Here is a 57,671-nt window from a genome sequence, read left to right on the forward strand (position 1 = left end):
CGTGGACGAACAAACGTTCCTGCGTTACGTGAACCCGGTGCGCAACGGCCGCGCCGGCGCGGTGCCGGTCGAACTGGGCCTGGCCAACGAAGACGGCTACTCGCGCACGGGCGCTGTGCAATCGGTGGACAACCGCCTGGATGCCACCTCCGGCACCATTCGCGTGCGCGCCGAATTCGACAACGCCGACGGCACGCTGCTGCCGGGTCTGTACGCCCGCATCCGCCTGGGCGGCAGCGAGCCGCGCGCGGCCGTGCTGATCGACGAACGCGCCATCGGCACCGACCAGGACAAGCGCTTTGTGCTCGTGCTGGACGACAAGAACCACGCCGTGTACCGCCAGGTGAAGCTGGGCGCCAACCAGGAAGGCCTGCGCGTGGTGGATTCGGGCCTTGCCGCCGGCGAGCGCATCGTCGTCAACGGCCTGCAGCGCATCCGCCCCGGCGATGCCGTGACCCCCACTGTCGTCCCCATGGTTGCGGCCAAGCGTAGCCCCGGCAACCCGGTCAAGACCGCCTCGGCACAGAACTAAGCCGACGCGTCGAACGAGAACGTTTATGAATATCTCGAAATTCTTCATCGACCGGCCGATCTTCGCCGGCGTCCTATCTATCCTGGTGCTGCTGGCGGGCCTGTTGGCCATGTTCCAGCTGCCCATCTCCGAATACCCGGAAGTCGTGCCCCCGTCGGTGGTGGTGCGCGCGCAGTACCCGGGCGCCAACCCCAAGGTCATCGCCGAAACCGTCGCCTCGCCGCTGGAAGAATCCATCAACGGCGTGGAGAACATGCTGTACATGCAGTCGCAGGCCAACAGCGACGGCAACCTGACGCTGACGGTGAACTTCAAGCTGGGCGTGGACCCGGACAAGGCACAGCAGCTGGTGCAGAACCGCGTGTCGCAGGCGTTGCCACGCCTGCCGCCGGACGTGCAGCGCCTGGGCGTGACCACGGCCAAGAGCTCGCCCACGCTGACGCTGGTGGTCCACCTGATCTCGCCCAACGACCGCTACGACATCACGTACCTGCGCAACTACGCGATCCTGAACGTGAAGGACCGCCTGTCGCGAATCACGGGCGTGGGCGAAGTCACGGTGTGGGGCTCGGGCAACTACTCCATGCGCGTGTGGCTCGATCCGCAGAAGGTCGCCCAGCGCGGCATGACCGCGTCCGAAGTCGTCAACGCGATCCGCGAGCAGAACGTGCAGGTCGCGGCCGGCGTGATCGGCGCCTCGCCCACGCAGGGCGACGTGCCGCTGCAGCTGAACGTGAACGCGCGCGGCCGCCTGCAGACCGAAGAGGAATTCCGCGACATCATCCTGAAGACTTCGCCGGACGGCGCGGTCACGCACCTGTCCGACGTGGCGCGTGTTGAGCTGGACGCACAGGAATACGGCCTGCGTTCGCTCTTGAACAACAAGCAGGCGGTGGGCATGGGCATCATGCAGTCGCCGGGCGCCAACGCGCTGGACGTGTCCAGCCAGGTGCGCGCGGCGATGGCCGAGCTGGCCCAGGATTTCCCGCCGGGCGTGGAATACCGCATCGAATACGACCCCACGCAGTTCGTGCGTTCCAGTATCGAAGCCGTCGTGCACACGCTGCTCGAAGCCATCGCGCTGGTCGTGCTGGTGGTTATCCTGTTCCTGCAGACCTGGCGCGCGTCCATCATTCCGCTGCTGGCGGTGCCCGTGTCCATCGTCGGCACGTTCGCGCTCTTGCTGATGTTCGGCTACTCCATCAACGCGCTGTCGCTGTTCGGCATGGTGCTGGCCATCGGGATCGTGGTGGACGATGCCATCGTGGTGGTCGAAAACGTCGAGCGCAACATCGCGGCGGGCTTGAGTCCGCGCGATGCGACCTATCGCGCCATGCGCGAAGTCAGCGGTCCCATCATCGCCATCGCGCTGACGCTGTGCGCCGTGTTCGTGCCCCTGGCCTTCATGACGGGCCTGACCGGCCAGTTCTACAAGCAGTTCGCCATGACCATCGCCATCTCGACGGTGATCTCGGCCTTCAACTCGCTGACCCTGTCGCCCGCCCTGTCGGCCCTGCTGCTCAAGAGCCACCACGACAAGCCCGACTGGCTGACCCGCGGCATGAATCGCGTCTTCGGCCGCTTCTTCAACTGGTTCAACAACATGTTCGGCCGCGCGTCCGAGTCGTACGGCACGGGCGTGGCCAGCGTCATCCGCCGCAAGGCGGGCGCAATGGGCGTCTATGCCGTGCTGGTCGCCGCGACCCTCGGCGTGTCGTACCTGGTGCCCGGCGGCTTCGTGCCCGCGCAGGACAAGCAGTACCTGATCGGCTTCACGCAGTTGCCCAACGGCGCCTCGCTGGATCGCACCGAAGACGTGATCCGCCGCATGAGCGACATCGCCTTGAAGGAACCCGGCGTGCAGTCGGCCATTGCCTTCCCGGGCCTGTCGATCAACGGCTTCACCAACAGTTCCAGCGCGGGCATCGTGTTCGTGACGCTCAAGCCGTTCGGCGAACGCCGGGGCGCCGAACTGTCCGGCAACGCCATCGCGGCCTCGCTGAACCAGAAGTTCGCAGCCATCCAGGATTCATTCATCGCCGTGTTCCCGCCACCGCCCGTCATGGGCTTGGGCACGCTGGGCGGCTTCAAGCTCCAGCTGGAAGACCGCGCGGCGCTGGGCTACGCCGAACTGGACAAGGCCAAGCAGGCCTTCCTGGAAAAGGCGCGTCAGACGCCCGAACTGGGCCCCACGTTCTCCAGCTACGAGATCAACGTCCCGCAGCTTGACGTGGACCTGGACCGCGTCAAGGCCAAGCAGCTGGGCGTGCCGGTGACCGAAGTCTTCGACACCATGCAGATCTACCTGGGCTCCATGTACGTCAACGACTTCAACCGCTTTGGCCGCGTGTTCCAGGTGCGTGCGCAGGCCGACGCGCCGTTCCGCGCGCACGCCGACGACATCCTGCAACTGAAGACCCGCAACGCCGCCGGCGACATGGTGCCGCTGTCCTCGCTGGTCACGGTCAAGCAGACCTTCGGCCCGGAAATGGTCGTGCGCTACAACGGCTACACCGCCGCCGACATCAACGGCGGGCCGGCCCCCGGCTTCTCGTCCGACCAGGCGCAGGCCGCGGCCGAACGCGTCGCCGCCGAAACCCTGCCGCGTGGCGTCAAGTTCGAATGGACCGACCTCACGTACCAGCAGATCCTGGCGGGCAATGCCGGCCTCTGGGTGTTCCCGATCAGCGTGCTGCTCGTGTTCCTGGTGCTGGCCGCGCTGTATGAAAGCCTGACCCTGCCGCTGGCCGTGATCCTGATTGTGCCGATGAGCATCCTGGCGGCGCTGACCGGCGTCTACCTGACCGGCAACGACAACAACATCTTCACGCAGATCGGCCTGATGGTGCTGGTGGGGCTGTCGGCAAAGAACGCGATCCTGATCGTTGAGTTCGCCCGAGAGCTCGAGATGAACGGCCGCACGCCGCTCGAAGCCGCCATCGAGGCCAGCCGCCTGCGTCTTCGCCCCATCCTGATGACGTCCATCGCGTTCATCATGGGCGTGGTGCCGCTGGTGCTGTCGTCGGGCGCCGGCTCCGAAATGCGCCACGCCATGGGTGTCGCCGTGTTCTTCGGCATGCTGGGCGTGACCCTGTTCGGCCTGTTCCTCACGCCGGTGTTCTATGTCCTGCTGCGTTCGCTCGGCGGCAAGAAGCTGCACTCGGCCGCGCCGCACGAAGCGCCCGTCTGCGTGCCGCACATCGACCCGAACGCGCCGCCCGCCCCGCAACACCACGCGTAGGCCGGCAAACCAGAGTAGCCAGCGCGTCCTGTCCAGTGGGATGGGACGCGCGCCAAAGAGAAACGTCATGATGATGAAAAGACTGACCCGAGGATCCGCCCTGCTCGCCCTGCTGCTGGTGCTGGCCGGCTGCGCGGTGGGTCCCACCTACGAGCGGCCCTCGGCCGACACGCCGGCGGCCTTCAAGGAAGCCGCCCTGCCCGCGTCCGAAGCCGGCACGTGGAAGCCCGCCGAGCCGTCCGAAGACGCGCTGCGCGGCGCCTGGTGGAAAGTGTTCGGCGACGAAGGCCTGAACCAGCTCGAAGAGGAAGCCCAGCGCGCCAACCAGGACCTGCAGGCCGCCGCGGCGCGGCTGACGCAAGCGCGCGCCCTGCAGCGCGAAGCGCGTTCCGGCTTCTTCCCCAGCCTGGACGCCGGCTTCGGCCCCAACCGCCAACGTCCGTCGGCCGTGTCGCAGGGCCTGCCCGACGGCACGTCCACGTCGCCCGTCACCACGTGGCGCGCCCAAGGCACCGTGTCCTACGAGGCCGACCTCTTCGGCCGCGTCGCATCGACCGTGGACGCCGCCACCGCCGACGCGCAGCAAAGCGAAGCGCTGTACCGCTCGGTGCTGCTGGCCCTGCAGGCCGACGTCGCCACCACCTACTTCCTGGTGCGCGAACAGGACGCCGAATCGCGTCTTTACCACCAGACCGTCAAGCTGCGCACGGACACGCTGCAACTCATCCAGCGCCGGTATGACGCCGGCGACATCAGTGAACTGGACCTCGCGCGCGCTAAGGCTGAACTCGCGTCGGCGCAATCCGAGGCCCTGGGCATCGACCGCCGCCGCGCCACCGCCGAACACGCGCTGGCCGTGCTGCTGGGCCGCGCCCCGTCGGAATTCACGATGCCGCCGCAGCCCATCGAACAGATCGCGCTGACCATCCCCGCCGGCCTGCCGTCCACCCTGCTCGAACGCCGCCCCGACATCGCCGCCGCCGAACGCGCCATGGCCGCCGCCAACGCCCGCGTCGGCGCCGCCAAGTCCGCGTTCTTCCCGCGCCTGGACATCACCGGCGCCTTCGGCTACGAGTCCTCGGAACTGGGCAACCTCTTCCAATGGTCCAGCCGCACGTTCCTGCTGGGCCCCCTGGTCGGCGCCGCCCTGTCCATGCCCATCTTCGACGGCGGCCGCCGCCAGGCCGGCCTGGACCGCGCCCGCGCCGTCTACGAGGAAGACGTCGCCGTCTACCGCCAGACCGTCCTGAACGCGTTCCGCGAGGTCGAAGACAACCTGGCCAACCTGCGCATCCTCGCTGACCAGACCAAGGCCCAGAACGCAGCCGTCGAAGCCGCCGCCCGCGCCGCAAAGCTCTCGCATACGCAGTACCGCGAAGGTTCCATCAGCTACCTCGACGTGATCGAAGCCGACCGCAGCGTCCTCCTGCAACAGCGCGTCGCGGTCCAGTTGACCGGCGAACAGGCCCGCTCGACTGTGGGACTGATCCGCGCCATCGGCGGCGGCTGGGAGAATCCGGTGCCACCGGAGAAGGTGGCGGCGAAGTAAGCGTGGCGCGGCAGCAGCACGTGCTCGCGTCAGGTGTCCGGCGCCCGCATGGCAAACCCGTTAACTGCGACGGGGGCTCCTGCGGTGTCGGACACCTGACCGGCTACGTCGCGCCATGAGATGACCGAGCCAGATTTGGCCCGCCCAGGCCAAATCTGGCCTGAATTTCTTTTTTTGTTTTCAACGACTTAATAAAACCGAGCCACACATGGCTCGACATTGCGGGCGAGAAAAACACTTTCCGTTATTTTTGGCAATCCAAGACGAAGCGGCGACGCACGCAAATGCAGATAAGCAATTGAAAACAAAGCATAAACATGCGTGGAAGCCCAAACTGGCACGGACTTTGCATTGAAGGTTGAGCCATCGCCGATGGCACAAGGGCCGATCAGGCCCTTTCGCAACCTTTACAGGAATCCAGCAAATGCCGACTCCCGCCTATATCAGCATCCAGGGCAAGACGCAGGGCAACATCACCCAAGGCGCGTTCACTGCCGACTCCGTGGGCAACGTGTACCAGGAAGGTCATGAAGATCAGATCCTGGTTCAGGAAATCGAACACCTGATCGCCACGCCGACCGACCCGCAAAGCGGCCAGCCGTCGGGTCAGCGCGTCCACAAGCCCTTCGTGTTCACGGCGCCCCTGAACAAGGCCACCCCGTTGATGTATCAGGCCCTGGCCTCAGGCGAAATGCTGCCGGAAGTCGAGGTGAAGTGGTATCGCACCTCGACCGAAGGCAAGCAGGAGCACTTCTTCACCACCAAGCTCGAAGACGCCACCATCGTCAACATCAACACGGCGCTACCGCACGCGCAAGACCCGAGCAAGGCCGAGTACACCCAGCTGGTCAAGGTCGCCATGGCCTATCGCAAGATCACCTGGACCCACGCCATCGCCGGCACTGAGGCCTCGGACGACTGGCGCAAGCCGCAAGAAGCCTGATCCCGGGCTTCTGAGCATGGCCGGCGCATCGCGCGCCGGTCGTGCGGTAAGCCCCGGGATGCCGCGTCCCTCTCCCGCACCTCAAGCCATCTCATTTCAGGAATCCCAGCGTGAGACCCATTGTTCTTGTTGGACACCGGCACAGCTGCCCGCTCCATGGCAACGGCACGGTCGTCACCGGCGCAAGCGAAGCCATGGTCGATGGACGCGCCGTGGCGCGCATCGGCGACCGCATCAGTTGCGGCGCCATCATTCAAACGGGCTCGCCCGGCACGATCATCGAAGGACAACCAGCAGCACGCCAAGGCGACCGAACCAGCCATGGCGGCACACTCGTAGAGGGCGAAGCCGGCTGGCTGGTGGAGTAACCCACATCCTTTCGGATGGCAGGAGCGCTCTATCAGCGCCCTGCCTTTTCACCGCAGATTTCACCGTTGCGCGCTCCGCGCCAATGGCACCTGCCGCGCACGTTGCGCCGGCGTCGCCGCGCCCGAGGCGTGCCCCTGAACCCCATCCTCCAGAAGCGTCTGCGGCAAGGCAAAGCCCTTGAACAGCGGCTGGGTGAACGGATTATTGGCCTTCTCGGTACTGATGCGGTAACGCATGCCGCCGTCCGGGGCGGCGAAGCTGATGTCCACGCTAGTGCTGGTGGCGCCGTTGAGCCGAGCTTGGCTGAGCAGGCGGTAAAGCGACCATGGACCGCGATAACTCAGCGCGCTGCTGCTCCCCCCCGCGTGCACCAACGTCATGCGGCTTTCATTGCTGGACGCCAGTGTGTTCGGCCAGATCAGTGCCGTGCTGGTGGTAGGACCGTGGTTATAGCTGACCAACTGGCCTTCCACGCTCAGCGAGCTGCTGCGTTTGCTTGGCGCCATGCCCAGCGGCTCGACGTGGAACTGCACGCCCAACGACCCGCGGCTGTTGAAGAAGGCGTCTCGGATCCTTTCCGCGGCCTCAAGCTGAGTCAACACGTCCGCTCGCACCAGATAACCGCCCAGGCTCTCGGAATACAGCGCCTCCAGATTGTCCTCGATGAACAGGTTCAGATACTTTTCGCGGAACTGCTGCAGGCGCCCCTGCGGACCGAAAAACGCCGTAAAGTCGTCCAGCGCCACTTCCTCACGGCTGGTTGGATTGAACGGATAACGGTTCGCCAGACGCTCGCGGTAGAACCGATACACATCGATATCCCAGCGGCGCTCCAGTTCTCGCAAGGCTTCTACCAGAATGACCCGCGAGGACTCATTGGCCAGCTTGCCTACCTGGCGGTTCAAGGGCTCCGGCAGGCCGGCCGCAATTCGTTGCAGATTGCTGATGGGATCGGGCCCCTTCAGCCCGAAACGCTCCAGCACCACACCAAGCGCCGACTTGCCGCGATCGGGGCTGTCGTGCACCGTGCGCACCTTGTCCTGCACGCTTGAAATTGCCACCAAGGTCTCGTCCAGATAGGACGCCCGATCCGCCTTGGCCTGCAGCAGTTGGCTCATGGGTGCAAACGCGCGAGAGATGCCGAGAATCGGCCCGGCTTCCTGCGCATCCTTGTCGGCGGCCGCCCTGTCCGTCACGCCCGCAACTTGCGCAGGCGTGGCGCCCTTGCTTGCGAGCGCGGAAACGCCCGCTGCCGGTGTATCGCCAAACTCACTGTTGTCGCGCACCGTTTCCAACAGCCGGCGCAACGGCGCCGCAGGGCTGGTCACCGTGCCCAGGACATTGACCGCCTCGGCCAGGTCGTGAAAGTCGCGCACCTCAAGCTGATTCAAGTTGCGTTGCCACGTGTCGATGTAGTCGCGGCCATAGATGGCCTGGATTCGTTCGGCCAGCGCGCGCTTGTCGGCCTGCGAATAATCGATGTTGCGCCGCTCCCCCAACGCCCATTGATCGATCATCGCCAGCTCGGTCAGATCCTGGCTGTGCGGCGCAAAGTAGCCGTGGAATCCCTTGGCCGTCAACAGCGCGTCGATGCGGCCGTCGGACACATGCTCCAGCGCCCCTTCCTTGTCCAAGCCCGTGGGCTGATAGACGACGTCAAAGGCCGGTCCGATCTCGTTGCGCAGGTCGAGCGGCGACCTCAGGGTGTCACCCGCTTGACGGCGCATGGTCATGTAAACGCGCTGCGGCAGCGGGATCTGCCGCAGGTCGCGCTGCACGACCGACACGCGCTCATGAAACTGAGGCAACTCGGCATCGGCATACTTCATCGCGTAATCCAGGTGGCGCATCAACGCGCGCTGCACCTTGTCTTCGCCAGGAAAAGCCTGGGCCCATTGATGCCCCATCCAACGCTCCACGACCGGCGACCGGCGGTTGGGCCGGTCTTCGATCATGCGGTACACACGCAACGCTTCAAGCTGCGCATCGCTGTCCACCACCGCCCCGTCAAGATGCTCCATCACGCCATCGGCGAGCGCCGGCAGAAATCGTTGAGACAGCAGCGTGAGATAGGCCTGATCCACTTTGGGCCCAATCTTCCATCCCTGATAAAGGCCCATGTCTGCCACAAACGGCCACGCCTCGCGGTGATCGCCATACACCGCCACCGCGCTGCTAATCTGGTCCAGCGGTTGAAGCAGATTGCGGCCAGTCGTATCCAGCTTGCCGTCGATGGCGTGGGCGCTGAAGGCGCGGCTGCGCTCCAGCACGCTCATAGCCTTGTCCCGGTTCACGCCGTAGTAGTGATACCAGCCACCGATAAGGACTGCGCTTCCCAGCGACGCCGCACAGAAGCGCAATGCCAACGCCCGCCTTTTTTCCGCCCGCACGCGCGGGTTATCGCCGGCAAGACCGGCTTCGGGGTAGACGACACGCTGGAACAGTTGCTGGGCGAAGTACACCATGGCGCGGCCGCTGGGGTGCGCGGTCGGAACCGGCTCACGGATATCGTAGTTTTGCGACGAAGATGACAAAAAGGCGTTGGTCAGCACGCCTTGCTGGAAGACCGACGACAGAAACACGCCGCGCGGCAATGCCGGCGTGAGATATCGGTCGCTGCCCAACACATCGGTCAGAAACTCCATCAAGAGCGCCCGCATGCCGGTCAGCTGCCGGGCCAGCGAATAGAGGGCTTCGCGCTGGCTCAGTTCGCGCACATCCGCCAACGCATCGAAGACCTGCTCATTGAGGCGCTTGAGGAACTCATCGTATTGCGCGCCGAGTTCGTCGCGCCAGGCGTCGTAACGCTGAACAGCGTCGAGCGTAAACGTAAAGCCGAAGATGTCCTCGCGCACGGACTTGGTTAGCCGGGAAAACAGCGGTTCGAAGCCTTCGAGCAGGTCGAACTTGCTCAACACGACATACAAAGGAGGCCGGGTACCAAGTTGACGCGTGAGTTCGGCCAGCCGGGCCCGCAACAACGAAGCCAGCGCCTTGCGGTCGCTGGGCTGCTGATTGAGCAAGGTCACCAGGCTGACAATCAGCACGACGCCGTTGAGCGGCCGGCGGCTGCGACTTCGCCCCAACCAGCCTACGAAACTTTCCCACAGGCGGGGATGCAGGTCCTCGGGCAAGCGCGGGCGTTCGGCAACGGCTCCGGGTGGCGATTGTTCATTGTCCTCGGAAGCGGCAGCCTGTCGCAGGTGTCCCGGAATCTGAGGCTGGCTGATCAGTTCGCCAGGCGGATCGATCAGCACAGCATGATCGCCTATCCACCAATCGATCCGATAGATCCTGTCGGCGTCTGCCTCCAGCCGTTGGCTGCCCGCCTTGACCTCGCCGGTCAGCGAGAAAGTCTGGCTGGACCGGTTGATGAAACTGGTCTTTCCGGCGTTCTCCTGCCCCAGCACGAGATACCAGGGCAATTGATAGAGCGCGTTGCGGCCTTTCAGGTTGGCCTGGAGCAGGCCGAGACTCTTATCCAGATCGCGTTCCTGCGCTTGCACGTGCCGCAAGCAGGGATCGTCTTCTTGCTGCTGCGCTTGGGCCCGTTCTGCTTCCAACGCCACGTTCCGCCTGCGCAGCCCAATAGCCCACACCAGCAACGGCAGCACCAGCACCACGAGCGCCGCCATTACGCGGGCGGCGACACTGGCCAGAGGTTGGTATTCGTCCACCGTCCACAGGGGGCCCAGCCACCAAATAGCTGCCAGGGCAATCACCAGCATCATCAGCAACGCCAAGGGCAAACCCTGCTTTGTCCACCTCAGTATGGGCTGGCCATAACGTTTCACCTTCGACCAAATCTTAAACATGAGGTTGCTCCATTTTCTTGCATTCGATTTCGGTGTGCAGATGCCGCTCCAGCAGACCGAACAAACTCGGCTCCCACTGCGCTGCGGTCGCGCCTTGCATGATCTGATGTGCCCGCGCGTAAAGCCCATCTGCCAGCCACGCCAGACCGCGGGCGCCTAGCAATTCGGCGGCGATCGCGATGACATGGCAACCATGCCGCGGATCGGCGGATGCCTTCTGAAGAGTGTCCAGACGCCTGAGCATCGATTCCACACCCGTCGCTTCCAGCGCCTCGCGCAACTCGTCACGCAGCACGGGATACTCATGTCCGGCGCCTAGCCTGGTGCTAGCGTCATCCGCGCCGCTGATCCAGGCCTGCGTCTCGCCATCGACGAAAGCCCGGCCATCAGCGAACTGCAATTTCACAAGCGCTGGCAGTTTTGCGACAAAGCGCTCAGTGGCCTGCCGTATGGCTTCGGCGACGTTCTGCATTTCCAGTCGCCGTGCGATGCCGGCCGCCAGATAGCTGCCGCGCAGCCAATACGGTGACGAGGTGATGCTTTTCTCGACCCGTTGAAGCAGGGCCGGATCGACCGCATTGGCTCTCAGCGCATCCCAATAGGCCTCAGCGGTCTCGGCGGGAACGGCCATCAGCTCGGTCCGAAGCGTATCCTTGCGGGTCGACGGCGCAATGCTCAGGTGCGCCCAAAGGGCAAAGCGGCGCAGCAGATAACCCGTGGGGTCATAGGCATCCTGGTGGTTGATGAGGTCGGCGATGGCCAGCAGCGAGCGCCGCGTTTCGCGCTCGTTGCCCGATCCCACCGCGACAGGCGTGAAGAACGCCTCGGTGATTCCAGACGTCTGCAACGAAAGTTCGTGGTGCGCCTCGGCGAGTTCGGGCGCGCGAGTCGCTTCGGACTTCAACCTTAGCTGCGATTCCAGTCGCGTTAGCGCCGGCATGTCCAGCTTCGTTTCGCTCGCGCAGCCTTGCAGCTTGTCCAACGCCTGCTGAGCGGCTTTGTAGTATTCGTCAGCGTATCCGGCGCCGTCCAACCTGGTCAGCGCCTCGGCCAAACGCTCAAGCTGCTGGGACATCAGGCGTCGCTTGGCCAGCAAGCCAGCAGCGCCAGGTTTTGGATGGCTTTCGGTCCAGTACTGACAGATCATGCCGGCCAATACGCCGGCCGCCTCGGCCCAGCCGCGCCAACCGCCTGCGCGCATGCGGGCGGTTGACAACTGCGCGGCAACGCGCAAATGCTTGCACTGCGATTGCAGGTACTGACGCGAAGCGCAATCCACATAGCCCCAATCGATGGTCGCCTCTTGCAATCCACCGAGCTTCATCATTTCGGTTTCGATGCCCTGGTAGGCGTTGTCTTCCTCGTCGAAATCTCCGGCCGGCCGATCGGGCGATATGGGCGAAAGAATGCTGTCGAGATCCAGCGGGGGAAATGTGCTCACCAATGACAAGCCTCGCGTTGTTGCGCCATCAATTCATGCAGCGCTGCCGCATCGAACGTGAGCCCGTCAAACATGGCGTGGTCGCTCTCTAATTGCACCAGCTGAGCCGGCCGCGTCAGATGACGAAGCTGCTCTATGGCGACCAGCCCGCGGCCGGCGTCCGTCACCGTGCCATCGTCCACGACCAGCCAGGGCCGGCTCGCTGTTATCTGCCTGCCATCAAGCAGCAGGCGGATGTGCACGCGGCTTACCTCGAGGGGTTGCGCCGTGATGAGTTGCAGGCGCGAGATGTTTTGCAGGCAACTTATCGCCAGCAGTGGCGGCGGCGCGCTTGCCTCCCGGGCAGGCGCGGAGATCACGACCTTGTGCTGGCCGGGTATCGCATCGTCCAAGCGCAACAGCAACATGCCGAACTGATCTACCTTGCGGCGTGACTCGTTGCGCTGCACCAGCGCCACGATGTCCGGCATGCGTACCAACTCGGGCAGCGCGATCACGGGTGCTTCGGTGCGCGCAGCGGCCGCAGGGGGGGTACCCGCTTGCGCGTCGAAACAGGCAAGCCGCTCGATCGCCGACACGATGGTCTTGCAGTCACGGCCCGACGCCATCGCGCCCGATGCCGCAGCGCAGCCCGCCAGCACCGTGGCAGCAAGCAGCAACGCCCGAAATCGCTTCATATTGCTTCCTCTCCAGTCAGATTCAGATCCAGGCATTTGCGCGCCAAGGTGCGTTTGGGAATGCCCAAACTCTGCGCGGCCACACGGCGCGACCCCGCGGCCTGCCGTAGACGGTCTTCCAATAACAAGCGCTCGAACGCGGCAAGCGCTTCGGGAAGGTTGTTGGTGTGCCATAAACGCTGCAGGATGGCGTCTCCCGTCTCATCGTTCTCCGGCGCGTGCTCGCCGCGCGTCAGCTCAACCAGCCGGTTGGTCTGGATACGCTTGCCCGCAGGTGTGCGCTCTGCCGCTGCCAGCACCAAACTGCGCAGCTCCCTGACGTTGCCCGGGAAACGATGGCGCTGGAGCTGCGCCATCGCGTTGTCGGAAATTCCGGCAACCCGCCCGGGAAAGGACCGGTTGTGCTCAAGCAGAATGTTGGCCACCAGCGCCGGGATGTCTTCGAGGCGGTCGCGTAAGGGGGGAATGTGCAGCGTCAGCTGGCGAATGCGGAAGTACAGGTCTTCGCGGAACTGGCCATCCCGCACCAGATCCGCCAAGGCGCGATGGGTTGCGCAGACCAGCCGAAAGTCGGAAGGAAGCTCTCGTGTCGCGCCCACTGGCCGGTATTTTTTTTCATTGAGCAGGCGCAGCAGAGTCCCCTGCAGACTCAAGGGCATATCGCCGATCTCGTCCAGAAACAGCGTGCCTCCATCGGCTTCGGCGACCAGGCCTGTCCGAGCCTGAGTCGCGCCGGTGTAGGCGCCGCGGACAGCGCCAAATAGTTCGGCCTCGATGAGATCCTTGGGAATGGCCGCGCAATTGACCGGCACAAATTTGCCCTTGCGCGCGGAGGCTTGATGTATCAGCCATGCAGCGTGGTCCTTGCCGGCGCCCGTCTCGCCTGTGACAAGCAGCGACAAGGAAGAGTCGGCGAAACGCAGCATGTCTTCGCGCAGTCGCCGTGCGGCGGGCCCGACGCCGATGAAGCCGGCAGACAGTAGGCGGCGGCGTCCTCGTGTCTCTGACTGCTGCGCCAGCATGCCCTGACGGGTCTGCACCCGCTCGTCCGAGCCCAAGCGATCGCGCAGGCCAGTCAGCACCGCGTCAAACAACCTGCACAACTCTTGCCATGTCGGGTCTGCCATCCATGCGTGCAGTGCGGGCGCCGCGCCGGCCAGAAGCAGCACGGCATCGGCCTTGCGGCGCGCGTCCAGAAGCGGCACGACCAGCCACGTATCAGCGGCCGCCAGCTTTTCGCGAAGCTCCTCGTACCCGCCTTCGACGCCACACAAGCTATCAACGCGCGCGACATGACGCGTCTGACCGGTCGTCAGACAGTAAACGATGGGATTGTCCAGGTCCTGCAAGGGATAGGCCGGCAGCATATCGAGCGCCACGCCATGGCTGGCAATTGGCCGGATACTGTCTCCCGCCGTCTCCGGCCAATAGCAAACCCCGTAACGTATGCTTGGCGTGGAGCAAACGCCTGAGAAGAACCGGTCGGCCAGCGACGCAACGCCGCTGGCCTGCACCAATGTCCGTGCGAGCGCGGCGGCGCCTTGGGCACTCAAGGACATTACGCTGACTCCAGGTCTGCGTGAAAAACAGCGCCGTCCCAGCTGACCGTGGCCTGCCGGAAACGCTGCCCGCCTGCAAGATGTTTCAATACAGCCAGCGACAGCGGCGGCAACATGTCGCCATCGATGCTGGCATCCAGCAACCGCGCGCCGTTCTGGTGACGAAGGCATCGCGCCCGCAATTCATCCCGCGCGGCGGCGTCTATCATCAGTTGCGCCTGATAGCGGTCGTTGAACTGCCTTTCAAGACGCTGCAGGCGGCTCTCGACGATCTCGCCAAGGGTTTCCTCGTCCAGATACGAATACTTGACCACCTGCATGCGCGCCAGCAACGCGGGTTTGAAGAATTTTGTTAGGTGTGCCCGCAACGCATCGCTTCCGACATCGGAAAGCGAACCGCCGTCGTGATCGAACCCCAAGTTCGAGGTAAGGAAGAACAGGACGTTTTGACAGTCGATGCGCCGGCCCTCGCCATCGGCAAGCTCGCCTTTGTCGAAAGCCTGGTAGAAGATATTGAGCACCTCGGGGTGCGCCTTTTCAACTTCGTCCAGCAGGACCACGGAGTAAGGCCGCTTACGGATGGCCTCGGTCAATACGCCGCCTTCTCCATAACCGACGTACCCGGGCGGAGCGCCCAACAAGCGGGATACGGTGTGCTTCTCCTGGTACTCAGACATATTGATGGTGGTCACAAACTGTTCGCCACCAAAGAGCGCGTCTGCGAGGGCCAATGCCGTCTCTGTTTTCCCCACCCCGCTCGGACCGACCAGCAGAAAGGCCCCCATCGGCGTTCCGGGCCGCCGCAGATCCGCCATTGCCGTCATCAGACGCCGGTGCAAGACGTCCAGGGAGGCGTTCTGCCCCTTGACACGCTCACGCAGCGTGTCGGGCAACTTTTCCAGCCGCCGGAACTGATCGCTACTTATGGTGGCGGCTGGAATGCCGGTCCAGTCCGCGATGACCTGTGCAATCTGCTCGGGGCCGACATCCGCATGCAGCAGCGCTCCGTCGCGCTGCAGCTCGGCCAGTTGTTCGACCATCGCTTCCAGGCGCGATGCGGTGTCTTCCTGCGAGTCACCCGCACGGAGCGCGACGATCTGGTCGATCAACACCTTTTGCTCGCGCCAGGCGGCCTGCAACTGCTCGATGGAATCGCGAATCTGTTGCCGCGTCACGTCCAGCGCCGCCAGCCTGCCGGTGTCGGGCTTTCGTCCGGCACGCGCATCGCGCCACAGCAGGTCGGCCTCGGCATCCACCTGCCTCAGCTCGTTTTCCAACCAGGCGATACGTCGCGGCGGCTCGGCCAACGCGGTCGCGACTCGGGCGCAAGCCGTATCCAGGACATCGATGGCCTTGTCCGGCAATTCGCGGCCCGAGAGATACCGGGAAGACAGGACAGCGGCAGCCTTCAGGGCATCGTCGGAAATGGTTACCTGGTGGGCGTCTTCATAGACGCCACGCAGGCCGCGCAGAATGTGTATAGCCTGCTCCACGCTGGGCGCAGCCAGCTGCACCAATTGAAACCGCCGCGTCAGCGCCGGATCCTTCTCGAAGTACTTCTTGTATTCGGACCAGGTCGTGGCGGCAATCGTGCGCAGTTCGCCGCGCGCCAGAGCGGGTTTCAACAAGTTCGCCGCATCGCTGCCGCCAGCTGCATTGCCGGCCCCGATCAGCGTGTGAGCCTCGTCGATGAACAGGATGATCGGCCGCGCCGCGTTCTTGACCTCGTCGATGACCGCCTTCAGGCGTCTTTCGAACTCGCCTTTGACCGAGGCCCCCGCTTGCAGGGCGCCCAGATCCAGTCCCCACAACGTCACGTCGCGCAGCGGTGAGGGCACACGCTGCTCGACGATCCGTTGGGCCAGCCCTTCTACGACGGCGCTCTTTCCAACCCCCGCTTCGCCGACCACGATTGGATTGTTTTTGCGCCGGCGCGACAGGATGTCGATCATCAGATCGATTTCGGCATCCCGGCACAGCACGGGATCGATGTTGCCCGCACGCGCCTGGGCGGTGAAATTGTGTCCGTACTTGCTCAACGCACTGTCAGCCCCAGCTGGCGCCGATTGATTAAACGTCGAATCCGCTTGCAGGGGCGCTTCCGAAGAGTCGGCCAGCAATACGGTGAAACGCTTGCGCAGTGTCTCCCGATTAATACCCTCGAACAGCCGCATCGACGGATAAGGCAGGTAACGAGCGGGGCTGAGCAATGCCGCCAGAAGGAGCGCTCCGGTGCGGATTTCGGCTTGTGCCAATTCCAGTGAGCTCAGCAGCCAGGCGTCGTGCATCAACTCCAGCAGCAATGGCGAGAACGAAGGGTAGGCGTGGCCGTGCCCGCTATCGGGTTTGGGAAATGTGCTGGCAAGCGCCTCGCGCAGCGCGTCCAGGTCGACGTCCGTGTTCGCCAGAACGCAGCGAACGTCGCACTTCGGTTGATCCAGAAACTTGTACAGCAAATGGGCAACCGTGACCTCTGCCCCGTGCTGTCGAATGCACAGACTGCCGGCTTCCTCAAGTGCGTGCCGCCCGACGGCGTGCAACCTGTCAAGCAAAGCAGCCAGATCAATGGAGATCATGCCGGAATTTCCTCGTGGCCATGGGAGTTTTCACCATTTGGTTTTGCGGGGCATGCAGACGCATGGAATATGGCTGCCATCCAGGGCATTCACTTTGAATGCCGAACCCTGCATTTATTGTTCACGCGCCAAGTCTGTAAAAGACAAGCGCATTAAGAAAACACGGCCAGTCGGAACTATCAATCGGACTAATTCGAATATTCGGCGAACGTCCTTTATTTCTTATCACAAATCATATTTTTGATAAGAGTCGGATTAATCCCTCTTATTTTTCGAACTTTTTATATGTCCAACGTTTCCGATCGCACCGCAAAATGCACAGCTCATTTTTGACTTCATCCTGTGTGTCGCTGGCGGCACCTGGTTTTGCGACACCCAGCCAGAAGACCTGATATTCCGGCGTCTACCAACGCGGACTTCCATGCCTTCCGGAGCGGACGAATAAACGGCTCGAATATTTGAAAGGAGTTACCCATGGCGTCGAAAGTTGGTTCAGTTGCACCGAAAGAGCGGATCAACATCCGCTACATCCCCGCGACGGGCGATGAGCAGCAGGAAATAGAACTGCCACTGAAAGTGATGGTGCTCGGCGACTTCAGGGGCCACGGCGACGAAACGCCGCTGGAAGACCGCCCCGCCATTCAAATCAATAAAGACACCTTCAACGAAGTCATGGCCGAAGCCGGTCTGAACTTGAAAGTGGACGTCCCGGCCACGCTCGAAGAAGGCAGCGACAACGACACCCTCAGCGTCAACCTCCAATTCCAGAGCATCAAGGACTTCAGTCCCGACGCCATCGCCCGCCAGGTTCCCGAATTGAAGAGCCTGCTGGAACTGCGCGAAGCCCTCGTTGCGCTCAAGGGACCCATGGGCAACATCCCCGCGTTCCGCAAGCAGATCCAGACGCTTCTGGGTGACGACAGCGCGCGCGGAAAACTGGCGCAGGAACTCGACCAACTCCTGGCGACGCCTCAGGCGTGATGCCGGGCTCCGTCTCAAACCCACTCTGTTAGGTTCTCAAGGACGCACCGATGACCAAAGCCAAAACTGCCGAGTTCCAGGAACACGCCGACAGCCTGCCCCCTGGCGGACTGCTGGCCCAGATCATGGCCCAGACCCGCATCGAGCCCAGCCAGGAAGGTTATGCAGTCGCCGAGCGCGGAGTCGCAGCCTTCGTGTCCGAAATGCTCAAGTCCGAGTCTCGCGAGCAGCCGATCAACAAGCATCTGGTCGACCAGATGCTTGCCGCCATTGATCGCAAGCTCAGCAAGCAGATGGATGCCATTCTGCATCAGCCCGAATTCCAACAGCTCGAATCCATCTGGCGAGCCCTCTTCGACTTCGTCCAGCGCACGGACTTCCGAGAAAATATCCAAGTTGTGTTCGTGCCAGTCACGAAAGACGAACTGCTCGAAGACTTCGAGAGCGCTGCCGACATTACCCGCAGCGGTTTGTACAAGCACGTATACACGGCCGGCTACGGCCAGTTCGGCGGACAGCCGGTCGGATGCATGATCGGCAACTACAACTTCGGCCCTTCCGCGCCGGACATCAAGCTGTTGGGCTACCTCGCCTCCGTAGGCGCCATGGCGCATGCGCCTTTCCTGGGCGCTGCCGGGCCCGAAATGCTCAATCTGGAATCCTTCGAAGAGCTGCCCAACCTGAAAGAGGTCAAGGACATCTTTGAAGGTCCGCGCTTCGCCAAGTGGCGTAGCTTGCGTGAATCCGAAGACTCGCGCTATCTGGGCCTGACCATGCCCCGGTACCTGCTGCGCCAGCCGTACGATCCGCTCGAAAACCCGGTGCGCAGCTTTTCGTATGAGGAAGCCATCGACGGCGACCACCGCAACTACCTGTGGGGCAACACGGCGTTTCTGATGGGTAGCCGCGTGACGGACAGCTTCGCGAAGTTCCGCTGGTGCCCGAACATCATCGGTCCTCAATCCGGTGGCGCAGTGGAAGATCTGCCCGTGCACCTGTACGAATCGTTGGGACAATTGCAGGCCAAGATTCCCACCGAAGTCCTGGTCTCGGATCGCAAGGAGTTCGAACTTTCAAGCGAAGGTTTCATTCCGCTGACCATGCGCAAAGACAGCGACAACGCCGCATTCTTTTCGGCTAACTCCGTGCAAAAGCCCAAGGTGTTCCAGAAGACACCCGAAGGCCAGGCTGCGCAGACCAACTACATGCTGGGAACGCAACTTCCATACATGTTCATCATCAACCGCCTGGCGCACTACATCAAAGTGCTGCAGCGCGAACAGATCGGCAGCTGGAAGGAACGCCAGGACCTGGAGCGCGAGCTCAACAACTGGCTGCGCCAGTACGTCGCGGACCAGGAAAGCCCAACCAGCGACGTCCGCAGCCGCCGTCCGCTGCGGGCGGCTCGGGTCGTCGTGCAGGACGTCGACGGCAATCCTGGCTGGTACCAGGTCGCGCTTTCGGTGCGTCCGCACTTCAAGTACATGGGCGCCAGCTTCGAGCTGTCGCTGGTTGGCCGCTTGGACAAGGATTGACAGGGAGCTGACCCATGCCTCGGTCCCCTGGGCGCGGCAGCCTGTTCGAACGCCTTGATCCCGATCTTCCGCCACGGCGCAACCGCACCCGCCAGGAAATGGCGGCCGAACGCATCCGCGCCATCAAGCGCCAACTGGAATGGATCCTCAATTCCCGCCAGGGCAGCTCTCAGAGCAGTCCCGGCTTGGGATTGCGCGATCTGAACGACGCGGCGACGGGTGCCGTGGACCTGCGCCAACAGGTCTGCCTCGACATCCACGCAGCAGTGGCCGCCTACGAGCCGCGCGCTCACGTCATCGACGTCAGGCCATTGGCGGGGTCCGATCCGTCATTGAATCTGGGCTTTCGGCTGATCTGCCGGGTGCCGCTGAACAATGCGCAAGAGCAGGTCGAGATAAGCCTGCTCTTTCACCATCAAGGCCGACAGGTCAGGGTGACCTAGCAAGTAGCCAAGGGAGGCTGACCGGATGCCACTGAAGGGAAAATTCCGAGAGGAACTGGATTACTTGCGCCGCTTGCGGCGCGTCTTCGCACGCAATAACCCGCAGCTGGCCCCGTTTCTGGGCGAGGAAGCCACGGACCCCGATGTGGAGCGACTGCTCGAGGGCTTTGCCTTCCTCACGGCAAAACTGCGTCTGAAGATCGAAGACGACTTTCCCGAACTGACGCACTCGCTGCTGCAAATGCTGTGGCCCAACTATCTGCGGCCCCTACCCAGCGCCACGATCATGCAGTTCGAACCCACCGACCACTCCATCACCGGCCGCCAGACCGTGCCGCGTGGAACCAGCATCCAGTCGCGGGCCGTGGACGGCGTGCAATGCCAGTTCCGCACGAGTCAGGACGTGTCAATCTTCCCCTTCGAGGTCGCAGGGGTCGATGATGGCCATTCACTGGAAAAGTCGATTGTCCGCATTGACCTCGCCACCCTGAGCCAAAACCCGCCCAGTACATTTGGCTGTGACCAACTAGAGTTCTACCTGAGCGGCAGCGATTACACCGCACAGACACTGTATCTATGGCTGGCCAAGTACCTGGGCGAGATCCGCATGGAGTCCGCTGGCCGGGTTCGCCACATCCCGGTTGGCCAAATCGAATTTTCCGGATTCACCCCCGACTCTGCCCTGCTGCCCTACCCCAAGAACGCCATGGATGGATACCGCATCCTCCAGGAGTACTTTCTCTTTCCTAGGCGCTTCTACTTTTTTTCACTGACGCACCTGCTTGGGCTGTGGCCCGACCTGCCCACGACAAACATACGCATTGAGTTTCACTTCACGCGCCCCATGCCGGCGGACGTGCGGGTACGCAAGGCAGACATCGCGCTTTACTGCACGCCGGCCGTCAACCTGTTCGAACACGACGCCGAGCCTATTCGCCTGACCGGAAAGGCCGCCGAATACCGGCTCCAACCCGGCGGCCACCGGCCTGATGCGTTCGAGATCTTCAGTATCGACAAGGTCGATGGATGGAAGAACGGCGACAGCGCTCAGCCGGGAGAATGGCTACGTACCTACGAACCTTTTGAGTCGCTGCGTCATCAGATCGAACACGAACGCGGGCGGACCACACTGTACTACCGCACGCGGTTGTCGCCGTCACCCTCCGACTCGGGCATCGACCACCGCATTGCGTTCGTGCGGGGCGATGACCGCCACTACATTGGCCGAGAGGAAACGGTGTCGCTCTCGCTGACCTGCACCAACCGCGATTACCCGCTTGCGTTGGGCGTCGGCGATATCCGCGAAGGGTCGCGCGACACCCCCGCATTCGTTCGCTTCAAGAACCTGACGACACCCACGCCGCCATACCGTCCCGTACTGGCTGGCGATCTGCATTGGAGTCTGATCTCCAACCTTTCACCCACCTACCTTTCGCTGCTGTCGGCCGAACCCCTCAAAGCCATTCTTGGCAACTACGACTTCTCGGCTCATCACGACATCCAGCGTGCCCGAACGACGCAAAAGCGCCTGGACGGGCTGAAGGCAGTGGTCAGTGAGCCCATCGACCGCATGTACAAGGGTCTTCCCATCCGAGGCACGCGCACCCTCTTGAAGCTCGATCAGGAAGGATTTTCCTGCGAAGGCGACCTTTATCTTTTCGGGACAGTGCTCAGCCACTTCCTGTCGCTATACGCCAGCCTGGCGTCGTTCCACGTACTGGAAGCGATCAACATGACCAATCAGGAGCACTACGCATGGCCGATGCGCAGCGGAACCCAGCCCCTGATCTGAGCGATTCATTGTTGGCCGAGGCCAAGAGACATGACTTCTTCTGCCTGCTGGAGCGGCTGCATGGGCTGCACGATGACGACCTGGAATCATCCGACACCTTCGACGCGGATCACCAGCGCATTCTCCTGAGCAATCACGCGGGGCTGGGCTTTCCGGCGTCCGACGTCGCGTTGGCCGAACGCCTTGAAAGTCAGGTTCCGCATCAGTACCGTGTGCAAGCCACGTTCTTCGGGATGCACGGCACGGATTCTCCCCTGCCGAGCTACTACCTTGACCGCCTAGCCTACGAGGCCGGCCAAGGCGTGGGCATCCGCCCCGCGTTCCTGGACTTCTTTAACCATCGCCTGTTGACGTTGTTGCACCAGGCCTGGCGCAAGTATCGCTATTACATCCGCTTCCGGCGTGGCGCGGATGACCAGTTCTCTCGCCGGATCTTCGCGCTTATCGGTCTGCAGCATGACGCGACCCGGGGCGACACGCCAATCGCCTGGAGCCGGCTGCTGAGCTTTGCCGGCGCGGTGGTTCTGCGCAGCCGCTCGCCCGCGATGCTGGCCGGGCTGATCGCGCATTGCTTCGACCTGGAGGATGTGCAGATTCGCGACTTCGCGCTTCGGCACGCCGTCATCGACGATTCCGATCGAATCAGGCTTGGCGTGAACAACGGTCAGCTTAGCCACAGCTTCCAGATCGGCGACAGCATACGCACGCGGCACAGCAGCTTCGTCATCGTGATATCGCACTTGAGCCAGGCGCGATTTCGCGAGTTTCTGCCCCACGGCGAAAACTTCGAGCGCCTGCGCCAGCTCGTCGTTTTTCTGCTGCGCGACCCGATTCCCTGCGACCTCGAGCTTGGCCTGCGGCAAGACGAAGTGCCTCCCTTCAATCCTCGGCTTGCCGGCGGCACGCAACTGGGTTGGACCAGTTTTCTTGAACAGCCGGCCTCGACCCTCCCGCCGCCCGTCAGAGTTTCCCTGCGCACATGATCCCGACATCCTCTCATCATCGCCTTGCACTCGTGGTCGACAACCCTCAGGCCCTGCAGAAAGGCAGCCAGCCCCGGTGCCTGTTCGATATTGCAGGCGGCACGATCGGCGCGCACGGGGCGGACTGGATCCTGCATGACAGGTCGGGCCGCGTCCAGTCCATCCACTGCGAGGTCCGCTACGAAGATGGCGGCTACTTCGTCATCGATCGCTGCGGACAGACGCGTGTGAACGACCAAATGGACCCGCTTGGCGCGCTTGTCAGCGTTCGACTGCGCGGGGGAGACATCCTGCACGTAGGGCCCTATCGCCTGACCGTCAACCTGGATGACGAGACATACGCCTTGCCCGACCCAGCGCGGCATCTCGCCGAGCATGAGGTCGCCGAGCTGCTTGGCACATCGAACGAACATATCGGGGCCCTGCCCCACGGCGACGGAGCGCCGGCGCCAAACCCGCCGTCAGAACGTGGCTGGCGCGAGTTCAACGCCTTGTCGGAGCCCTCGACGCAAGGACAGCTGGACCCTTTGCTGGCGCTCCAAGAAGCCATCCGTCCGGACCCCGCGTCAGCCGACAACGCCGCTTCGCTGGATTCCAGGCATTACGGCCAGACGCAGTTGGCCGCGCAGGCCGACCTGTCCACGACCCGATTCGAAGCCGTTTCCGGCTCCCCTTTGCATGCCTTCGGAGATCCCCCCATGTCGGGACACCCCCCTTCTTCTGCAGTCCCCCGAGCATCCGATCAATGGATCCAGAATCAGTTCAACCACGGCGGCGATGCGGCGGGCCTTGTGGCGCCCTTGGTCGAAGGGCTGGGCGCGCCTGTGGGCGCAGTGGACCCGCACGATGCGTACACCCTGCTGTTCGAGGCGGGGACCACGCTAGCCGCGCTCATTCGCGGCATCGCCGCATTGAATCGCGCACCTCAGGGCACACGGCTGGCACTCGCCAAACGCACACTGCAGCCCATCGAAGACAATCCGCTGCGCCTCCCGCAGACCTATCCAGACACCGTGCGCGCTCTCTTTTCCCGGGACCGCAGCATGGTCCACCTGTCTCCCACCGCCGCCGTCGAGGAATCGCTCGAGCAGATAGCCGAACAGCATCGCGCGATGCTAGACGCCATCACCGCCGGTCTGAGTGCGCTGTTGCAAGCGTTCTCGCCGGACCAGCTTGAACGCCGGTTTGCCCGCTACCGGTCCGGCCAGCAGCACGAAGCGTTACCTGGTGACGGGGCCTGGCAGATGTACCGGCATTACTACGAAGAACTCAGATCCAGCCGCCAGCAAGGCTTCGAAAAACTGTTTTGGGAGGTCTTCGACCAAGCCTACGACCAGTCGCTGCGCAAGGAAGAGCCATGAGGCCAGCCGTTGCACTTCTGTGCGCCGCATCCTTGTTGTCCGGATGCGGCACCGTGGGAAACGTCCTCACCAAGACGGGGCAGATCCTGATGGATCCGGACATCCAGGTGGGCCCGCCAGAGGATCAGCCAACGCAGGTGGCGTTGAGCCTGTACGCCGCCAAGGACGTGAATCCCAATCCGGTTGCCGAACCGGACTCGGATCCGACGACGGCGCCGGTGAATGAACGGTCGTTCTCGGTCAATGTGCAGGGTGAAACCCGCGAAGACCTCGTGCATCGTCTGCAAGCCTTGCTTGAACACCTGCATCAAGCGGAATCGCCGGCGGCGCCGTCAGAAGACGGCACGAGTACGGCCGTCAGGTCCGCGCTGACCAAAGTCTTCAAGACTCGCTCCATCGTCATGAACCCCTCTTCTGAAAGCCTGTGGACGGACAGCGTGGCGACGAACCAGGCTCCCTTTCCGGTGCAGTGGCAACTGCGCCAAGGTGAAGACGAGCAAGATTCAGCCCCCGCGGCTGGCCATGCTGCCAGCCCCCGTGGAGAGGACGTGGCGCTTGGCCAGTACCGCGATGGCGTTCCCCTGGCGCCCGCGCCGCTGGCGGCCCAGGATCATGCCAATGCCACGCCCGTCTCCTTTCGCGTGATCCAGCTCAAGGACGATTCGCTGCTGGAAAACGCCGATCCCGATCTGGTCCGCAGTGCCCCCAAAAAGGCGCTTGGAAGCACCTACATCACAGCCGACGACTACCTGCTCGCGCCCGGCCAATTCAAGTTCATCAACTATCGCGACCTGGACGAGGACACCCATTACGTCGCGGTCGTGGCGGTCTTTCATGCGCCCGACGCCCAGCTTTGGTACGACGTGTTCCGGGTGGAGCCGCGCAGCCGCAAGTATGCCTTGCTGGTGACCTTGCAAGACACTCGGGTCGCCATCACCGACGAGAGCTACCGGCCAGCCAAGACCGCTCAACGTGCCAGCAATCAAGCGAGAGAACAACAATGACCAGCCGCAATCCCGTCGTTTGGGGCGAAGGGCAATTCGTCAAACCCCAGCACTTCCAGCAGACCGACCGATACCTCGAGCACTACGTCAATGTGCGCATGGGCAGCAGGTACTGTTATGGCTTCTCGGAGCTGGAGTTGAATCAGGAGTTTCTGTCGTTCGGCAAGATCTCCATCGTGCGTGCGCGCGGCATCATGCCGGACGGTACCGCCTTCAACATCCCCCACGACCAGCCGCCGCCCGAGCCCCTGTCGATTCCTGATGCAACTGCCGCCAATCAGACGGTATACCTGACGCTGCCGCTGCGCTCGGACGGGACATCCGAGGTTCGTTGGCCGGACACCCTGGGCAACGCCCGCTACCTTCATCACACCGAAGACATCCGCGACACGCACAGTAATCAAGGCAATCACACGCCCATCGCCTTGGCCGTGCCCAATCTGCAACTGGCATTGGAACGAGACGATCGAAGCGCCTTCACGGGCTTGGCATTGAGCCGGATCCTGGACAGGCGGCCCGACGGAAGCCTGCTGCTGGACAGCGACTTTCACATCACGGGCATGTACCTGCAGGCCATCCGCCCGCTGGCGCACTTCATGGAAGAGATTGCCGCGCTGATGCACGAGCGCGCGAAAAGCATCGCGCAGCGGATCGGGTCGCCCGGCCAGTCCGGCGTTGCAGACATTACAGACTTCAACCTGCTGCAAGCGCTCAACCGATGGCAGCATCTGTTCCGGCACCTGGCGCGCGACGCCGATGTGCGACCGGTCGATGCCTATCTGGCGTGCGGCCAAGCCTGCGGCGAACTGACCACCTTTACCGACGAGGGACGTTTACCGCAGGACTACCCCGCCTATCAGCACGACACGCCACAGACCTCTTTCCGCATGCTGAAGGAGACGCTGCGCCGCGTGCTGTGCACGGTGCTGCAGCCGCGCGCCGTGTCGCTGCCGCTGGACAAGCAAGGCCATGGTGTATTCACGGCGCAAGTCCACGATCCCAGCCTGCTGCAAAGCGCCGACTTCATCCTCGCCGTTCGCGCGCGAATGCCCTTGGAGCAAATGCGGCAACAGTTTGTGCGCCAGGCGAAGATGGCCTCGCATCAGTTGCTGCAGGAACTGATCCGATTGCAGTTGCCGGGAATTCCATTGATGACACTGCCGGTTGCGCCGCGCCATCTGCCTTTCCACGCCGGTTTCACCTATTTTCAGCTGGACCGGTCGCATCCCCATTGGCAGCGCCTGATGCCGCAGGGGACAACCGGATTCGGCTTCCACATCACCGGGGACTTCCCCGAGCTGGAGCTGCAGTTCTGGGCCATTCGGAGTCAATGAGATGAGCCATACCGTGATGGTCGGCAACGACCGCATTGAGACCAGTCCCTCTCCTTCCGTTCTGCCCAAGGTGCCGGACGACTTCATGCGTACCCCTCGCGAACCCAGTATCCGTGACGCGGATCGGGTGCTCTACGAAGGGGTGGACCGCATCAATGCGGACGAGGATCTGCAATTTCAGTTGCGCGGCCACAGCATCAACCCCTTGGTCGACATCGCCCAGCCGCTGTTCGGCCTGGTGATGCGGGTGCGCCGCATGAAGGACCTGCCGGAAGACGATGTGAATCGGCTATATGAGAACGTCCGGGACCATATCACCGCGCTCTCGGAAGAGGTTCGGCAGCTTGGATACGACGGGGCGACGCAGCTGTCCTTCCGCTACGCCCTGTGCGCCTTCATCGATGAAGCAGTGATGGCGACGCCATGGGGTGTGGGTTCGCGATGGAAAGGACGGTCTCTCCTGAGCTATCACCACAACGAAACCTGGGGTGGCGAGAAGTTCTTCACGGTGCTGGCGCGAATGCAGATGGACGCCGCCAAGTACCGCGACGCCCTCGAGTTCAAGTACCTCTGCCTGTGTCTGGGCTATCAGGGCAAGTATGGCCAACAGCACAACAACAAAGACACGCTGAACGCCCTTATTACCCGGCTGCATGAGCAACTGCGCCAGCTGCGGGGAGACGTGCCCGAACGTTTGGTCGACGCTCCCGCGAACATCTCCACGCTCCGTCACCGGCTGGACCGGCAGTGGCCGCTTTGGACGCCTTGGGCGCTAGCCGCGGTTGTGGTGGCCGCAGCGTTTCTGTACTTCTCCCTGAAACTGGGCACCGCCACGCAGATGGTGCTGGATTCGCTCGAGAGCATTCTCAAACAGTGAAGCGGCTAGTTTTGAACTGGAGATAAGACATCATGCCCACGCAATCCGATCTGCACTTCACCTTCACCGTCGGCGACGCATCTCTCGACGTCGTCGAGTTCATCTTGCAGGAAGGCCTCTCCGAAACTTACGTGCTGCAAATCGAACTGGCCAGCGCCAATGCGGCCGTCGACTTTGGCAGTGTTCTGGACCGAGCCGCGCTGCTCACGGTCTGGCAGGGACAGAATCCGGTTCGCCACGTGCACGGCGCGGTATCTTCATTCGTCCAGGGCGAAACCGGCTTTCGCCGCACGCGGTATTCCGCGATCGTCGAGCCACGCTTGGCGCGCCTGAAGCTCAGTTCCGATTGGCGGATCTTCCAGGCGCTGACCGTTCCACAGATCGCCGAGGCGGTGTTCAAGGCGCATGGCCTCACCCAGGACTACGAGCAGCGCAGCACCACCGAGCACCAGTCCCGCGAGTACTGCGTGCAAGCCGGCGATACGGACTACGACTTTGTCGAACGCATCATGCGTGAGGAAGGCTTTTTCTATTCCTTCCGTCATGGCGCCGAAGGACATCAACTTGTCCACAGCGATCGCCTCTTCATTCACGGCCGCGTCGGCGACGCGCCGGTGCAGTACAACCCCATGCCCGGCGGCGATCAGCCGCAGCCTGCGCTGCGTCGCTTCACCTATACCGAGAACGTGCGCACCGCGCGCCAGACCCAGCGCGACTACACCTTTCACCATCCGCGCTATACCCACCAGCACAGTCGAGATGGGCGGGATCTTGACCACCAGGGACGCCGCTACGAGCGCTACGACTACCCGGCCCGCGCCAAGTTCGACGAGGCGGGCAAGCCCTTCGCCGAGAATCGCCTGCGCGGCCACCGACGCGACGCGCGGTTCGCTTTTGTTGAAGGCGATGACCCGCGCCTGCAGCCGGGCATTTCGTTCACCCTGGCCGGGCATCCTCGCGAAGATCTCAACCGCGGCTGGCGCCCCGTCCGCATTGTCCACCGCGGCATCCAACACACAAGCCAAGCCGAGGAAAGCGCCGATGCCTCGCACGGCACGCATTATCGCTACGAGGCCGAGCTAGTTCCGGACGACGCCGAGTGGCGTGCAGAACCGCTGCCCCGGCCGCGCATCGAGGGACCACAGAACGCCGTGGTGGTCGGCCCGCCCAATGAGGAAATCTATACCGACGAATACGCCCGCGTGAAGGTCCAGTTCCCCTGGGACCGTCTCGGCAAGGAAGACGAATACAGCTCCTGCTGGATTCGCGTCTCCCAGAACATCGCCGGGGCCACGTGGGGCCACATGGCCATTCCCCGCATCGGACAAGAGGTCATCGTCTCGTACTTCGACGGCGATCCCGACCAGCCCGTGATCACCGGCCGAGTTTACAACCGCCTGCAATTGCCGCCTTACGAGCTGCCGCGCCACAAGACGCGGATGACCATCAAGACGAAGACCCACAAGGGCGAGGGGTACAACGAACTGCGCTTTGAGGACGAGAAGGATCAGGAAGAAATCTACGTCCACGCGCAGAAGGACCAGAACATCCACGTCAACCACGACGAGTCGACGTTCGTGGGTCACGACCGCAGCGAGCAGGTCGAGAACGACGAAACCATCACCATCGGCCACGACCGCAGGGAGACCGTGGGCAATGACGAACAGGTGAACATCGGCCAGGATCGGCGGCACGACATCAGGCGAGATGACTTTCTGACGGTGGGGCGTAATCACACGATCTACACCGGCAAGGACCGCACCGAGGAAGTGGGCAACAACCGCCGCGACAAGACTGTGGCGAATCATTGGGTGAGTATTGGCGGGCACCAGGAGCAGAGCGTGGAGGGGCACGCGGAACTTCAGGCCGGGCAGGCGATCCGGCAGCGCACGAAGGTGTATGAGCTTCAGGCGGCGGGGAGCGTGATTTTGAAAGGGCCTGGGGGGACGATTCGTATTGATGGGTCGGGGATCACGCTTGAGGGGACCGCCATTTTGATCAAGGGGCCGATGAGCCAGAAGGGCGGCGGGGCTGGCAACCCATTTGCGATCCGGAGTGACCCGGCCACGGGCAAACCCATCGACCGCCTGTGCGGGCGCCGTCCGGACGGTACCTGCCCGTTATCCGACTGCCGCTGTCTTGGAGGGCTCGCTCGATGACACTTCCCAAAGCTCCGCCTTGGATTACATCCATGGGTAAGGACATCACCCAGGATGCGCTTCCTCGCACGCCGTTCCGCTATCTGTTGCTGATGACCGTGCCACTACAAAACTGGGCCTACCGCCCTGTGCCGCAAGAGGGCGAATACCGCCCCGCCTATGCGCCTGGCGTGTTGGACATGGTGAAAGAATTCGATCCCTTACCCTGGCATGCTTGGGTCTGGCAAGGCACGCCACTGGATGAGCAATTTGACCGTGGCCCGCTGCTAGTTGACGCGACGAGCCAGCCTGGGCTGATGCAAGAGGCTCTCACGCACTGGGCGCCCGCAGGTGGCGCAATGTTCATCGGTGCGGCGGCCGATCTCGGTGATATGGCGGCACACCTCAGAGGTCTAGTGCAGCTTGATCTGTCTTGTGAGGGCGAAGCCACCTTGAACGTTCAACCACATCACCTCGCCGCCTGGCTCGAGGCGTTGGACGAGGACCACCGCGATGCGTGGCTTGGACCGATCAGCGCTTTGCTCTGGCGCGCTAGCTGGGGTCCAGTTCACGACTGGCGCCGCGTGGATCGCGACATTTCCGGATATGTTGGCGGCAAGACGAGTGTACTGATGCTGCGCCCTCACGAGCTCGAACGCTTCGACGCAAACACCCGGGAGCACTTCTTGCAAAGTCGCATCTACGAGGTGCATTCGATTCCCGAACACACCGGTCGCAGCCTCGAAGAGATTCGCGACTGGATAGAGCAACTCCTTCAATTGGCCGACCGTCTGAATTTCCACGAAGAAACCGTCACGGCCCAATACATAAACCTGTTCGCCCATCATCCGTGGCTGCTCCAGAGCGATGAGGCACGCGAAATTCTCAATGACTTGACCGAGTCGCCTCAGGCTCGACTGCGTCAACTGGACGCGCTCGTTCGCGCACAGGAATCGGCTGATGACTAAGATCACAGCAGGCGGCGCAACGTCCGCACCGGCGTGCTGCCCACGCATTCCCATTCTTCCCATCCGATATGCGATTGTTCCGAATTCGGACGGCTCCGCCCAGTATCGGTACGCCAAGTCCGGCTTCAGCCTGGAAATGGGCTTTCCGTTTCTGCAGTTGTCTTCGTATACCTTGCGTGCCATTCGTCCGGGCTATGTCTATGTCTTCATGAAAGGCCCAAAGGGCGAGAAGCTCGTCATTCATGAGTACGACGGTGAAGGTCATTATCAGGAATTGACATACACCGGGCTGGAGAACTACGACAGGAAGGACAGGTACAAAGCGGGCGCACGCATGGGGTGGGTGTGGGCAGACACCAGTCCCGAGACTGCCAAGGAGGTGTGGGTCGGCTATAGCCCGCACCTCTGGACCAACGACATGACGGCCAGGATCTCCGCAGATGCCACGGTGCGGCGGCTTCATATGCGGCCCCTGGACATGGCCGAACTGACCTCGGGTGTCAAATCGCCTTCTGGCCAGCCCCACGTGCTGCCGGCGGTTGCGTTGACACAGTGGGTCGAGGACTTCAAGCCGCGCCAGGAGCGTCTGCCGCTGGATTGGAGCAGCCATGCAAGCAAGGATGATCTGCCCGTTGGCACGTTTCTAGCCCAACGAAATCACTATCGGTTTACGCAACCGCGAGTGCCGGCGGTCGTGGTTCTCAATGACGCGGAGGGACTGTGCCATGATCTCGGCCTGTCCGTCGCCGCGTATCAGCATCAGACACGCGACCTGATGCCCTCCGAACAGATTAATTCGGCCTCCGGCACGGACAACGCCGAGCTCGGCGCGAAGGATTTCCCGAGAGCATTCCGGCAGGACGTGGAGGTCTTGAGCGCTAAGAGCCAAAGCTACCATCACCGCAATTTGGTGGCGTTACTCCTTGAAAAGACCTTGCGAAACATGTACCCGCGCGACAAGCTTGCGCCAGAACATTTGGCCAAGTTGCGCTATGAGTATCAGCAAAAGCAGGTTGGTCACCACCGTCGCTTCACGCCCTCCGAGATGGTCTTCGAGGTGCTTACGAACGAGCATATTTCTCCCGCAGGCGGCCGTTTAGGAGAGCGTATCGACAAGGCCAAGTATCACCAGTTCTTGGCCGAGCGCGACGAGGTTGAAAGCCGATTGCGACGTCTCCACGCCATCGTGGCCAAGGCAAGCGAAGATCACGATCGGTGGCTTGCCACTGCCGAGGCCACATATGAAAGCGATCCGAACAGCGTGGCGGCGGCCTTGGCCGCTTACGATCGCAACAAGCGTATATCAGCGATAGGACTGGAAGTATCCCTGTCTATGCTGATTCATTCAATGAGCCAATCGTTGCCCGGCACCGAGGACGACGACCCTCGCTTCACGCGGTTGAATGCGTGGCTCGACAAGGAAGACAGCCTGCTCTACACCGCGTTGGCGCCATACAACCCCTTCAAGGAAAAGGCCGATGCAGTGGGATCCTTGCTGGGCGCCGCGGACTACATCATTGAGGATCTGGCGGGACGCTTTCCCGCCACAGCCGGCGTCACAGACCTCACAGCACAATCGGTGACCACCGTCGTGCTCAAACGCATGCGCGGGAAGACTCGCTGGGAAGCCAGCCGCACCCTGCGGCAACAGGTACTTGCCGCCGCCGATGAGGCCAACGCAAGCAAGGCCATGGGCTTGTTAAGCGCTCGCTACCGCATCACCGACGAGGTTGTACGCTCGGATGCCTTCAGCAGAGAAGTCGACAACCTCATTAATTCTGGCATGGCGAAGGTCGAAGAGATAAAGAAGGTACGCGTCCACGGCAGCCGCACAGTGACCATCGAGGAAACCCTGACGCGGCGTGTGAAGCCGAATATTGCATCGCTGCTCAACACGACGGGCGGAGGAGCGTTAAATGTAGGCATGCTCTGGTTCAACATCGTGAGCCTTAGAACCGCCTACGCCAACTTGCGGAGCGATCCGTCTTTCGAATACGCGGCTGGCTTCGCGTCCGCGCTTTTCGGGCTGGCGGGCGCCGCGGCGGCTGTGCTGGTCAGCGCGCGGGCTTCTCACAAGATCATCATGTTGCGAGTCAGTGCGACTGTTCCGGGAATGACTTTTGGGAATGGGCACATTCGGTTTATCAGCAGCAATTTGTTTACTCGGTTGGTGGGTTATCCGGCCATCTTTCTCGGATTTTCGGCCGACGCTCTGAAGGCCATTCGCCAAGCGAAACAAGGAGACATGGCAGCAGCCAGCCTCACATTCGCAGGGGGGATTGCATCAACCCTCGGAGGAATCGCGCTCTTGGAAGGAACCCTCGCTATCGCCGGAGCAACCGCTGTCATCCCTTTCGCCGGCTGGGCTGCCGCAGCATTCGCGCTACTTGGCGCCGGCGTTCTTGCGATAGGCCTTGAACTGCATGCCCACGCAAAGGATCGCGTCCATCAACCTATTGAATTATGGGCCGTGCGAGGCGTGTTCGGCACCAGGCAAAACGACGGGGAAAAAAGGAAGGGAATCAATCTAGATCCAAACGATCGGCTACCGCCTTATCCCGAGGTACGAGATGAGATCAAGGCTTGGTATTCCGCCAATTTCGCACCCGTATTAATTGACGATCATCAGGCAAAGTCGCTGGGAATCACCAACGTAGACAGTCGTTGGCATGAAAACACCGCTTGGTCGATACCGAACTGGGGGCAGATTACAACCGATAGCGTACCGACAGAACCTAGCGTCGCCGAATTCACCGTATTGCTTCGAGGCTATATCACTGGACAAAGTGACTGGAAGTACAAACTGTCCGCTCCGGACGCTGGTCAGGAGAGCGATGTCAATGCTGCCAAAACAGCCTTTCATCTCGCATCTGGCGAGCTGGTAATTAACTTCAAGATTCAAGCAAAGAGCAAGTCCGGCGTCGAACTAAAAATTGAATACCAGCCCAATCAAGGACTTGATGAGAGCGCCGTCGTATTCACCACTTTTAAATTGATGAGCTGATTCATGGCAATCACCTGGCTGTTTTCGCAACACGAGAAATCAATATCAGTTCCTGCCATAAGCGACCAACTAGCGGAGATGGACGAAGTGGTCCTCTCGCTGCGCAATCCGTGGGCGGTGGATTCCGTCTTCATGGGAAAGCTGTATGTGGCCTTTAACGCACTTGCATCGCTATTTTTGATTTGGATGTACTTCGAAATTCCAACGGCTTCTACAGACTCATCGGAAAGGCAGCTCTTTGTCCTAGTTTATGTATCGGGCGGCGTGGTTCTGTTCACTTTTTTTGCCTTGCTGACTTGGTATCGAGTTTTCTACATTACCCGCCTATCTAATTTCTACTTCAACCGCAGGCTCAAAAAAGTTTATTACCAACGCAACAAGACCCTTATCCAGTTCGACTGGGCGCAGACCGAGGGAGGCGTATTCGTGCGCAATGAATTTGGCGGTGCTGGATTTACCACCAACTTTGCCCTCGCCTTCGGCCCCAAGCCTGCGGCCGGTCAAGAGAAGAACCGTATCGTCCTCTGGGTCGACAGCAACCACTCCAACGACCCAGACCCCCGATACGTCGCGCAGGTGTGGGAATACATCCGGCAGTTTATGGAAGAAGGTCCCGACAGGTTGCCAGCGCCAGGCGAACCCAATTGGTGGTACGCCCCGCTCCACCGGATTTGCCTGACGCCCGCCGAAGCTTGGCGCCACTACGCGCCCTGGCGCTCAGGCGAACCCGGCGAAATGCAAGGCAAAAAGAATTGGCTGCTGCCGATGTGGCTCGTGCTCTTCCCCTACAACATGTTTTCCGCACTGTGCTGGTACGCGGTGTGCCGCGTCTTCAACGTTCGAGGTGCGCCGCCACCGCCGGAAGCTCTGGGGCGCTAGGACATGCCGCGAATTGCAAGGTGCCCTTCCAGTACCCGCGGACGGCACGTGATCGCTATGCCCGGCGCGCCAAACACGGCAACGCCACCCGATACCCCACAAACACATAAAACCCGCCAGAGTTCATCACCAGCCAAGCCCCCAACCCGCCAAGCACCGCCACCACCGGTCCCACCGCCCTGACGTCGCCCTGCGTCCAGGCGATGCCGCCGAGTGCGCCCACGGCGATCAGACAGATCGACAGGCGCTTGAGCAGCACCACGCCCTGCACCCGCCCCGCCATCATCAGCACCATCCCGATCGACAGGCCCAGCGCAGTCCCCGCGCACACCGCGACCAGCGCGAACGCGGCCATCGCGGGGCCGGCGAATCGCAGCAGCAGGCTCAGCAATTCAATGCCGACGCCCAGCCCGCCCGCCATCACCAGCACGGACAGCACCAGGGGCGACCACATGCCCGGTGGCGTGCGGCCCTCATCCATGTGGGCCACGAAGCGGTGCATCGCCGCAGACGAGGAAGGGTCGTTGCCCGCCTCCAATGCCGCTTCCAGCTTGCGGCACTGATCAATCAGGGCGTTCAGGCCGGAGGCGGGCTCGGGAGTCATAGCCGTGTCACGCCGGGGGCATGTTCGGCCACGGTGCTTCGCAGCGCGGCCATCGCCTCTTCCACGGCCACAGGCCGGAACGCATCCTCCCGCCAATACATCGCGACCGACCCGAACCCCGACAGCCGCACCGGAATGATGCGCATCGCCCGCATCTGCGAAAAGCGCAGCGCGGCGCGGTGCGAGGCGACGCCGATCATGTCGCTGTTGTTGATGAGGGTCAGGTTGACGGTGACGGAATTGGATTCGATATGGTCGGGCGGCGGCGCCTGTCCGGCCGCGGCCAGCGCGGCGTCGACCGCGTTTCGGATGGGCGTACCTTTGGGCCACAGGATCCAGCGGTAGGACAGCAGGTCCTGCCAGCTTGGCTGCTCTACTGCGAAGAGCGGATGGCGAGGCCGCGCCACCAGGTGGATGGGTTCCAGGTAGAGCGCCTCGAAGCGGATCGCGGGATCATGATGCTCCGGCGCAGACCGTCCCACGACGATATCCAGTTCCCCCTGCGCCAGTTGGGCCAGCAGGCGATCGGTCGTTCCCTCGACCAGTTTCACGCGCGCCTGCGGCATGCGTTCCAGCAGCTTCATCACCGCCAGCGGCACGGTGTCGGACGCAGACGCGCCGGATGCGCCGATCACCACGCGCCCGCCGCCCCCCTCGCGCAGGGCCGCCATGTCCGCGCTGGCGCGATCCAGTTGCGACTCAACGCGCTGCGCGTGCGCGATCAGCACGTCGCCATGCGGCGTCGGGCGCAGGCCGCGCGCGTGTCGCTCGAAGAGCGGCAAGCCAATATCGTCTTCCAGATCCTTCAGCCATTTCGACAGGCCCGGCTGCGTCGTATTGAGCATCGCGGCCGAGTGGCTGATGTTGCGGGTCTGGGCCAGGCTGAGCAGCATCTTCAGATTGCGCAGCCGCAAGCGATGGGTCCAGTCCATGCAGGCCCTTTTGGTGGGAGGTTTGTCTCGTATGTATATGGTTATTGGTATGGATAATAAGATAATTTCATTTCAAACCACATAGCTCCTGCTCGCATAATCGTCTCCATATCAGGACCAGCCGCGAACTTACGCGGCGGCCGCCCGTAGAAGCCGGCACCAGCCGGACGTACAGGAGACAACCATGCACGACGGTCATTGCGCCGGCGCGGACAGCGCCGCTTCGGACCGCGCCCGTTATTACGCGCGCATCGCCAAGAAACACATGGCCCCGCTGTGGGAATCGCTGCACAACCTGGTGCCGCGCCAACCCGCGCCGCGCTGCGTGCCTGCCCTCTGGAAGTACGACGACGTGCGTGACGACGTGATGGCATCCGGATCGCTGATCACCGCAGAAGAAGCCGTGCGCCGCGTGCTGATCCTGGAAAACCCCGGTCTGCCGGGCCAGGCCAGCATCACGCAAAGCCTGTACGCCGGACTGCAGCTCATCCTGCCGGGCGAGATCGCGCCCAGCCACCGCCACACGCAATCGGCCCTGCGCTTCATCGTCGAGGGCCGCGGCGCGTACACCGCCGTCAACGGCGAGCGCACGACGATGCACCCCGGCGACTTCATCATTACGCCCTCGTGGACCTGGCACGACCACGGCAACGCCGAAACCGTGGAAGGCGGCGAGCCGGTGGTCTGGCTGGACGGCCTGGACATTCCGCTGCTGCGCTTCCTGGATGCCGGCTTTGCCGAGAACTATCCGTCCGCCACGCAGCCGGTCACACGGCCCGAAGGCGACAGCATGGCGCGTTTTGGCCACAACATGGCGCCCGTGCGGCATCACGTTTCCAGCGGCACATCGCCCATCTTCAACTACCCCTACGAACGCAGCCGCGAGGCGCTAGATGCGCTCTACCGGCATGGCGAGCTCGACCCGTGGGACGGCGTCAAGCTGCGCTACCTGAATCCGGCCACGGGCGGCTATCCCATGCCGACGATGGCCACCTTCATGCAGTTCCTGCCGGCAGGCTTTCAGGGCAAGACCACGCGCACGACTGACTCCACGGTGTACAGCGTGGTCGAGGGCCGGGGCACGGCGCGCATCGGCGACCAGGAGTTTCATTTTGGGCCGCGCGATGTGTTCGTCGCGCCCTCCTGGATGCCGGTGCAGCTTGCCGCGCTGGAAGACGCGACGCTCTTCAGCTATTCCGATCGGCCGGTGCAGGACGCGCTGGGCCTGTGGCGCGAAGAACGCGTCCGCTGACGCACGTACACGGCCGCACGTGGCAGCACGCGGCCGAAGCTGGCCGCGAATACGGCCGAGATTCAAATTTCCCTCCGCCTTCAAAGGGTGACCCATGTCGTTTGTGTTTGCTCCCGCCGCTCCCGTTGCCGTGCCCATTGCCGGCAGCCAGGACAGTTTTCCCGTGCGCCGCGTGTACTGCGTCGGCCGCAACTACGCCGCCCACGCGCGCGAAATGGGCTTTGACCCCGACCGCGAACCGCCGTTCTTCTTCTGCAAGCCGGCCGACGCCGTCGTGCCGGTCGCAGAAGGCAGCACCCTCTCTTTGCCCTATCCGGCCGAAACGTCCAACCTGCATTACGAGATCGAGCTGGTCGCGGCCATCGGCAAGGGTGGCGCCAACATCTCCGTCGACGATGCCTTGCACCACGTGTGGGGATACGCCGTCGGCCTGGACATGACACGCCGCGATTTGCAGATGAAGATGCGCGAAGCCGGCCGCCCGTGGGAACTGGGCAAGGCGTTCGACCAGAGCGCGCCGATCGGCCCGCTGCATCCGGCGCAATCGGTGCGCGGCATCGAGCAGGCCGGCATCTGGCTGCAGGTCAACGGCGCCGACCGCCAGCGCAGCGACATCGGCAAGCTGATCTGGTCCATCGCGGAAACCATTGCGTATCTCTCGAAGTACTTCCGCCTGGAGGCCGGCGACCTGATCTACACCGGCACGCCCGAAGGCGTCGGCCCCGTGGTGCGCGGCGACAAAATGGTCGGCGGCGTGGACGGACTGGGCACGCTCAGCGTGCAGATGGCCTGAGGCCGGGAGACCCGCATGCAACTGCACAACTTCTTCAACAGTTCCACGTCCTACCGTGTGCGCATCGCGCTCGCGCTCAAGGGCCTGTCCTATGAATACCTGCCCGTGAACCTGCGCAAGCAGGAGCAGCGGGCGCCGGATTACGTGGCGCGCAACCCGTCGGCCGGCGTGCCGCTGCTGGTCGACGGCGACGTTGCGCTGTCGCAGTCGCTTGCCATCATCGACTACCTGGACGCCACGCATCCCGAGCCGCGGCTGATTCCCGCGGACACGCTGGCGCGCGCCCGCGTGCTGGAGCTGTCGCACGCCATCTCGTGCGACATCCATCCGGTCAACAACATGCGCATCCTGCGCTACCTGCAGGAAATGCTGGGCGCCAGCGAAACGCAGAAGAACGCCTGGTACCACCACTGGATCCGCGAAGGCCTGACGGCGGTGGAAGCACTGCTGGCGCGTCATGGACACGGCGCTTACTGCCTTGGCAATGCGCCCACGCTGGCGGACTGCTGCCTGGTGCCGCAGGTGGCCAACGCGCAGCGCATGGGCTGCGATCTGTCGCCCTACCCGCGCATTCTGCGCGTCGTCGAACACTGCAACGCGCAGCCGGCCTTCCAGCAGGCCGCGCCCGCGCAACAACCGGACTACACCAAGTGAGCATGCAAGAACCCGACACGCAAGGCGCCCCGCTGCGCGAGTACACCGACCCGGCCTACCGCCCGCTGTGCGCCACCCTGGCGGACGTGCGCGCCAATATCGACCGGCTGGACGATGAGATCGTGCGGCTGATCGCCGAGCGGGCGATGTACGTGAAAGACGCCGCGCGCTTCAAGCGCGACGCCTTTCAGGTGAGCGCGCCCGCGCGCCAGGCGCAGGTTTTCGAGAAGGCCCGGGCGCTGGCCCAGCGCCACAACCAGGGATTCACGAACCTGGAGCAGGTGGTGGACGCCACCTACCGCGCGATGGTGGCCGCCTTCATCGCCAATGAACAGACCTATTTCGACACCATGAAGAACGTGGGAGACACGCATGCTTGATTCTTCGACCTCGCAACCGGGCCACCGCCTTGCACGCCGCTTTGCTCGCCGTTTTGCGACGCGCGCCGCGGCGTTCGGCCTGGCCGTGCTGGCGCCGCTGGCGGCCAGCGCCGCCGACGCATGGCCCACGCAGCCGCTCAAGGCCGTGGTGCCGTTCGGCCCGGGCTCCAGCCCCGACCAGGTGGCGCGCATCGTCAGCGAGAAGGCCGGCGCGATCCTGGGCCAGACCATCGTCGTCGAGAACAAGCCCGGCGCCAGCGGCAACATCGGCACGTTCGCCATCGCCAACGCCAAGCCCGACGGCTACACGTTCGGCGTGTCGATCACCGGTCCGCTGGTGAACAACACGCTGCTGTTCGACAAGCTGCCCTACGCGCCCGCCAAGGACCTGTCGCCGCTGACGCTGGCGGTGCACCAGCCCAACGTGCTGGTGGTGCCGTCCGCGGCCGGCATCGACAACATCGGCCAGCTGCTGGAGGCATTGAAGAAGAATCCGGACAAGTACAACTTCCCGTCACCGGGCGCGGGCACGGTCTCGCATCTGGCTGTGGAGTTGCTGTTGCAGCAGATCGGCGCGCGCGCCACGCATGTGCCCTATCCGTCGTCGCCGGCGGCGCTGACCTCGCTGCTGTCGGGCGACACGCAGTTTGCCGCGCTGCCGCCCATCGCAGTGATGCCCATGGTCAAGGACGGCCGGCTCAAGGCGCTCGCGGTCACCTCGTCCAAGCGCTCCGCCCTGCTGCCCGACATCCCGACGCTGGCCGAAGTGGGCGTGCAAGGGATCGAAGGCTCTGCGTGGATCGGCTTCGTGGTGTCGTCCAAGACGCCGGCCGATGTACAGAAGAAGCTGTCGGACGCGCTGATCCAGGCCATTCACGACCCCGAGGTCGCCAAGCGGCTGCAGGCGCAGTTCATGGACCCGGTCGGCGATACGCCCGCGCAGTTTCGCGGCTACATGGACGACGAGTTGAAGCGCTGGGAGCCGTTGATCAAGAAGCTGGGCATCAAGGGCCAGTAAGGACGACGCGCGGCCCGGCCGCGCGCCGACAGCAACAAGCAAGGAGAGTCAGATGGTCATCACCGAACCCGCCCGCCAGGTGCCGCTTTATGGCGAGTACGAGGTCGTCGTCCTGGGCGGCGGCCCGGCCGGCGTGCTGGCGGCCGCCAGCGCCGCGCGTAATGGCGCCAGCGTGCTGCTGGTGGAGCGCTATGGATTTCTGGGCGGCATGGGCACCGCTGCCGGCGTGTCCAACTTCTGCGGCCTGCACGCCAACATCCATGGCGACATCCGGCAGGTGGTGCACGGCATGACCGACGACCTGCTCGACCGCATGCGCGCGATGGACGGGCTGAACGACCCGCATCTGATCCTGGGCAAAATCCACGCGCAGGCCTACGACATTTCGGCGTTCAAATGCGCGGCCGACGGCCTGGTGCAGGCCAGCGGTGCGCAGGTGTTGTTTCACGCGCTGGCCACCGGCGTCGCGCGTGACGGCCAGGGCCGCGTGGACGCCCTGTTCCTGGAAACCAAGTCCGGCCGCTGCGCCGTGCGCGCAAAGATCTTCATCGACTGCTCGGGCGACGCCGATATCGCGCAATGGGGCGGCCTGCCCTTTGAAAAGGGCGATGCGCACGGCCACATGCTGTATCCCACGCTGATGTTCAAGGTGGGCAACGTCGACGGCGCGCGGGCGCAGGAAGCCTGGAAGACCATTCCGTCGCTGATGGACGAGGCCACGGCCAGCGGCGAATTCACCTTTCCGCGCAAGGGCGCCATCGTGCGACCGCAAAAGCACGACTACGAATGGCGCGTGAACGTCACGCAGCTGGCCAACGCCGACGGCAGCGCCGCGGACGGCACCAACGCGGATTCGCTGTCGGCAGGCGAACTGGAGGGCCGCCGGCAGATCATGAACTACCTGGCTTTCCTGCGCGCCAAGGTGCCGGGCTTCGAACAGGCCTATGTGCTGGACATCGCGCCGCAGCTCGGCATTCGCGAAACTCGCCGCATCGTCGGCGAGGCGGTGCTCAGCCAGGAAGACGTGCTGGGTTGCGCCGACTTTCCCGACAGCATCGGCGTCAATGGCTGGCCGCTGGAGATGCACACCGCCGGCGACGTCAAATGGGTCTGGCCGCCGATTCCGGAATCGCGCGGCTACAACCAGCTGCCGTTTCGCATGATGGTGCCGCGGCGCGGCCCGGGCGTGGCGGACAACGTGCTGGTGGCGGGCCGCTGCGCCTCCATGACGCACGAAGGCCAATCGGCCGCGCGCGTGAGCGGCAGCTGCTTTGTCATGGGCGAGGCCGCGGGCACCGCATCCGCAATGGCGTTGCGCGAGGGCATCGCGCCCGGCGACGTGTCCATCCCCGCGCTGCAGGCGCAATTGAAAAAGCAGGGCGCCTTCCTGGGCGGCCAGGACTGATCCCGGGGGATTTCGACATGACGCAAAACCAGGCTGCAAAGCCCAAAACGCAAACCGTGATCGTCGTGGGCGGCGGCATCGGCGGCCTGGCCGCCGCGCTGGCGCTGACGCGGCAAGGCATCGCGGTTCAACTGCTGGAGCAGGCGGCGCATATCGGCGAGATCGGCGCCGGCATCCAGCTCGGGCCCAATGCGTTCGCGGCGCTCGACGCGTTGGGCGTGGGCCGCACGGCGCGCGAGCGGGCCGTCTTCACCGATCACATCATCATGATGGATGCCGTGGACGCCAAGGAGGTCGTGCGCATCGACACCGGTGAGGCGTTCCGCGCGCGGTTTGGCGGCCCTTACGCGGTCATCCATCGTGCCGACATCCACCTGTCGATCCTGGAGGCCGTGCAGCAGGACCCGCTGATCCAGTTCCGCACGTCCACGCAGATCGCCAGCATGTCGCAGGACGAAAACGGCGTGGAGGTGGTGGACACGCAGGGCAATCGCTACCGCGCCGACGCCGTGGTGGGCGCGGACGGCGTGAAGTCCGTGATCCGCGAGCGCATGGTGGGTGATCCGGCGCGCGTAACGGGCCACGTCGTCTATCGCGCCGTGGTCGAACAGGACAACATGCCGCGAGAGCTGCGCATCAACGCGCCCGTGCTGTGGGCCGGTCCACACTGCCATCTGGTGCACTACCCCTTGCGCGGCGGCCAGCAATACAACCTGGTCGTCACCTTCCATAGCCGCGAGAAAGAGGAATGGGGCGTGCGCGAAGGCAGCAAGGACGAGGTGCTGTCCTACTTCCAGGGCATCCACCCGACCCCGCACCAGATGCTGGACCGGCCGACCTCGTGGAAACGCTGGGCCACCGCCGATCGCGAACCCGTGGAGCAGTGGGGCCAGGGACGCGTCACGATCCTGGGCGACGCCGCCCACCCCATGACGCAATACATGGCCCAGGGCGCCTGCATGGCGCTGGAAGACGCCGTGACGCTGGGCGAGGCGATCCGGCAGTGCGATCACGACCTGCCGGCCGCCTTCCGGCTGTACGAATCGGTGCGCATTCCGCGCAGCGCGCGCGTGGTGTGGTCCACGAGGGAGATGGGCAGGCTCTATCACGCGCGCGGCGTGGAGCGCACCGTGCGCAACATGCTGTGGACGGGGCGCAGCCAGTCTCAGTTCTACGACGCGTTGCAGTGGCTGTACGGGTGGAAAGTGGAGAACTGCCTGGCGGCCAAGCCGCCGCAATAGCAACCGATAACCAAACAGCAGGACAGGAAACAGCAGGGCAAGCGGTATCAACACAGCGCAGCACAACAAGCACGAGTGCAAGAAAAGCACCAGAGGAGACAACCATGCACAAAAGCACCATCCGCGGCGCCGCCGCCGTCATGCTGTCATTGGCCTCGTACGCGGCCAGCGCGCAGCCCAAACCGGTGGACATCGGTTTCATCGGCACCCTGTCCACGCCCGCCGGCTACATCGGCGAGGACGAGCGCGACGCCTTCATGCTGGCCGTCAAGGAAGGCGGCGGCAAGCTGGGCGGCGTGCCGGTCAACGTGCGCGTGGAAGATGACGCGCTCAAGCCCGCCAACGCCAAGCAGATCGCCGACAAGATGGTGCAGGGCGGCGTGCGCCTGTTCACCGGCATCAACTTCTCGAACGTGATGGCCGCCGTTGGCCCCACCGTGCTGAACGCGGGCGCCTTCTATGTCAGCCTGAACGCCGGCCCCTCCAACTACGCCGGCAAGGCCTGCAATCCCAACTACTTCGCGGTGGCGTTCCAGAACGACTCGTACGCCGACACCGCCGGCATGGCCGCCAACGAACTGGGCGCCAAGCGCGTCGTCATCATGGCCCCGAACTACCAGGCCGGCCGCGACGCCATTGCCGGTTTCAAGCGCACCTACAAGGGCGAGATCGCCGACGAGATCTACACCAAGCTCGAACAGGCCGACTTCTCGGTGGAACTGGCGCGCATCCGCTCGCTCAACCCCGATGCCATCTTTCAGTTTCATCCGGGCGGCGCGGGCATCAACCTGACCAAGCAATTCGCCAATTCCGGGTTGGCCGACAAGATCAAGATGATCACGCCCATCTACTCGATGGATGACCGCATGCTGGCTGCCACCGGCACCGCCGGCAAGGGCTTTTACCTGAGCTCGCTGTGGAGCGCCGACCTGGACAATCCGCAGAGCAAGCACTTCGTCGACGCTTTTACCAAGGCCTACAACCGCCCGCCCACCGCGTACGCGGCCCAGGCCTACGACACCGCCAACCTGATCGGCTCCGCATTGAAAGCCGTGAATGGCGACATCACCGGCAAGCCCGACGACTTTCGCAACGCCCTGCGTCGCGCCGACTTTCCCAGCGTGCGGGGCAAGTTCAAGTTCGGCTCGAACCAGCACCCCATCCAGGACTGGTATCTGCTGCACATCGAAGCGGGTCCCGACGGCAAGCTCGTCTACAAGAACCTGAAGGAGCTGGCGCGCGACCACACCGACGTGCACGCGGCCGACTGCAAGATGCAATGACGCGGCACGGGCTGCGCGGCGCCGGGCTTGCCGGCGTCGCGCAGCCTTACTACACGGACGCTCCCAAGAAGGAGTCGCAATGCTGATGTTCCTGGAGCAGGTCCTGAACGGCCTGCAATACAGCGCCTTGCTGTTTCTGTTGTCGGCCGGATTGACGCTGGTGTTCGGCATCATGAACGTCATCAACCTGACGCACGGCTCTTTCTACATGGTGGGCGCGTTCTGCGCCGCCAGCGCGGCGGCGTCCACCGGGTCGTTCGCAGCTTCGCTGCTGGCCGCGCTGGCGGGCGCGGCGCTGTACGGCCTGGTGATCGAGCTGCTGGTCATCCGTCATCTGTACCGGCGCGATCACCTGGATCAGGTGCTGGCCACGCTGGGGCTGACGCTCTTCACGAATGAACTGGTCACCGTGCTGTTTGGCCGCAGCCCGCCGTTCATGGACATTCCTCCTTTCTTGTCCGGGTCCGTCGCGCTCCTGCCCGGCCTGAACTATCCCATCATGCGGCTGGCCTTCATTGGCGCCGGCGCGCTCGTTGCGCTGGGATTGTGGCTGCTGATCTCGCGCACGCGGGTCGGCATGCTGGTGCGCGCGGGCGCCGACGACGGCGAAATGGTCGATGCGCTGGGCGTGAACATCCAGCGGCTGTTCACCCTGATCTTCACGCTGGGCGCGTTGCTCTGCGGCTTTGCCGGCGTCATGGCCGCGCCCCTGCTGGCCGTGGAGATCGGCATGGGCGAACGCATCCTTATCACCACCTTCGTCGTCATCGTGGTGGGCGGCGTGGGCTCCGTGCGCGGCGCGCTGGTGGGCTCGCTGATGATCGGCATGACCGACGCGCTGGGGCGTGCCTACATCCCCTTCTGGATGTCGCGCCTGCTGCCGCCGGAATTGTCGGACTCGGCCAGCTCCAGCCTCGTGTCCGCCAGCATCTACATCCTGATGGCCATCGTGCTGCTGTTCAAGCCGCGCGGGCTGGTGCCGGCCCAGCGCTAGGAACGATATTCATGACCAGATCAATTCCACCGTCTGCCGCAGTTGCCCCGGTGTCTGACACCCAGCACGCAAACGCCGCATGCCACGACCGTGCATCGGGGGTGTCAGACACCTGCTCCACAGGCAGGCCGCGCATTACCCGCAGCGTCATCGTCAACACCATCGGGCTGCTGCTCTTCGTGCTGGTGCCGGCCATCGCATCGGCCACCGGCGAGAGCTTTCTCGTCAATCTCATGACGCGCTTTCTCATCTACGCCATCGCCGCCGTCAGTCTGGATCTCATCCTGGGCTACGGCGCCATGGTCAGCTTCGGCCATGCCGCGTTCTTTGGCCTGGGCGGCTACGTCATCGGCATCGCCGCCTTCCACGTGAACCAGGGCGAGACGCTGTTCGGCTGGAGCGGCAGCAACGCCGCGCTGGTCATGTGGCCCCTGGCCGTCGCCGTCGCAGGCCTTCTGGGCCTGGTGGTGGGCTTTCTGTCGCTGCGCACCTCGGGCGTGCAGTTCATCATGATCACGCTGGCGTTCGGACAGATGCTGTACTTCATCCTCGTCGGGCTCATGATCTACGGCGGCGACGACGGCCTGTCCATCGACGCGCGCAACACGCTGCCCGGCCTGAACCTGAACGAACCATCCACCTTCTACTACGTCTGCCTGGCGCTCATGACCGCGTGGATCATCGTGTGCCGGCGCATCGTCAACTCGCCCTTCGGCATGGCCCTGCAGAGCATCAAGCAGAACCCGCGCCGCAGCATCGGGCTGGGTCTCGCCCCGCTGCGCTACCGCCTCACTGCTTTCGTGCTGTCGGCGGCCGGCACCGGACTGGCGGGCGCGCTGTGGGCCAACTACGCGCTCTTCGTCAGCCCCGACATGTCAGCCTGGCAGAAGTCGGGCGAACTCATGGCCATGGTCATCCTGGGCGGCATGGGCTCCATCTTCGGCCCCGTGCTCGGCGTGGCCGTTTACCTGGGCCTGGAACAGGTCGCCACCGGCTGGACCGAGCACTGGATGCTGATCCTGGGACCCGTGCTGGTCCTGGTCGTGCTCTTTGGCAAGCGCGGCGTATACGGCTGGCTGGCGGGAGGCAAGCAATGACGTCACACCCCAAACTGGAAATCCGCGGCCTGCAGAAATCCTTTGGCGCCGTGCACGCCACGCAGGACGTCAACCTGGCCGTGCGGCCCGGCGAACTGCACGCCCTCATCGGCCCCAATGGCGCGGGCAAGACCACCCTGCTGTCACAGATCAGCGGCGAGATCCTGCCCGACGCCGGCAGCATCTGGCTCGACGGCGGCGACATCACGCGCATGCCCGCCCACAAGCGCCCAGCCGCCGGACTGGCCCGTTCCTTCCAGATCAGCCAGCTCTATCCCGACTTCACCGCCGAAGACAACGTCGCCATGGCCGTGCAGGCGCATAGCCCCGGCGGCTTCAACCTCTGGCGCAACGCCCGGCGCATGGCGCGGCTGCGCGAGCCCGCGCGCGACGCCCTCCAACGCGTCGGCCTCGGCGACCGCGCCGGCGTGCGCGTCTCGGCGCTGGCGCACGGCGAAAAGCGCCAGCTTGAACTGGCCATGGCGCTGTCGCTGAATGCGTCCGTCCTGCTGCTGGACGAACCCATGGCCGGCATGGGCGCCGAGGAATCGCAGCGCATGACCGCCCTGCTCCAGACCCTGAAGGGCCGCTACGCCATCCTGCTGGTCGAACACGACATGGACGCCGTCTTCGCGCTGGCCGATCGCGTCACCGTGCTGGTCTACGGCAAGACGATCTTTACCGGCACGCCCGACGAGGTGCGTCGCCATCCCGACGTGCGCGCCGCCTACCTGGGCGAGGAAAACTGATGCTGCAAGTCAAACAACTGCAAGGCGGCTACGGCGCCAGCAAAGTGCTATTCGGTGTCGACCTGGACATCGCGCCGCGCCAGGTCGTCTCCCTGATCGGCCGCAACGGCATGGGCAAGAGCACCACCGTCAAAACCCTCATGGGCATGCTGCCCGCACAGGGCGGCAGCATCCTGCTCGACGGCAAACCCATCAATGGCATGGCGCCGCACCGCATCGCCCAACTGGGCATCGGCCTCGTCCCCGAAGGCCGCCGCGTATTCGGGTCGCTATCGGTCGAAGAAAACCTCATTGCCACCGCCCGCAACACCCGCGCCGGCTGGCACGTCGGCCGCGTCTTCGACCTCTTCCCGCGCCTGAAAGAGCGCCGCACTCAATCGGCCCGCACCCTCTCGGGCGGCGAGCAACAGATGCTCGCCGTCGGCCGTGCCCTCCTCATCAACCCGCGCCTGCTCATCCTGGACGAAGCCACCGAAGGCCTCGCGCCGCTCATCCGCCAGGAAATCTGGAACTGCCTGCGCCGCTTGAAGGAAGAAGGCCAGACCATTCTGGTGATCGACAAGAACCTCAAGGAAATGGCCACCCTGGTCGACCGCCACCACGTCCTGGAAAAGGGCCGCGTCGTCTGGCAAGGCAGCCCTGCCGAACTGGCCGCGCAACCCGAACTGGCGCACCGCTACCTCGGCGTGTAGCGCCCACCGCTAATCCTGCGACTCGCAAAAGCTCAACCGGTTGCCAAACGGATCGATCACCGCCATCACGCGCCCCCACGGCATTTCTTCCACGCAAGGCCGCATGTAGGCGTACTGCTTGGCGCTGACCTCAGCGTGAAACGCATCCACGCCCTGCATCCGCACAAACACCGCCGACCCCGGCGTCGCATCGCCATGATGCTCCGACAGGTGCAGCACCAGATCGTCGCGATGCACCTGCGCGTACAGCGGAAAGCCCGCTTCGAAGCGATGCTCCCAATCCCAGGTGAACCCCAAAAAATCCAGATAGAAATCGCGCGCCTTTTCAACGGAGAAAATGCGCAGAATCGGAATCGCGGCTTGCAGGTGCATGGCGGGTCCTTGGTAGGATGCGAAAAAACCAGCATAGAACACAAGCCCCAAGATGCCCATCGCCACGCCCGACTCCTGGAAACACCTGCCCGCCCCCGCACAACGCGAGCCCTTGAACTTTCAGGCGCGCTACACCGCCAATGAGTACGAGCGCCTGCGGCAAGGCGTCATTCCGCGGGAGATGGAAGACAAGTGGTTCATCTACCTGCACGAAGGCTGGCTGCGCCTGCATCGGAGCTGGACAGGCAATTGGATCTGCGCGCTGCGGCTGGAACAGGATGGCGAGGATTGGAGGGTGACGGATTCGTGGGTGAATCGCGATCCGGAGCAGTATCGGCTTACCGATGGGGACTATGACAGAAAGACGCTGCAATCGATGATGCAGTGGCTGATCAACGGGCCGCAGTGCTGATGCGCGGCGGTTCATCGACATTCTGGTGTCTTAGATTTAGCCGTACCAAGACCGAGGCGACGCGCCATATCGCGCCTTGAAGATCTTGCTGAAATGACTGAGGCTTGAGTACCCCAGATCGCCGGCCACCTGCGTCACACTCATGCCGCTTCGCAGCAGCTCAGAGGCGCGCATCAGCCGCACATCGCTCAGGTAGGCATGAACCGAACGGCCCACGTTTTCCCGCATCAGTTCCTGAAGACGTCTTTCGGACAAACCCACCGTTCTCGCAACGCGCCCCGGCGGCCAATGCTCCGAGCATCGTTCCCGCAACAGCAGGCAGGCTTGCTGCATCTGCCGACGCTCCTCAGCCGCCGGCCCTTGCAGCACTGGCGGCGCTGAAAGCAGCTGTACAAAGGCTGCCAACATCTCGAGCGATTTGGCGCGATACCAGATCCGGCGAGCTTCCGGAGCGGCCGGCGCGTCACGGGAAACTTCGCTGGCAAGGGTCAGCAGGCTGGCTGGCGCATCCAGTGTTGCCACCAGCGATCCGTGGCTCGGCACACTGACGTCGTGGCGAAACCGTTGTGTCAGCAAGGCGATGGGCGCCGAGTCGCCTGCACGCGCCAGCGCGTCGGGGGTGTAGCGGATGTCCAGCATCCGGACTCGCCGTTTCGCGTAAACACGCGTTGTCCACCCCACCGGTTGCTCGTGGTTGAACAGCAGAGCCGTTCCCCCGGACACTTTCAGGGGTTTGCCGCCTTCCAACGCCAGCAAGGCATCGCCCTCCAGCCACACCTGCATGCCGAACACCGGTGCGCCGGGCGCCGGAATCGTCAGCGCGCTCGATGCGCAGCCGTCCAGCACCACCACGCTGACGCCTTCCTCCACGCGCACCACGCATTGAATGACGTTTTCCCAGTCCTGCGTCGCGGGCACCGTCGGCAATGTTCCACGCCACCATTCGTGAGGCTTGGCTGGGGCGGTGTACGGGTCGAGCGAGGGCACAGTGGACATGGGAACAGGCGCAATTGCGCTGAGCGCAGCAAAACCGTCAATGTGCGCCGCAAAATCGTCAGACATCCGGCGGCGCTTCTGGAATCATGCTGTTGCATAGGAATGATTCTTGTTAATTATAAATTGATCAGGTGGTAACCGCTGTGTCCTTCTCCCTCAAGCCGTTGCCGACGGCATTGCTCGCAGCCTTTGCGGCGTCCGCCTCCGTCGCGGCACAACCCGCCCCCCCGCCGGCCGCCGATGTCTCCACGCTGTCGCCGGTCGTGGTGCAAGGCGCCAACGATGCGTCGCCCACCTCCGGCGCCGAGTTTGTCGCCACGCGCAGCCGGTCAGGCACCAAGTCGGACGCCGCCCTGATCGACACGCCGCAGACCATCAACGTCATCACCCGCAATGAAATGGACCAGCGAGGCGTCACCTCGCTGGCGCAGGCCGTTCGCTACACGCCCGGCGTCTTCGCCCAGTACGGCGACAGCGACGTGCGCTATGACTGGCTCACCATCCGCGGTTTTACCCCGGCGCGCTACCTGGATGGTCTGCTGCTGCCCTTTGGCGCCCGTGGGTATGCCCAGCCGCGCATTGACACCTATGGCCTGGAACGGATAGAGATCCTAAAAGGACCGTCCTCCGGCCTGTACGGCCAAAGCGCTCCGGGCGGGCTGGTCAACATGACCAGCAAGCGCCCCACCCCCGAACCCTTCAATGAAGTGGTCCTGCAGGCGGGCAGCTTCAACCGCTACCAGGGGTCCTTCGACTTTTCCGGCCCGGCGGATGACGAAGGAAAGTTTCTTTATCGCCTGACCGGCACCTTGCGCGACAGCGACACGCAGTATCAGCACGTGGACGACGAACGCCAGTTCATCGCACCCAGCTTTACCTGGCGGCCATCCTCGGACACCAGTCTTAACCTCACTCTGCAGTACCAGAAGATCACCAGCCACGGCGGCGGCGGCGCACCCGTGCTGCCGGTAGTCGGCACGCTGGAAAACGGCAGCGCGGGCTACATTCCCCGCGACCGCTTCGTCGGCGAACCGGGTTACGACATCTTCACCAACGAACAGGCCATGGTCGGCTATACGCTGGATCACCGCCTGAACGATACCTGGAGCGTGCGGCAGAGCGCGCGCTATACCAACGTGGACACCAACACCCGCCGCGTGCAGATCGGCGCCATGGTGTCGGACACCGAGGCGATCCGTTACGCGTGGGCCTTCCCCGAGACATCGCATGCGTTCCAGGTCGACAACCAGGTGAACGCCAAGTTCACGGCGGGCCCGACACGCCATGACCTCACCTTTGGCCTGGATTATCTGCGCGAAAAATCGCGCTACAACGAAAGCAGCCTGGGGCTGATGCTGCCCCCGGCCTCGCCGCTATTCGATGTGTTCAGCCCTGACTACGGAACGCCGGTGACGCGTCCGCCCACGGCCACCAAGATCAAGATGACGCGCAACCAGTTGGGCGTGTACGCGCAGGACCAGATCGAACTTGACCGGTTGCTGTTCACGCTTGTGGGCCGCTACGACTGGACCGAAGGCACCACCGATACCGGCGCGCGCGGCAGCGCGGGGCAATGGTCATGGACCTCGCGCGATGCCGATGCCAACCGTTTCACCGGCCGGCTCGGCGTCACGTATCGCTTCGACAACGGCCTGGCGCCCTATCTGAGCTATTCCACGTCATTTCAGCCTGTGACCGGCGTCACCCGCGACGGCTCACCCCTCAAGCCGACGACCGGTGAGCAGTACGAAGCCGGCATCAAGTTCCAGCCGAGCGGCTACGCCAGCTTCGTGACGCTGTCGGCGTTCCAGATCAACCAGAACAATGTCAGCACGCCCGACCCGGTCAATACCAGCTTTGTCGTGCAGACCGGCCAGGTTCAGGTGCAGGGCCTCGAGCTTGAGGGCAAGGCCAGTTTCGACAACGGCCTGGATCTGACGATGTCGTATGCGCTCAGCGACAGCGAGATCACCAAGAGCAACAACCCTGCGCAGCGCGGCAATCAGCTGAACTTCGTGCCGCGCCATCAGGCCGCGCTGTGGGCGGACTACACCTTGCGCGATGGCCCGCTGCAAGGCGTGGGCGTGGGTGCCGGCGTGACGTACCGGGGCGGCTTCTATGGCGACCTGAACAACAACTACGCCATTCCGGCCGTGACCCTGGTCGATGCCGCCATCCGCTACGACCTGGGCCGTGCCAGCCCTGCACTCTCGGGCGCGCAAGTGGCCTTGAACGTCTCCAACCTGTTCGACAAGCGGTACGTCGCCAACTGCCTGGGCACGGCGGTCAGCTGCTATTGGGGCGCGGAACGCACGGTGATGGCGACGCTGCGCTATCGCTGGTAAAGGGGTCGGCAGCCCGAAAATCAAACGCCCGCCAGGAAGCCTCCTGGCGGGCGCCTGCCTTGCATCGCGACTGGCACCCGGTCAAGGACACCTGTCGCCGCTTATCTCAATTCAAGCTAGCACCCGAGATCTTCACGATCTCCTGATACTTCGCCTTCTCGGCCTTCACAAAATCAGCAAACGCTTCAGGCGTCATCGGGCCCGCTTCGGAGCCCATCGTCAGCAGACGCTGCTTCACATCCGCCTGCCCCATCGCCTCGGCATAGGCCTTGTTCAGCTTCGCCACCACCGGCGCCGGCGTGCCGCCCGTCGTGAACACGCCGAACCACGTGCCCAGGTCAAAACCCTTCACGCCCGATTCCTCGACGGTCGGCACGTCAGCCAGCAGCGACGAGCGCTTGGCCGTCGTCACCGCCAGCGCCTTCACCTTGCCGTCCTTGATCAGCGGCGCCGACGCCGCCAGATTGTCGAACATGAAGTCCGACTGGCCCGACAGCAGCGCCAACTGCGCCGGCGCCGCGCCCTGGTAGGGAATGTGCTCCACATTGATGCCGGCCCGCGCTTTCAGCAGCTCGCCCGACAGGTGGCCCGCGCTGCCATTGCCGCCCGAACCGTAATTCAGCTTGCCCGGATTCTTCTTCGCGTATTCGATCAAGTCCGCCAGCGTCTCGATCTTGTTCTTCTGCGCGAACTCCAGATTCATCACCAGCACGTTCGGCACCGCCGCCACGATCGTCACCGGCGCAAAATCCTTCACCGGGTCGTACGGCAGGTTGGCGAACAGCCACGGATTGATCGCGTGCGTTGCCACCGCGCCCATCACCAGCGTGTAGCCGTCAGGCTGCGCCTTGGCCACCAGGTCCGCGCCGATGTTGCCGCCCGCGCCCGAGCGGTTTTCCACGATCACCGGCTGACCCAGCGAACCGCGCACCTTCTCAGCCAGCATCCGGGCCATCGTATCCAGCGGACCGCCGGGCGGGTAAGGCACCACGAAGCGGATCGGCTTCGTCGGGAAGTCAGCGGCCTGCGCCAGCGCCGGGGCGCCGAAAGGCAGGGTGGCGGCCAGCGCCACGGCGCCTTGCAACAGGGCGCGGCGCACGGCGCTGCGGGGGGTATTCGTCATGGTGTGTTCTCCTCACTCCGTAATCAATGGCGGTCAGTAGCATACCCCACGCACGTGGCTGCCGTAACAAAGGGATACCTGGAATATCCCCCCCGAGTTCCCGGGTTTGCCGAACGCCACCCAAAGAAAAACCGCCCGAAGGCGGTTTGACGGATCCGTGCGCGGTCAGTGCAGGATCTGGCTCAGGAAGAGCTTGGTCCGTTCGTTCTGCGGGTTGTCGAAGAACTCGTCCGGGGTGTTCTGTTCGATGATCTCGCCGCGGTCCATGAAGATCACGCGGTTCGCGACCTTGCGCGCAAAACCCATTTCGTGCGTCACGCAGATCATCGTCATGCCGCTTTCCTGGGCCAGGCTCACCATCACGTCCAGCACTTCCTTCACCATTTCCGGATCCAGCGCCGACGTCGGCTCATCGAACAGCATGATCTTGGGGTTCATGCACAGCGACCGCGCGATCGCCACGCGCTGCTGCTGGCCGCCCGACAGCTGGCCCGGGAACTTCTTGGCCTGCTCCGGAATCCGCACGCGCTCCAGGTACTTCATTGCGGTAGCTTCCGCTTCCGCGCGCGGCTTCTTGAGCACCCACATGGGTCCCAGCGTCAGGTTCTCCAGCACCGTCAGATGCGGGAAAAGATTGAAATGCTGGAACACCATGCCCACGTCCTTGCGGATCGTCTCGATGTGCTTGAGGTCATTGGTGAGCTCCGTGCCGTCCACGATGATGTGGCCCTTCTGGTGCTCTTCAAGGCGGTTGATGCAGCGGATCATCGTGGACTTGCCCGAACCCGAGGGTCCGCACACCACGATGCGCTCGCCTGGCGCCACGTCCAGGTTGATGTTGCGCAACACGTGGAACTGGCCGTACCACTTGTTCACGTCCTGCAAACGAATAATGGCATCCGACATGCCTGTACTCCCGTAAGTATCGCGGTGCGCGCCCGCCTGGCGGCGGACGCGCGGCAAATTGCTAGCGTGCGTGACCCGTGGCCAGGCGTTTTTCCAGCGCCTGGCTGTATTTGGACATGGAGAAGCAGAAGACGAAGTAGATCAGCGAAATGAACAGGTACGCTTCCACCCCGAATCCGCGCCATGCCGCATCGGACAAGGCTGCCTTGGCCGCCAGCGTCAGGTCGAAAATGCCGATGATCACCACCAGCGACGTGTCCTTGAACAGCGCGATGAAGATGCTGACCAGCGGCGGAATCACGATCTTGAGCGCCTGCGGCAGGATGATCTTGCGCATCTGCTGCCAGTAGTTCAGGCCCAGCGAATCCGCGCCCTCGTACTGTCCCTTCGGAATCGCCTGCAAACCGCCCCGCACCGTTTCCGCGATGTAGGCCGCGGCGAACATGATGATTGCGATCTGCGCGCGCAGCAGCTTGTCGATCGAAAAGCCTTCCGGCAGGAACAGCGGCAGCATCACCGACGACATGAACAGCAGGCTGATGAGCGGCACGCCGCGGATCAGCTCGATGTACACGACGCACAGCGCCTTGATCGCCGGCATCTTCGAGCGCCGGCCCAAGGCCAGCAGCACGCCGATCGGGAACGCGAAGGCGATGCCGAACGTGGACAGGATGAGCGTCAGCGGCAGGCCGCCCCAACGCGCGTTTTCCACGTAGGTCAGGCCGAACACGCCGCCCCACATCAGCAGCGCCACGGCCGTCAGACCCACGGTCCAGATGACGGCAAGCTTCCAGTTCCAGAACCGGCGGATGCCGCTGCAGACAATCACGCCCACCAGGATGACGGTGGCGATCAGCGGCCGCCATTGTTCATCGTAGGGATAGGTGCCGAACAGGATCAGCCGGTGTTTTTCGATGATGAACGCCCAGCAGGCGCCGCCCGAGGCACGGCACTCCTGTGCGTTGGACGCGGTGAAGTTGGCCTTGATGAACGCCCATTCCACCAGCGCCGGAACCGCCATCAGCAGGAACCACGCGAGCAGCACCGTGATGAGGATGTTCAGCGGCGACGAGAACAGACGCGTCCTGAGCCACGCCCAGGCTCCGGTCTGGTTGCTGGGCGGCGGCAGGGCTTCGCTGGGGGTATGCGTAGTGCTGCTCATATCAACGCTCCACCAGCGCGATGCGCTTGTTGTACCAGTTCATGAAGATCGAGATCGACAGGCTGACCGTGAGGTACGCGCCCATGATGATGAGAATGCCCTCGATGGCCTGGCCCGTCTGGTTCAGTGTCGTGTTGACCACCGACACGATGTCGGGGTACCCGATGGCCACGGCCAGCGAGCTGTTCTTCGTCAGGTTCAGGTACTGGCTGGTCATCGGGGGGATGATGACGCGCAGCGCCTGCGGCAGGATCACCAGGCGCAGCACCTTCGAGCGCGGCAGGCCCAGCGAGCCCGCGGCTTCCCATTGGCCGTTGCTGACCGCCTGGATGCCCGAGCGCACCACTTCGGCAATGAACGCCGATGTGTAGATCACCAGACCCGCCAGCAGCGCGGCGAATTCCGGCGACAGCGTCAGGCCACCCGAGAAGTTAAAGCCCTTGAGCGCCGGCATGTCCAGCGTCAGCGACGCGCCGCTGACCAGCCAGCCGATGAACGGCAGCCCGATCAAGAGGCCGATGGCCCAGCGGCCCAGCGGGAACATGTGGCCGGTGGCCTCATGGCGCTTCTTGCCGTAGTGGCCCAGGACGATGATCGCGACGATCGCCAGTCCCAGCCCGGCCAGCATCCAGTCGAGCGAATTGCCTTCCAGCGCCGGCACTTTAAGGCCGCGGTTGGAAATGAACACGCCCGGCAGCGGATTGTGCGCCTGGCGCGGACCCGGCATGTTCTCGGTGATCAGCGCATACCAGAAGAAGAGCTGCAGCAGCAGCGGCACGTTGCGCATCACCTCGACATACACAGAGGTGATCTTGGCCACGAGCCAGTTCTTGGACAGGCGGCCGATGCCGATGAGCGTGCCGAGGATGGTCGCCAGCACGATGCCAAGGACGGCGACGCGCAGCGTGTTGAGCAGGCCGATCACGATGGCTCGGCCGTAAGTGTCAGAGGGGGAATAGGCGATGGCGGTTTCGCCGATGGCAAAGCCCGCCTCGCGGTTCAGGAAGCCGAAGCCCGTGGCGATGTTGCGCACGGACAGGTTGTGGAGCGTGTTTGAAACCAGGAACCACACGGCCCAGGCTACCGCGGTCAGCGCAATTACCTGGTAGACCACGGAGCGCACGCCGGGATCGTTCCAGTTCAGACGCCGTGGGGGTGCCGAAATCGGGGCGTTTTTGTTGGGAGTCATCATGATGAATCTACAGAAGTCGGACACCGGGTGGCAGGCCCGAAAAGCCGCGCCACCCACTTCTGCCGCCCGCCCGAAGGCGGGTTAGGGCCTGTCCAGAATACACGTCCTGTGCAGACAGGCCCTAGGCATGACGGAGAGCCGTGCTCCGCCATGCCAGGCAGCCGCGCGTCAGCGCACCGGCCAGCCGTACATCAAGCCACCTTGCTTGTACGAAGCGTTCAAGCCGCGCTCCAGCTTCATCGCGCTGTTCTTGCCCAGCGTGGCTTCGAAGCTTTCGCCGTAGTTACCCACGTTCTTGATGATGTTGTAGGCCCACTTGTCGTCCACGCCCAGGTTCTTGCCCATGCCCGGGGTCACGCCCAGGATGCGCTGGATGTTGGGGTTGGGGCTCTTGAGCATTTCGTCGACGTTGGCCTTGGTGATGCCGTATTCCTCGGCTTCCAGCATGGCGTTCAGCGACCAGCGCACGATGTTGAACCACTGCTCGTCGCCCTGGCGCACCATGGGGCCCAGCGGTTCCTTCGAGAAGTCTTCCGGCAGGATGACGAACTTGTCCGGGTTCTCGAGCGTCGTGCGGGTCGAGGCGAGCTGCGACTTGTCGGTCGTGAACGCGTCGCAACGGCCGGCCGAGAAGGCGCGGATGATTTCGTCGTACTTGTCGATCACGACCGGCTTGAATTCGATCTTCTGGCTGCGGAACCAGTCGGCGAGGTTCAGTTCGGTGGTGGTGCCCGGCTGCACGCAGATGGTGGCGCCGTTCAGTTCCTTGGCGCTCTTGACGTTCAGGTCCTTGGAGACCATGACGCCCTGGCTGTCGTAGTAGTTCACGCCCACGCCGATCAGGCCCAGCGTCGTGTCACGGGTCAGCGTGACGGTGGTGTTGCGGGTCAGCACGTCGACTTCGCCGGATTGCAGCGCGGTGAAGCGTTGCTGGGTGTTCAAGGGCGTGAACTTGACCTTGGTCGCGTCGCCGAACATGGTCGAGGCGATGGCGCGGCACATGTCCACGTCGATACCCTTGTATTCGCCCTTGCTGTCGGCGATGGAGAACCCCGGAATGCCCGTCGAAACCCCACACTGGACAAACCCTTTCTTCTTGACGTTATCGAAGGTTGCGCCCGCATTGGCAGCCGAGGATGCAGCGAACAGGGCAGCGCCAATGGCAGCGAGTTTCAGTACTTTCATCGTGATCTCCGTGTGGGATGAAGCGAATCCAAAGCAAAGGCCGGGTTGGGCCCACGCATGGGGCGGATGGTAGCGTCCGAAAAGCACGCGGCGCATCCGGGAATTCCCTTGAAATATAGGGACACTGGATGAAATGAAACGCTGTTTTTGACTAAAAACAGGGACGCGCTTTCAGATTTACGAACATGTGTTTCAGCCGGCCGAATGATGCGCATAGGTTCCGACCGCGCCAAGAGATGTAGGCCACCTTACTGTCCCCGAGTTACTATGGCGGCTTCATCTGACAGCCGCCATGATCGAATTCCAGCACGTATTCAAATCGTATGGTCGCGGCCGCAATATTCTGGCCGACATCAACTTCCGCGTGAGCGCGGGAGAGTTCGTTTTCGTGTCGGGGCCCTCCGGCGCCGGCAAGTCCACGCTGCTCAAGCTGATCGGCGGTCTTGAGCCCGCCAGCCGGGGGTCCATCCAGGTGAACGGGCAGCGGCTGGACAAGCTGCCGGCCCGCGCCCGGCCCTACCTGCGCCGCGCGGTCGGCGTCATCCTGCAGGACACGCACCTGCTGTTCGATCGAAGCGCGTTCGAAAACGTGATGCTGCCGCTGGCGGTCCAGGGCCACCCCTGGGATTCCGCCGCGTCGCGCGCCCGAGCCGCCCTGGACAAGGTCGGACTGTCGGGCAAGGAAGACCTCAACCCCATCGAGCTTTCAGGCGGCGAGCAGCAGCGCCTGGCCATCGCCCGGGCCATCGTCAACCGGCCCGCCATCCTGATTGCGGACGAACCCACCGCGAACCTCGACCACGACAACGCGCAACGCATCATGAACGTGTTCCGCGACTTCAACCGCGTCGGCGTCACCACGCTGATCGCCTCGCACGACCAG

Annotated in this window: 47 protein-coding genes (2 of these 47 cut by a window edge); 33 read left to right on the forward strand and 14 right to left on the reverse strand. The window is 63.4% G+C overall.

The genetic code is table 11. From position 1 onward, the window contains the following. From LN047_RS25905 to LN047_RS25925, 5 genes are all read left to right on the forward strand, one after another. Nucleotides 1-532, forward strand: partial view of an efflux RND transporter periplasmic adaptor subunit gene (locus LN047_RS25905; protein ID WP_271263682.1) — the end only. Its footprint begins 671 nt before the window's first position; the window shows 532 of its 1,203 coding nt (coding positions 672-1,203); its start codon lies off the left edge, out of view; it ends in the stop codon at nt 530-532. Nucleotides 533-557: 25 nt separating this feature from the next. Beyond that, the gene (locus LN047_RS25910; RefSeq protein WP_175234821.1) at nt 558-3,773 is read left to right on the forward strand and encodes an efflux RND transporter permease subunit; all 3,216 of its coding nucleotides are present in this window, start codon (nt 558-560) and stop codon (nt 3,771-3,773) included. Nucleotides 3,774-3,840: 67 nt separating this feature from the next. Then, nucleotides 3,841-5,322: an efflux transporter outer membrane subunit gene (locus LN047_RS25915; RefSeq protein WP_081101061.1), complete on the forward strand. Its 1,482-nt coding sequence runs from the start codon at nt 3,841-3,843 to the stop codon at nt 5,320-5,322. A gap of 424 nt (nt 5,323-5,746) precedes the next feature. Continuing rightward, entirely contained in the window at nt 5,747-6,265 is a 519-nt protein-coding gene (locus tag LN047_RS25920) for an Hcp family type VI secretion system effector (RefSeq protein WP_063954754.1), read from the forward strand. Between the two features lie 110 nt (nt 6,266-6,375). Continuing rightward, nucleotides 6,376-6,633: a PAAR domain-containing protein gene (locus LN047_RS25925; protein WP_280148164.1), complete on the forward strand. Its 258-nt coding sequence runs from the start codon at nt 6,376-6,378 to the stop codon at nt 6,631-6,633. A gap of 60 nt (nt 6,634-6,693) precedes the next feature. Here the strand turns inward: LN047_RS25925 and tssM are convergent, their stop codons facing one another. From tssM to tssH, 5 genes are read right to left on the reverse strand one after another with little or no spacing between them, the layout of a single operon-like run. Continuing rightward, nucleotides 6,694-10,449, reverse strand: a complete 3,756-nt coding sequence (tssM, locus tag LN047_RS25930; protein WP_373980620.1) for a type VI secretion system membrane subunit TssM — start codon at nt 10,447-10,449, stop codon at nt 6,694-6,696. Continuing rightward, nucleotides 10,442-11,890 carry a type VI secretion system protein TssA gene (tssA, locus tag LN047_RS25935; RefSeq protein WP_373980621.1) on the reverse strand — a complete coding sequence of 483 codons (1,449 nt, stop codon included), beginning with the start codon at nt 11,888-11,890 and terminating at the stop codon, nt 10,442-10,444. Before tssA ends, tssM begins: the two co-directional genes overlap by 8 nt. Beyond that, complete coding sequence (gene vasI / locus LN047_RS25940) at nt 11,887-12,567, reverse strand: type VI secretion system-associated protein VasI (RefSeq protein ID WP_373980622.1); 681 nt, start codon at nt 12,565-12,567, stop codon at nt 11,887-11,889. Before vasI ends, tssA begins: the two co-directional genes overlap by 4 nt. Next, entirely contained in the window at nt 12,564-14,126 is a 1,563-nt protein-coding gene (locus LN047_RS25945; RefSeq protein ID WP_373980623.1) for a sigma 54-interacting transcriptional regulator, read from the reverse strand. Before LN047_RS25945 ends, vasI begins: the two co-directional genes overlap by 4 nt. Further along, nucleotides 14,126-16,702, reverse strand: a complete 2,577-nt coding sequence (tssH, locus tag LN047_RS25950) for a type VI secretion system ATPase TssH (protein ID WP_373980624.1) — start codon at nt 16,700-16,702, stop codon at nt 14,126-14,128. The genes LN047_RS25945 and tssH overlap by 1 nt, the downstream gene beginning before the upstream one ends. A 474-nt stretch (nt 16,703-17,176) precedes the next feature. Between tssH and tssB the strand changes: the two genes are divergently transcribed. The 13 genes from tssB to LN047_RS26015 are packed head-to-tail and all read left to right on the forward strand — an operon-like array spanning nt 17,177 to nt 34,001. Next, nucleotides 17,177-17,683, forward strand: a complete 507-nt coding sequence (gene tssB / locus LN047_RS25955; protein WP_373980625.1) for a type VI secretion system contractile sheath small subunit — start codon at nt 17,177-17,179, stop codon at nt 17,681-17,683. A gap of 50 nt (nt 17,684-17,733) precedes the next feature. After that, entirely contained in the window at nt 17,734-19,218 is a 1,485-nt protein-coding gene (gene tssC / locus LN047_RS25960; RefSeq protein WP_373980626.1) for a type VI secretion system contractile sheath large subunit, read from the forward strand. A gap of 14 nt (nt 19,219-19,232) precedes the next feature. Next, complete coding sequence (gene tssE / locus LN047_RS25965) at nt 19,233-19,661, forward strand: type VI secretion system baseplate subunit TssE (RefSeq protein WP_152382769.1); 429 nt, start codon at nt 19,233-19,235, stop codon at nt 19,659-19,661. A 25-nt stretch (nt 19,662-19,686) separates the two neighbouring features. After that, nucleotides 19,687-21,453, forward strand: a complete 1,767-nt coding sequence (gene tssF, locus LN047_RS25970) for a type VI secretion system baseplate subunit TssF (protein WP_373980627.1) — start codon at nt 19,687-19,689, stop codon at nt 21,451-21,453. Further along, nucleotides 21,417-22,436 carry a type VI secretion system baseplate subunit TssG gene (gene tssG, locus LN047_RS25975; protein WP_373980628.1) on the forward strand — a complete coding sequence of 340 codons (1,020 nt, stop codon included), beginning with the start codon at nt 21,417-21,419 and terminating at the stop codon, nt 22,434-22,436. Before tssF ends, tssG begins: the two co-directional genes overlap by 37 nt. Continuing rightward, nucleotides 22,433-23,797, forward strand: coding sequence for a type VI secretion system-associated FHA domain protein TagH (gene tagH, locus LN047_RS25980; RefSeq protein ID WP_373980629.1), 1,365 nt, complete (start codon nt 22,433-22,435; stop codon nt 23,795-23,797). The genes tssG and tagH overlap by 4 nt, the downstream gene beginning before the upstream one ends. Nucleotides 23,798-23,850: 53 nt before the next feature. Then, the gene (tssJ, locus tag LN047_RS25985) at nt 23,851-24,801 is read left to right on the forward strand and encodes a type VI secretion system lipoprotein TssJ (RefSeq protein ID WP_373980630.1); all 951 of its coding nucleotides are present in this window, start codon (nt 23,851-23,853) and stop codon (nt 24,799-24,801) included. Next, entirely contained in the window at nt 24,798-26,135 is a 1,338-nt protein-coding gene (gene tssK, locus LN047_RS25990) for a type VI secretion system baseplate subunit TssK (protein ID WP_373980631.1), read from the forward strand. Before tssJ ends, tssK begins: the two co-directional genes overlap by 4 nt. 1 nt (nt 26,136) lies before the next feature. Next, on the forward strand, nt 26,137-27,012 hold the full coding sequence (icmH, locus tag LN047_RS25995; protein ID WP_373980632.1) for a type IVB secretion system protein IcmH/DotU: 876 nt from the start codon (nt 26,137-26,139) through the stop codon (nt 27,010-27,012). Between the two features lie 32 nt (nt 27,013-27,044). Continuing rightward, nucleotides 27,045-29,171: a type VI secretion system Vgr family protein gene (locus LN047_RS26000; protein ID WP_373980633.1), complete on the forward strand. Its 2,127-nt coding sequence runs from the start codon at nt 27,045-27,047 to the stop codon at nt 29,169-29,171. A gap of 32 nt (nt 29,172-29,203) precedes the next feature. Next, nucleotides 29,204-30,118, forward strand: a complete 915-nt coding sequence (locus tag LN047_RS26005; protein WP_373980634.1) for a DUF4123 domain-containing protein — start codon at nt 29,204-29,206, stop codon at nt 30,116-30,118. Next, nucleotides 30,111-33,122: a T6SS effector BTH_I2691 family protein gene (locus tag LN047_RS26010; protein WP_373980635.1), complete on the forward strand. Its 3,012-nt coding sequence runs from the start codon at nt 30,111-30,113 to the stop codon at nt 33,120-33,122. The genes LN047_RS26005 and LN047_RS26010 overlap by 8 nt, the downstream gene beginning before the upstream one ends. A 3-nt stretch (nt 33,123-33,125) precedes the next feature. Next, the gene (locus LN047_RS26015) at nt 33,126-34,001 is read left to right on the forward strand and encodes a DUF6708 domain-containing protein (protein WP_373980636.1); all 876 of its coding nucleotides are present in this window, start codon (nt 33,126-33,128) and stop codon (nt 33,999-34,001) included. A 55-nt stretch (nt 34,002-34,056) separates the two neighbouring features. Here LN047_RS26015 and LN047_RS26020 read toward each other — a convergent pair whose 3' ends face one another. Together LN047_RS26020 and LN047_RS26025 are read right to left on the reverse strand one after the other, a co-directional pair. Next, nucleotides 34,057-34,605 (reverse strand): hypothetical protein, encoded by a 549-nt coding sequence (locus tag LN047_RS26020; RefSeq protein WP_373980637.1) that lies wholly within the window; start codon nt 34,603-34,605, stop codon nt 34,057-34,059. Next, nucleotides 34,602-35,537, reverse strand: coding sequence for a LysR family transcriptional regulator (locus LN047_RS26025; RefSeq protein WP_056320529.1), 936 nt, complete (start codon nt 35,535-35,537; stop codon nt 34,602-34,604). The genes LN047_RS26020 and LN047_RS26025 overlap by 4 nt, the downstream gene beginning before the upstream one ends. A 184-nt stretch (nt 35,538-35,721) precedes the next feature. On the opposite strand from LN047_RS26025, the gene gtdA reads away from it, so the two are divergent. From gtdA to LN047_RS26085, 12 genes are all read left to right on the forward strand, one after another. Further along, nucleotides 35,722-36,789, forward strand: a complete 1,068-nt coding sequence (gene gtdA, locus LN047_RS26030) for a gentisate 1,2-dioxygenase (RefSeq protein WP_373980638.1) — start codon at nt 35,722-35,724, stop codon at nt 36,787-36,789. A 94-nt stretch (nt 36,790-36,883) separates the two neighbouring features. Next, the gene (locus tag LN047_RS26035; RefSeq protein ID WP_373980639.1) at nt 36,884-37,582 is read left to right on the forward strand and encodes a fumarylacetoacetate hydrolase family protein; all 699 of its coding nucleotides are present in this window, start codon (nt 36,884-36,886) and stop codon (nt 37,580-37,582) included. A 15-nt stretch (nt 37,583-37,597) separates the two neighbouring features. Then, nucleotides 37,598-38,236 (forward strand): maleylacetoacetate isomerase, encoded by a 639-nt coding sequence (gene maiA, locus LN047_RS26040; RefSeq protein ID WP_373980640.1) that lies wholly within the window; start codon nt 37,598-37,600, stop codon nt 38,234-38,236. A 2-nt stretch (nt 38,237-38,238) separates the two neighbouring features. Continuing rightward, a complete protein-coding gene (locus LN047_RS26045; RefSeq protein WP_062841265.1) occupies nt 38,239-38,616 on the forward strand; it encodes a chorismate mutase in 378 nt (125 codons plus the stop codon). Then, a complete protein-coding gene (locus tag LN047_RS26050) occupies nt 38,609-39,634 on the forward strand; it encodes a Bug family tripartite tricarboxylate transporter substrate binding protein (RefSeq protein WP_373980641.1) in 1,026 nt (341 codons plus the stop codon). The genes LN047_RS26045 and LN047_RS26050 overlap by 8 nt, the downstream gene beginning before the upstream one ends. A 52-nt stretch (nt 39,635-39,686) precedes the next feature. Continuing rightward, on the forward strand, nt 39,687-41,039 hold the full coding sequence (locus tag LN047_RS26055) for an FAD-dependent oxidoreductase (RefSeq protein WP_373980642.1): 1,353 nt from the start codon (nt 39,687-39,689) through the stop codon (nt 41,037-41,039). Between the two features lie 17 nt (nt 41,040-41,056). Continuing rightward, a complete protein-coding gene (locus LN047_RS26060) occupies nt 41,057-42,280 on the forward strand; it encodes a 3-hydroxybenzoate 6-monooxygenase (protein ID WP_373980643.1) in 1,224 nt (407 codons plus the stop codon). Between the two features lie 104 nt (nt 42,281-42,384). Next, entirely contained in the window at nt 42,385-43,563 is a 1,179-nt protein-coding gene (locus tag LN047_RS26065; protein WP_373980644.1) for an ABC transporter substrate-binding protein, read from the forward strand. A 79-nt stretch (nt 43,564-43,642) separates the two neighbouring features. Continuing rightward, nucleotides 43,643-44,557, forward strand: a complete 915-nt coding sequence (locus LN047_RS26070) for a branched-chain amino acid ABC transporter permease (protein WP_082586249.1) — start codon at nt 43,643-43,645, stop codon at nt 44,555-44,557. 134 nt (nt 44,558-44,691) lie between these two features. Beyond that, nucleotides 44,692-45,654: a branched-chain amino acid ABC transporter permease gene (locus tag LN047_RS26075; RefSeq protein ID WP_373982184.1), complete on the forward strand. Its 963-nt coding sequence runs from the start codon at nt 44,692-44,694 to the stop codon at nt 45,652-45,654. Then, on the forward strand, nt 45,651-46,403 hold the full coding sequence (locus tag LN047_RS26080) for an ABC transporter ATP-binding protein (RefSeq protein WP_373980645.1): 753 nt from the start codon (nt 45,651-45,653) through the stop codon (nt 46,401-46,403). Before LN047_RS26075 ends, LN047_RS26080 begins: the two co-directional genes overlap by 4 nt. Then, on the forward strand, nt 46,403-47,095 hold the full coding sequence (locus LN047_RS26085) for an ABC transporter ATP-binding protein (protein WP_056320504.1): 693 nt from the start codon (nt 46,403-46,405) through the stop codon (nt 47,093-47,095). The genes LN047_RS26080 and LN047_RS26085 overlap by 1 nt, the downstream gene beginning before the upstream one ends. Nucleotides 47,096-47,104: 9 nt before the next feature. Here the strand turns inward: LN047_RS26085 and LN047_RS26090 are convergent, their stop codons facing one another. Next, nucleotides 47,105-47,467 (reverse strand): glyoxalase superfamily protein, encoded by a 363-nt coding sequence (locus LN047_RS26090; RefSeq protein WP_056320535.1) that lies wholly within the window; start codon nt 47,465-47,467, stop codon nt 47,105-47,107. Between the two features lie 52 nt (nt 47,468-47,519). On the opposite strand from LN047_RS26090, the gene LN047_RS26095 reads away from it, so the two are divergent. Further along, nucleotides 47,520-47,879, forward strand: coding sequence for a hypothetical protein (locus LN047_RS26095; protein WP_373980646.1), 360 nt, complete (start codon nt 47,520-47,522; stop codon nt 47,877-47,879). A 36-nt stretch (nt 47,880-47,915) separates the two neighbouring features. On the opposite strand, the gene LN047_RS26100 is transcribed toward LN047_RS26095, so the two are convergent. Further along, nucleotides 47,916-48,941: a helix-turn-helix transcriptional regulator gene (locus LN047_RS26100; RefSeq protein WP_373980647.1), complete on the reverse strand. Its 1,026-nt coding sequence runs from the start codon at nt 48,939-48,941 to the stop codon at nt 47,916-47,918. Nucleotides 48,942-49,018: 77 nt separating this feature from the next. Between LN047_RS26100 and LN047_RS26105 the strand changes: the two genes are divergently transcribed. Next, the gene (locus tag LN047_RS26105; protein WP_373980648.1) at nt 49,019-51,220 is read left to right on the forward strand and encodes a TonB-dependent siderophore receptor; all 2,202 of its coding nucleotides are present in this window, start codon (nt 49,019-49,021) and stop codon (nt 51,218-51,220) included. 106 nt (nt 51,221-51,326) lie between these two features. Here LN047_RS26105 and LN047_RS26110 read toward each other — a convergent pair whose 3' ends face one another. The 5 genes from LN047_RS26110 to LN047_RS26130 all read right to left on the reverse strand — a co-directional run bounded on the left by LN047_RS26110 (nt 51,327) and on the right by LN047_RS26130 (nt 56,788). Further along, nucleotides 51,327-52,343 (reverse strand): tripartite tricarboxylate transporter substrate binding protein, encoded by a 1,017-nt coding sequence (locus tag LN047_RS26110; RefSeq protein ID WP_056320497.1) that lies wholly within the window; start codon nt 52,341-52,343, stop codon nt 51,327-51,329. 165 nt (nt 52,344-52,508) lie between these two features. Continuing rightward, entirely contained in the window at nt 52,509-53,249 is a 741-nt protein-coding gene (locus LN047_RS26115; RefSeq protein ID WP_056320495.1) for an amino acid ABC transporter ATP-binding protein, read from the reverse strand. A 61-nt stretch (nt 53,250-53,310) separates the two neighbouring features. Then, nucleotides 53,311-54,411 (reverse strand): amino acid ABC transporter permease, encoded by a 1,101-nt coding sequence (locus LN047_RS26120; RefSeq protein WP_063954610.1) that lies wholly within the window; start codon nt 54,409-54,411, stop codon nt 53,311-53,313. 1 nt (nt 54,412) lies between these two features. Continuing rightward, on the reverse strand, nt 54,413-55,603 hold the full coding sequence (locus tag LN047_RS26125) for an amino acid ABC transporter permease (protein ID WP_338616906.1): 1,191 nt from the start codon (nt 55,601-55,603) through the stop codon (nt 54,413-54,415). Between the two features lie 168 nt (nt 55,604-55,771). After that, nucleotides 55,772-56,788: an amino acid ABC transporter substrate-binding protein gene (locus tag LN047_RS26130; RefSeq protein WP_062841275.1), complete on the reverse strand. Its 1,017-nt coding sequence runs from the start codon at nt 56,786-56,788 to the stop codon at nt 55,772-55,774. 292 nt (nt 56,789-57,080) lie between these two features. Between LN047_RS26130 and LN047_RS26135 the strand changes: the two genes are divergently transcribed. Then, nucleotides 57,081-57,671: the 5' portion of a cell division ATP-binding protein FtsE gene (locus LN047_RS26135; RefSeq protein ID WP_056320486.1), read on the forward strand. Its footprint extends 165 nt past the window's final position; 591 of the gene's 756 nt are visible here — the first part of the coding sequence; its start codon is at nt 57,081-57,083; its stop codon lies beyond the right edge, outside the window.

Origin of the sequence: Achromobacter sp. JD417, assembly GCF_041879325.1 — a bacterium.
GTDB lineage: Bacteria > Pseudomonadota > Gammaproteobacteria > Burkholderiales > Burkholderiaceae_B > Achromobacter > Achromobacter mucicolens.

Excerpts from the sequence above, each read along its gene's own strand:
- tssE (WP_152382769.1), top strand. The coding sequence starts at position 19,233 with ATGCCTCGGTCCCCTGGGCGCGGCAGCCTGTTCGAACGCCTTGATCCC.
- LN047_RS26035 (WP_373980639.1), top strand. The coding sequence starts at position 36,884 with ATGTCGTTTGTGTTTGCTCCCGCCGCTCCCGTTGCCGTGCCCATTGCC.
- LN047_RS26090 (WP_056320535.1), bottom strand. The coding sequence starts at position 47,467 with ATGCACCTGCAAGCCGCGATTCCGATTCTGCGCATTTTCTCCGTTGAA.
- tagH (WP_373980629.1), top strand. The coding sequence starts at position 22,433 with ATGATCCCGACATCCTCTCATCATCGCCTTGCACTCGTGGTCGACAAC.
- LN047_RS26070 (WP_082586249.1), top strand. The coding sequence starts at position 43,643 with ATGCTGATGTTCCTGGAGCAGGTCCTGAACGGCCTGCAATACAGCGCC.
- gtdA (WP_373980638.1), top strand. The coding sequence starts at position 35,722 with ATGCACGACGGTCATTGCGCCGGCGCGGACAGCGCCGCTTCGGACCGC.
- LN047_RS26125 (WP_338616906.1), bottom strand. The coding sequence starts at position 55,603 with ATGATGACTCCCAACAAAAACGCCCCGATTTCGGCACCCCCACGGCGT.
- LN047_RS26080 (WP_373980645.1), top strand. The coding sequence starts at position 45,651 with ATGACGTCACACCCCAAACTGGAAATCCGCGGCCTGCAGAAATCCTTT.
- LN047_RS26110 (WP_056320497.1), bottom strand. The coding sequence starts at position 52,343 with ATGACGAATACCCCCCGCAGCGCCGTGCGCCGCGCCCTGTTGCAAGGC.
- LN047_RS25945 (WP_373980623.1), bottom strand. The coding sequence starts at position 14,126 with ATGTCCTTGAGTGCCCAAGGCGCCGCCGCGCTCGCACGGACATTGGTG.
- LN047_RS26065 (WP_373980644.1), top strand. The coding sequence starts at position 42,385 with ATGCACAAAAGCACCATCCGCGGCGCCGCCGCCGTCATGCTGTCATTG.
- LN047_RS26005 (WP_373980634.1), top strand. The coding sequence starts at position 29,204 with ATGGGTAAGGACATCACCCAGGATGCGCTTCCTCGCACGCCGTTCCGC.
- LN047_RS26055 (WP_373980642.1), top strand. The coding sequence starts at position 39,687 with ATGGTCATCACCGAACCCGCCCGCCAGGTGCCGCTTTATGGCGAGTAC.
- LN047_RS26015 (WP_373980636.1), top strand. The coding sequence starts at position 33,126 with ATGGCAATCACCTGGCTGTTTTCGCAACACGAGAAATCAATATCAGTT.
- LN047_RS25915 (WP_081101061.1), top strand. The coding sequence starts at position 3,841 with ATGATGATGAAAAGACTGACCCGAGGATCCGCCCTGCTCGCCCTGCTG.
- LN047_RS26025 (WP_056320529.1), bottom strand. The coding sequence starts at position 35,537 with ATGGACTGGACCCATCGCTTGCGGCTGCGCAATCTGAAGATGCTGCTC.
- LN047_RS26000 (WP_373980633.1), top strand. The coding sequence starts at position 27,045 with ATGCCCACGCAATCCGATCTGCACTTCACCTTCACCGTCGGCGACGCA.
- LN047_RS25910 (WP_175234821.1), top strand. The coding sequence starts at position 558 with ATGAATATCTCGAAATTCTTCATCGACCGGCCGATCTTCGCCGGCGTC.
- LN047_RS26100 (WP_373980647.1), bottom strand. The coding sequence starts at position 48,941 with ATGTCTGACGATTTTGCGGCGCACATTGACGGTTTTGCTGCGCTCAGC.
- LN047_RS25920 (WP_063954754.1), top strand. The coding sequence starts at position 5,747 with ATGCCGACTCCCGCCTATATCAGCATCCAGGGCAAGACGCAGGGCAAC.
- LN047_RS26115 (WP_056320495.1), bottom strand. The coding sequence starts at position 53,249 with ATGTCGGATGCCATTATTCGTTTGCAGGACGTGAACAAGTGGTACGGC.
- icmH (WP_373980632.1), top strand. The coding sequence starts at position 26,137 with ATGAGCCATACCGTGATGGTCGGCAACGACCGCATTGAGACCAGTCCC.
- LN047_RS26120 (WP_063954610.1), bottom strand. The coding sequence starts at position 54,411 with ATGAGCAGCACTACGCATACCCCCAGCGAAGCCCTGCCGCCGCCCAGC.
- tssH (WP_373980624.1), bottom strand. The coding sequence starts at position 16,702 with ATGATCTCCATTGATCTGGCTGCTTTGCTTGACAGGTTGCACGCCGTC.
- LN047_RS26095 (WP_373980646.1), top strand. The coding sequence starts at position 47,520 with ATGCCCATCGCCACGCCCGACTCCTGGAAACACCTGCCCGCCCCCGCA.
- LN047_RS26020 (WP_373980637.1), bottom strand. The coding sequence starts at position 34,605 with ATGACTCCCGAGCCCGCCTCCGGCCTGAACGCCCTGATTGATCAGTGC.
- maiA (WP_373980640.1), top strand. The coding sequence starts at position 37,598 with ATGCAACTGCACAACTTCTTCAACAGTTCCACGTCCTACCGTGTGCGC.
- tssB (WP_373980625.1), top strand. The coding sequence starts at position 17,177 with ATGGCGTCGAAAGTTGGTTCAGTTGCACCGAAAGAGCGGATCAACATC.
- LN047_RS26130 (WP_062841275.1), bottom strand. The coding sequence starts at position 56,788 with ATGAAAGTACTGAAACTCGCTGCCATTGGCGCTGCCCTGTTCGCTGCA.
- LN047_RS26085 (WP_056320504.1), top strand. The coding sequence starts at position 46,403 with ATGCTGCAAGTCAAACAACTGCAAGGCGGCTACGGCGCCAGCAAAGTG.
- tssK (WP_373980631.1), top strand. The coding sequence starts at position 24,798 with ATGACCAGCCGCAATCCCGTCGTTTGGGGCGAAGGGCAATTCGTCAAA.
- LN047_RS26010 (WP_373980635.1), top strand. The coding sequence starts at position 30,111 with ATGACTAAGATCACAGCAGGCGGCGCAACGTCCGCACCGGCGTGCTGC.
- tssG (WP_373980628.1), top strand. The coding sequence starts at position 21,417 with ATGGCCGATGCGCAGCGGAACCCAGCCCCTGATCTGAGCGATTCATTG.
- LN047_RS26060 (WP_373980643.1), top strand. The coding sequence starts at position 41,057 with ATGACGCAAAACCAGGCTGCAAAGCCCAAAACGCAAACCGTGATCGTC.
- tssF (WP_373980627.1), top strand. The coding sequence starts at position 19,687 with ATGCCACTGAAGGGAAAATTCCGAGAGGAACTGGATTACTTGCGCCGC.
- tssC (WP_373980626.1), top strand. The coding sequence starts at position 17,734 with ATGACCAAAGCCAAAACTGCCGAGTTCCAGGAACACGCCGACAGCCTG.
- tssM (WP_373980620.1), bottom strand. The coding sequence starts at position 10,449 with ATGTTTAAGATTTGGTCGAAGGTGAAACGTTATGGCCAGCCCATACTG.
- LN047_RS26045 (WP_062841265.1), top strand. The coding sequence starts at position 38,239 with ATGCAAGAACCCGACACGCAAGGCGCCCCGCTGCGCGAGTACACCGAC.
- LN047_RS26050 (WP_373980641.1), top strand. The coding sequence starts at position 38,609 with ATGCTTGATTCTTCGACCTCGCAACCGGGCCACCGCCTTGCACGCCGC.
- vasI (WP_373980622.1), bottom strand. The coding sequence starts at position 12,567 with ATGAAGCGATTTCGGGCGTTGCTGCTTGCTGCCACGGTGCTGGCGGGC.